Below are 57,671 nucleotides of genomic sequence, written 5' to 3' on the forward strand. Positions count from 1 at the left end.
ATATTTTAACATTTTATATAATTTTAGTCAAGAAAAACCCCGCAGTTTGTTGCGGGGGAGAGAAATGTACTGTCTGCCTACCAAACCTGCATTCCGTATAGCTCTTCGCTTAAGTTTATATCAACTTCTCTGAAGAAATATGAGTCATCTTCCTCCTCTTCAGGATCTTCGTTTTTACAATAAAGCGAAATACTTAGTTCGATTCCTGCTTTACTGCACTCATTTTTCAATATGAGTAAGTTTCCAAGCTTATCGTTTTGCTTGTCAGCAAAAACGAGGAGCTTATCTTCTACTTCTACTCTCTTCTTAAGAAATTTTTGAATAATCTTTCGAGTTGTTTTCTCTTGAGATGGGTTATATTGAAGAATAGCTTCTTTAACGTCTAGATGAGTATGATCTAGTGCTGATTTAGTAAGTTTTACACATACTAGTGCCATTTTGGCACCTCCTTTTTATTTTTTAGCTTTCTAAAAAGCTATAACTAATATTATAGCATAAAAACTCTTAAAAGTCAATTTGAATAATAATGGTGATGTATGATATAATAGTGTTATGTTTGATACAGATGAATTTAAATTAAAAATGACTGAAGCCGTTGAGCATTTTAAGGGTGAAATGAAGAAGGTTCGAACGGGTCGAGCGCATCCTTCAATGCTTGATAGTGTTATGGTTGAAGTTTATGGTACAAAAATGCCATTAAACCAAGTTTCGAATATGACTGCACCAGAGGCGGGGATGATCTTAATTACGCCATTTGACGCGAATAATATTTCAGCAATTTCGGCTGCAATTCGTAACGATCAAAGCCTTGGATTCAATCCAAGCGATGACGGCCGAGTTGTTCGAGTGCCAGTTCCGCCACTAACAGAGGAGCGTCGTAAGCAAATCGTAAAACAAACTTCAGAAAAAGTTGAAGGCGCAAAAATTACGCTTCGAAATATTCGCCAAGATGCTTTAAAACATGCCAAAAAACTTAAAGATGAAAAATCTTTAACTGAAGACGATTTAAAGCGAATTGAAAAAGAAATTGACGCTGAAATTAAAGATTTTAGCGCACAAATTGATGTAATTTTTAAAGAAAAAGAGAAAGAAATTCTCACAATTTAAATTATTTTTTGCTGGCGCTTTAAAAACGTCGGCAAAAGCTAATTTAAAGAATTTCGAAAGGGCAGGATGGAGATTTTGAATTTAGTTTTTGGGATAATTATTGGTCTAATTTCGCTAACTTTTTTAGTTGCAATACATGAACTTGGTCACGCGCTTGCGGCCAAGAAAAACGGTGTAAAACTTAAAGAATACGCAATCGGTTTTCCGCCAAGAATTAAAAGTTTTAGAGCAAAAACTAACAAAATTCTACCAAAAAACACAAAAATTTCGATCGGTGCGATTCCATTAGGTGGTTTTGTTCGGTTGAAAGGGGAACACGATTCAGATTCTAAAAAAGGTGATTATGGTGCGGCAAGTTTTTGGGCAAAAACTCAAATTTTATTTGCCGGTGTTGCAATGAATTGGCTAGTTGCTTTTGTTATTTTTACGATCCTGTCGATTTTTGGAATGCCAAAGTTAATTTCGAATCAGTTTTATTTAGGTTCTGATGTTAGAATTTCTGGTGGTGGCGTGCAGGTTTCACAGATTTCGAATGATTCGCCTGCACAAAAAGCTGGCTTGCAAAAAAATGATATAATTTTGGAATTTAATGGTAAAAAAGTTGATAATTCTACCACCGTTAAAGAAGATTTGCGTAGTAATGCTGGCAAAAGTGTGAATTTAAAAATTCAGCGTGGCGATCATTTTTTTTCAAAAGATGTTAAGCTAAACGAAAATAATAAGAATGGTTTTTTGGGCGCATTTTTGACTGATGGGATGCAAAAAATTCATGCAACTTGGAGCGCACCGATTGTTGGGCTTGGCACAACAATTCAATTTACGGGTGAAACTTTTAAAGGTGTTGGCGAACTTTTTATGAACTTTTTTGGCGGGGTTTTCGAAAAGCTAATTCCGAATCAGCAATCACAGCAGAAAGCAAATTCTCAACTTTCAAAAGCAGGTGAAAGTGTCTCTGGCCCAATTTTAGTGATTGGTGAAATCTTCCCAAACATCATCTCGATGGGGCCTGATATGGTCTTAATGCTAACTGCAATTATTTCAATTAGTTTGGCGTGCATGAATATTCTGCCAATTCCTGTACTTGATGGTGGTCGTTGGCTAATGACTTTCATTTTTCGAATTTTGCTCAAAAAGCCACTTTCAAAAGAGAATGAAGAGAATATCAACGGTTGGAGTTTTATATTTTTGATGGGGCTTTCACTTTTAATTATTTTTCTAGATTTTACAAAGATTTTTAGAGGTTAAAAATGAAGAATAAATTTAAAAATATATTTTTAAAACTTCAAAAAAAGAATGATGAAATGCTTTCAAAAAAGCCTTTAAAAATTATTTTTTGGACAATTTTTCCAATTTTGTCATATTTTGCGGCAAGTTATTTTTCAGCTGTAATAATTCGACTTTCACTCGCTTTGATTTTTTGGAATAACGATGCAGGCTATCAAAGTGCGGCTTCAAACACGATTACTACTACAATTTATTCAGCATTATTTCTTGGATTAATGCTTGCGATGGTATATTTCATCCCGACTAAACTTTTCAAGCAGAAGATTTCGAAAGATGATATCGCTTTAAATGGTGTGATTACTTGGCAAGATTTAGGTTTAGCAATTTTAGGTTTTATAGCCTCGATGATTATTTCTGGGATTTTGTTAGAATTTTTGCCTAATATTCTTCATTTTGATAAATTGCAAGTTCAAGATTTGGTTTTTCAACGCAGCGGGATGATTCATTCTTGGCAATTTTTGCTAGCTTTTATTTCAATTGTTATTATTGCGCCGGTTTTTGAAGAATTGATTTTTCGCGGAATAATTTATGGTCAACTTCGAAAAGTGAATATTCCACTTGCAATTTTTATAACGAGTTTACTTTTTGGATTTGTACATTTTCAAATGAATGTTGGCGTAACGGTATTTGTGATGAGCGTTGTGATGTGTCTTATTCGCGAAAAATGGACACAAACAATTTGGTCGGGGATTGTAATTCATATGATTAAAAATGGGATTGCTTTCTTTCTGCTTTACGTTTTGCAAACTATTCAATTCTTTCAAGCTTAGCGTTGACTTGAATCGAAAACTTTGATATAATTATAAGACTTATTTAGAGGATTTTTATTTTATGAAACAAGAATTTAATATTACGAAAATAGGAAAAAAAGAACTCGAAGCTGAACTAGAGCTTTTGATTTCGCAGCGTAAAGAAATTTCAGAAGAAGTTGCTACTGCGCGTGATTTTGGTGATTTGCGTGAAAATTCAGAATACGATGCCGCTCGCAAAAAACAAGCTTTAGCAGAATCTCGAATTATGGAAATTGAAAATATTTTGCAAAATGCTGTAATTATTGGCGGTGGTGAAAAGGGCGTTGTATCTCTTGGTAATCAAGTTAGCTTAAAAAACCTAGAAAACGGTAAAGAAGTAAAATATACAATGGTTGGTGCGGTTGAGGCGAACCCCCTTGAGGGTAAGATTTCGAATGAATCACCAATCGGCCAACAGATCATGGGCAAAAAGCTCGGCGAAGAAGTAGATATTACGACACCAAAAGGTGTAATCAAATACGAAATTACAGAAATTAACTAATTTTTAAAGCTCGGTTGGCCAATTCAGCCGAGTTTTATTTTCGAAAAGGAGATTTTATGCGATTATCAAAATTATATACAAAAACGAGTAAAACAGTTCCATCTGGTGAAGAAGCTAAGAATGCGCAACTTTTAATTAAAGCCGGATTTGTTCATAAAGAAATGGCAGGCGCTTACGACTACTTACCACTTGGTTTTAAAGTGCTAGAAAACATTAAAAAAATTGTGCGTGAAGAGCTTGAAAAAATCGACGCAAATGAGATTTTAATGACAACGCTTCAACGCCGTGAAATTTGGGAACGCACAACTCGCTGGAGCGATGATGTTGTGGATGTTTGGTTTAAAACCAATCTGAAAGATAATACAGAGGTTGGATTAGGTTGGAGCCATGAAGAACCAATTGTTGAAATGCTTAAGAATCATATTCAATCTTATAAAGATTTGCCAGTTTCGGTTTTTCAATTTCAAAATAAAATGCGAAACGAGCTCCGTGCAAAAAGTGGAATTATGCGTGGTCGCGAATTTTTGATGAAAGATTTGTATTCAATTCACGAAACTAAAGAAGATTTAGAAGCATATTATGCCAAAGTTTCAAAAGCTTATGAACGAATTTTCGAACGCCTCGGTTTAGGCAAAGATACTTTTGTGACATTTGCTAGTGGCGGGGCATTTACAAAATTCAGCCACGAATTTCAAACGATTTGCGATGCTGGTGAAGATTATGTTTATTTAAAGCGTGATGGTGAAAAAACTCTTGCTTTTAACGAAGAAATCTTAGACCAAGCAATTGAAGCTGGCGAAATTAGTTCGAAAGAAGGATTAGAAAAGGTTAAAACTGCAGAAGTCGGAAATATCTTCAACTTTGGCACGCAAAAAACTGATGAAATGGGGCTTTATTTTACTGACAAAAATGGCGAACGAAAATCAGCTTGGATGGGATCTTACGGAATTGGAATCACTCGTGTAATGGGTGTTATTGCTGAAAAATTTAGTGATGAAAAAGGTTTAATTTGGCCAGAAAATATTGCTCCAGCTAAAATTTACCTTGTGCAAATTGGTGAAAAATCGCAAGAATTAGCAGAAGAAATTTATAATGAATTTTCAAAAAAAGGAATTGAGGTTCTATTTGATGACCGCAATCTTCGCCCAGGCCAAAAATTTGCCGATGCTGAATTAATGGGTATTCCATATCGCTTGACAGTTTCTGATCGTTTGATTGAAAGTGGAAAATTCGAAGTTGTAACGCGCGTAAATGGTGAAGTCGAATTGCTTTCAAGAGAAGAACTTTTTGAAAAATTTGTAAAATAATCTCAGCTCTTGAAAAAAATAAGTATAAGCATTATAATTGATGTATGAAAATTATTGCTTATAGTGTACGAAAAGATGAGCTCCAATATTTCGAAAAATTCGCGGAGCAGTTTGGTATTGAATATGCTACAACTCCAAAAGATTTAAACGCTGAAACTGTAAAATTGGCTGAAGGTTTTGACGCGGTTTCATCTTATACTTCAAGCGAAGAACTCAACGATGTTTGGGAAACTCTTTCGAAAATGGGAATTTCTTATTTTACTGTTCGAACGGCCGGGTTTGATGGAATTGATATTGAAAAAGCTAAAAGCTTCGGTATTAAAATTTCAAACGTACCACAATATTCGCCAAGCGCAATTGCTGAATTTGCTGTTGCATTGGCACTAGCAACAATTCGAAAAATCCCACTTTGTCTTTCGCGCGCCAAAAATCAGAACTTTTCGGTAGATAATTTGATGGGTCGCGAACTTAATACAATGACCATTGGAATTATCGGCGTGGGTCATATTGGCTTAACAACCGCGAAGGCTTTTAAAGCTTTTGGCGCAAAAATAATTGCTTATGATACTTTCGAAAATGATGCTGCTCGTGAAATTTTGGAATATAAAAGTTTAGATGAAGTTTTCGCAGAAAGCGATTTGATTTCACTTCATATTCCTTTAACACCAGAAAATCGCCACATTATCAACGCAGAAAGTATTTCGAAAATGAAAGATGGAGTAGTCATTATTAATACTGCGCGTGGTGGACACATTAACTCCAAAGATTTGCGAGATGCTTTGGTGAGCGGAAAAGTTGCAGCAGCCGGCCTTGATGTTTTTGAGCATGAAAAGAATCTAATTCGAAAAGATTTGAGTGGAAAAATTATTAAGGATGCCGTTTATCGCGATCTAGCGAACTTTCCGAATGTTATTATTACTCCACACGTTGCGTTTAATACAGATGTTGCCGTGCAAAATATGGTAAAAATGTCAACTGAGAATTTAATTAATTTTAAAAATGCAGGAACAACCGACAATGAAATTACAAAATAATTTTATTCGAAAAATCACCAAAATTATGCCACTATTTTTAGTGGCAGTTTTGGCTTTTAGTTTTACTTTTGGCAGTTTTTCAAATCAAGCTTTTGCCAGAAGACGGCGGAATCGTGATGCTGAAGAAGCTGAGCTGCGAATAAAAAATAATAATATTATTTTTTCGAAGTTTGATGCAAAATATAATTTTAGCGCCGACCAAAAAGGAAATACGAATCTTGAAATTACTGAAAATATTTCGACATATTTTATCCGTGATGGTATAAATCACGGAATCGAGCGTGCAATTCCGCGGTTTTTTAATGGTAAAACTATTTTTGATGGTAAAGCTGAAATTGAAATGGATGGCAAAAAAGTTTCATATTCAACTTATGAAAGTGACGGAAATATCGTATTTCGAATTGGCGAAAGCGGAAGTTTCGTTTATGGAAGACATAAATATCAGCTAAAATATCGGTTTAAAAATCTACTGTTAACAGATGGTAGTGTACAAAAAATGATTATGAACACCAATGGAACTCAGTGGAAACGACCTTTTAATGAAGTTATTGCAACAGTTAATTTAGATTCATCAGTTTTGAAAGAATTTAATGGTACGGTGAGATGTTTTGCTGGAATGCAAGGCTCAACTGAAGAGTGCAATACTTTTGAGCGTAAGTCGGAAGAGGGAGTTTTTAAGTTCTCGCAAAAAGATGTTCAAGCTGGCGAGAATTTAACATTTGAAATTGACTTTAATAGTAAATTTGCTCAACCAGAAGCGAGCGGTATTGACGTAAATACAATAATTTTTGGAATTTTGGCGTTAATTTTGGCGGTAATTACACTATTCTTTGCTGTTCGGGTTATTTTAAAATATAATTCAGTTAAGAGAGAAAACAAGGTTTCGAAAGCGGTTGTTCCGCAATATTTGCCGCCAAAAATTGAAGAATTAGATATTTTGGATGCGGGGAATTTAGTAAAATCAAATAAAAAACTTACTGCTGCAATGCTATTTTTTGCGGTGAATGGCAATATTCAGATTGTTGAAAAAACTTCGAAGGGCTTTTTGGGTGGCAAGAAAAAGAGCTATACAATTCAGCTATTAAATCGAGATAATTTGAATCAAGATATGCTTTCATTATTAAATTCATTTTTTAGAAGTAAAACTGAGATTGATTTATCTAAACAAATGAGTAGTACGCAAGCCTCTGATATTTCTTCGAAAGTTTTAAACTCCGCATTTAGCGGAACTTCTTACTATGTTCAAGAAAAGCCAGCAGTGTTCAGTAATTCTCAGTTTTTTGCTGGCGGAGTGACTATTTTATCTGTGGTATTGTTTTTTGCGAGCGGAATAATAGTTAATTTTATTTCAACTATTTCACCTTGGTTTACGGTAGCTATATGTTCTTTCATTGCAGCCGTTATGCTCTCAATTTTAATATTTACTATTTCAAATATAAAAATTCCATCTCGAAAAGGTTTTGAAGCAAAAAATTATCTTGAAGGTTTAAAGCTTTATATTTCAGTAGCAGAAAGCGAACGGTTAAAATTTTCGCAAAGTTTGCAGAATTCTGAAAGATTCCAAACTGAATTTGGTGGCTCTCGCGTAAAACTTTATGAAAAACTTTTACCTTGGGCAGCGTTGTTCGGGCTAGAGAAGTCTTGGGCGAAGGTGCTTGAATTGCAATTTCAAGATGAAAATTATCTACCAGATTGGTATGTTGGCTCAACAGCATTTAATGCTATGGTGTTTTCTAATAGCTTGAATAGCTTTAATAGTGCAATGAACAGTTATTCTGCGCCAAGTTCGAGCAGTTCTGGTGGAGGTGGTGGATTCTCTGGCGGCGGCGCTGGCGGCGGCGGTGGTGGTGGTTGGTAAAACCGCACCTTTCTATAAAGCAGATTTTCGAAAAGTAGCTTGCAAAAAATGTAAGCTACTTTTTTGTAGTAAAAAGCATAACTATATTGATTTTTTTGCTTTTTTGTGATTAAATATAAGCATTATGAAAAGATTTTGGGTTGGGTTGAAAAATAAAAAAGTTTTGATTATTTTTACTTTAATTTGTAGTTTTTTTGGGCTTAGTATTTTTTTGAATAACAATGTTTATGCTGAGAATATTGGTCAGGGAGGACAATCATTCAGAACTCAATATGAAGGTGCTTCTAAGTCTGGATGCGATTATTTTCAAACTTATGGACCTACTGGTCAAAGACAGGAAAGTGATAGTAGTAGAGCTTGTAAAAAAGCTATTGAGGAAGGCGCATCCGGAAATGGTAAGAAAGTTACTAACGCACAAGAATGGGTTCTTCTAAGATGTGAAGCATATGGAACTCGAGGTGTAAGTATTAGTGATGGATATAGTGGAGCTACAAAAAATTCAAAAGAATGCCAAGAGGAATCTATAAAGCAGGGTTTTTCTAAGAAAGACAGTGTTGCTACTGATAAGGAAGTTACTAAAGATGCTTCAAAATCTTCATCAGACAATAAGCCTGGTGAAGGTGATAAAGATAAAGATAAAGATAAAGATAATAAAGACAAAAATTCTTGCGCTATTGAATGGATTGGCTGGATTGTTTGCCCGATTGTTCGTGGTTCAACTGGTGTTGTTGTTGGTCTATATAATTTTATGCAAGCTAATTTCTTAAATATTAAATCTGATCAACTTTTTTCAAATTCTGGGAAGGGCCAAGAGGCATTTAAACACTGGGTAACATTTAGAGATATTGCAAATATATTTTTTGTGATTATGATTGCGATAATAATTTTCTCGCAAGTAACTGGTGTAGGGATTTCTAACTACGGTATTAAGAAGATGCTTCCAAAAATTATTATTTATGCAATTTTAGTGAATATTTCTTGGTATATCGTTGTGATTGCTATTGATATTTCGAATATTGTTGGTAGTACTTTATTTAAGTGGCTATCAAATGATGGAAATTGGAACTTTTCTAGTGACGTCCAGAAAGAAACATCTCCTGTTGAAGGAATTTTAACAGGTACTGCAGCAACAGGTGCGCTTATCGCTGCAGGGGTTACCGCTGCTCTCGTTGGTGGAGCCACAATTCTTCTATTTATCGTCTCTGCTGCACTTGCTGTTGTAATGACTGTATTTATATTAATGATAAGGGAAGCAGCTGTTATAGTTCTTGTCGTGACTTCTCCTTTAGCTTTTGTTGCAGGATTATTGCCAAATACAGAAGGAGTCTTCAAAAAGTGGGTCAAGCTTACAAAAAATATGCTAATAATTTACCCAATTTGTTCGTTAATAGTCGGTGGTGCTTTGTTTGTCTCTAATTTACTATATGGCGTAGTTGATGACCCTCTACTTAAAATTATTTATGGCGTTTTGCCTATATTATCGCTATTTGCAATTATTGCAGTTATTAAAACTGTACTTTCGTTTATTGATGGCTTGACTGGCGGAAATTTGCGTGGCGCTATTGACAAAATGTCTGGTAAAATTAATTCTGTTGGTCAGAATTCAAACTGGGCCAAGGCTTCAAGAGAGAAAGCTGCAAATAGGAGTATTGCTGGAATTCCTATTGGTAAAAATGCTCGTACAGCAAAATATGAAGAGGGTCAATATAGAAGAAATCGTAATGAACTTCGAAAACTTCAAGCAAAGAGAAACCCTACCGCTTCAGATTATCGAAGAATGGGGCAACTTGGTGCTGCTATTGGTGGTTTTGAAAAAGGTCAAACCGATGGAATGGTTACTGCTATGGCTTCAGGAATTGGTAACAGTGTATCGAATGTCAATTCTGAGCTTGCAAGAATTTCGAATGTTTCTGATCCTGTTCAACAAGGTTTAATGTATAGTGCTCTTTCACAAGCAGTGACAAAATCGGGCCTTAATAGTGCTGGTCAGGCTGCTGCAATGAGTAGTATTGCTAATAGTGCTTTAAATATTGGCGATTCTGAACAGAGAAAATCTGTTGCGGCTCAAATTGCATCAAAAGCTGGTAGTGATATTAAGAAGGTTAACCCTGCTGCAGCAAAAGCAGTCATGCAAGATTTTTCTTCAGAAAATATCAAATCTGTTCAAGATTTTGAAAATGATATTTCAACATACTCAGGTGCAAGTGCTAAGCAAATGGCTGATTGGTCTGACATGTCTAGCGCAAATGTTAATGATAATAAAGCGTTTAAGGCAATGCAAAGCGCATTTAATAGTGGTGACCAAAGCAAGATTTTACAAGCACAGAATATGGGTAAGATTGCTGAGCAAGCTCTCACTGCCAATGCAAATGGAACAATGTCCCTAACGCCAGACCAGCAGGCTAACTTTATGGCGATGCAAAAGTTGGCTCAATCTCAAGCTTCACAAACGGCTGCGGATACAGCAAGCAATACTCAATATTCTACTAGTCAAAAGGTAGAAGTGAATTATCAAACTTCAGCTTCACAGCAAGATCAGAGCGGGTCGTCCACCTTTAGCTCCGATACGTATAATGCACCCCCAGCACAAGCTACTCAAGCCTCGCAGCCAATAAATAATAATAGTAGTAATCAAAATATTCAACCTCGGTAAACTGTGAGCGATCCAACTAAATCAAACAGAAAATTTGGTGCTAACTAAATATAGGAAACACTCTTTCAAAAACAGAAAGGGTGTTTTTTTGCATAAAATATGCTAAAATAAAATAAAGATAATCTAAACTAAAAGGAGAAATATGAAAATTGCATTAATTGGTTTTGGGCTCGAAGCAAAAAGTGCTTATGATTATTTTAAAAGTATTGATCAAAATATTACTTTTGAAATTTATGACGAAAACTCAAAAAGTAAAATTGAGCTACCAAATGGTGTTAAATTCTTTGGTGATTTTCATGATTTTTCAAAAATTCAAGCAGATTTGATTGTGCGAACACCTGCAGTTAATCCTAGCCGTTTGCCAAAAAGTGCTAAAATTACATCTGTTACAAATTTATTTTTTGAAAAATGCCCAGCATCAATTATTGGTGTAACCGGCTCAAAAGGTAAGGGAACGGTATCGAGTTTTATTGCTGAAATTTTGCGTGCAGCCGGTTTGAAGGTTTATCTTGTTGGCAATATTGGCTTACCAGCGCTTAATGAGCTTTCAAAAATTCAAAAAGATGATGCCGTGATTTATGAGCTCAGTAGCTTTCAGCTTTGGGATGCTCAAAAATCGCCACATATTGCAATTTTAAATAATCTTGAAGTTGATCACCTTGATGTTCATGATGGCTTTGAAGATTATGTGGCTGCAAAAATGAATATTGCTAAGAATCAAACCGAGAATGATTTTTTTATTTTTAATGCTGAAAATCCAATAGTTTTAAAAAATGTTGAAAACTTAAAAAATCAGCTCAAGGCAGAACTTCAGCCTTTTCGGGATTATAATTTAGCCCATATTCAGGAAAACCATTTTTTATGGGGAGATGAAGTTCTCTTCGAAACTAATATTTTGAAAATTCCAGGCGAACACAATCAAAAAAATGCTTGTGCCGCAATGATTGCAACTTTTGATTTTTTGCGTGAAAAAGGTTTTGAAAATGAGGAAATATTCGATTTTTGGCGAGAAGGGCTTTCGAAATTTGCAGGTTTACCGCATCGGTTAAAATTTGTTCGTGAGTTTGAGGGTGTGCGATTTTATGATGATTCCATTGCAACCACACCGGGTAGTGCGATTGCTGCACTAAATTCTTTCGAAAAGCCAAAAATTTTAATTCTTGGCGGAAGCAATAAAGGTGCTGATTTAAGTGGGCTGATTGAAAAAATTGCAAAAATGCCAGAGCAAGAACTTCGAAAGGTAATTTTAATGGGGGCAGAATCTGAAAAACTAGCCCAGAAATTGATATCAAGCGGATTCGAGCGGTTTATAAATCTAGGTGCAAAAACAAATATGCAAGAAGTTGTAAAAACTGCTTTCAAAAACGCGAAAAGTGGCGATGTGGTTATTTTAAGTCCAGCTCATGCCAGTTTTGATATGTTTAAGAGTTATATTGATCGCGGTGAACAATTTGTTGAAAATGCAAACCTTTTATGATAAAATTTATATTATGAGTAAAAAACAAGTTAAATCTACAAAGAAACCTGCTTTAAAAATAAAAGCAGTAGACCCAAAAGCACAATTTGCGGGTTTTAAAAAATTCATTAAAGATCAAGGATTGATCGGAATGGCGATCGGTTTAATTCTCGGAACGGCTTCTGGCGATCTTGTTAAATCTTTGATTAATAATATCATTATGCCACCACTTGGTTTCGTTCTTGGATCAGCCGAAGGTTTGAAAGGTGTTGTTTGGAATATGGGAAAAACACCAGCAGGTAAAGAGGCAGTTCTTTCTTACGGTGCATTTTTGAACGATGTCATTAACTTTTTGGTAATTGCATTCGTTGTATATTTCGTACTTTTGTTTGTTGAAAAACTTTTCACAGACGATGATATTGAAGCAGAGGCTGAAGAGGCAGCAAAGAAATAAATTATGGATAAGCTGAAAGCTCGTGTTGGCGAAATTTTAAATGAGCTTGAAAAAGCGAGCTTGAAGCTTAATCTTGAAAGCAAAAAAAATCAAATCTCAGATTTAGAGGTTGAAATTTCGAATCCAGAAATTTGGCTAAACCCTAAAACTGCACAAGAAAAAGTTAAAAAACTTGCTGATTTAAACAAGGAAATCCACCCTTGGTTGGTTTTAAAAACGCAAGTTAAAGACATTCTAGAATTAATAAATCTTAGCGACGATGAGCTTCTTGAAGAGTTTGAAGCTCAAATTTTGCAATTCGAAAATGATTTCGAAGAGCTAAAAAAACAGCTTTTATTTGATGGAGAATTTGACAGCGGTGATGCGATCGTTCGAATTACGGCTGGTGTTGGCGGAACTGATGCGCAAGATTTTGCTGAAATGTTGGAGCGGATGTACTTGCGTTGGGCTGAAAAAAATAAACTCAAAACCGAGCAAATTGAGCGAAGTATTGGTGAAGAAGCTGGAATTAAAACTAGTGTTTTCGAAATTCAAGGTCTTTATGCTTATGGTAAAATGCGAAGTGAAAATGGTGTGCATCGTTTGGTGCGAATTTCGCCGTTTAACAGTGGTGGAACTCGTGAAACGTCTTTTGCCTTAGTTGAAGTTTTGCCAAAAATTGATACGCCAGAACATGTTGAAATTACTGAAAAAGACCTTCGAGTTGATGTTTATCGTTCTGGCGGAAAGGGCGGGCAAGGTGTAAATACAACTGATTCGGCTGTACGAATTACACATATTCCAACTGGTACGGTTGTGGCAATTCAGAATGAGCGCTCGCAAACGCAAAATAAAGAAACCGCAATGAATATTTTGCGCGGAAAGCTCGTGCAAATGAAAATGGAACAGCACGCACAGAATTTGAGTGAGCTTCAAGCTGGAAAATCTGCTGATTGGGGCACGCAAATTCGAAATTATGTTCTAAACCCCTATAAAATAGTTAAAGACACACGAACCAAATATGAAGAAAAAGATGTTGAAAAGGTCTTAAATGGCGAAATTGACGGATTTATCTTTGCATTTTTAGAAAGTTCGAAAGAATAAAACATAAGCATATAACAAAACTTTAATTTTGTGATACGCTTATTTTACAATAAACTTTTAAAAAACTCTTGCAATAAAAAAGCTTATACTGTATAATTAATAAAGGTTGGCTCTTTAGCTCAGTTGGTAGAGCAGAGGCCTGAAGAGCCTTGTGTCCCCAGTTCAAGTCTGGGAGGAGCCACCAATTTTTGATAAATTCCGCTTTGGCGGTTTTTTATTTTTATAAAATAAAGTTTCGAAAAGCACTTGAAAAATTTAAAAACATAAGTATAATGGTAAATATGAATAGATTCAAAAAAGGTGCAGTTAAAGGTTCAACAATCGCAATTATTCTGTTGAGCATCGGTTTTGCTGGTGCTGGTTCATTTGGAATTTGGGCTTACATTGAATACAATAATGTAAAAACAGATGTTGAAGGAAAGATTGATTTACAGGTTGCTGAAGGAAAACGAAAACAGCAAGAAGATGATGAAAAGAAATATAATGAAGAGCGACGAAAAACTGTTAAAGAATTTCGTGCTCCAGAAGATTTAGGAAAGGTAACTTTTAGTTATCCAACATTTTGGAATCAATATGTTGAATCTAATGGTTCTGATCGAAAGGGGTTCTTCTCTTATTTCTATCCAGATACAGTGCCACCAGTTCCAAAAGACGGTAAAGATACTCAGCGTTTCGGTTTGCGCGTAGCTATTTATGAGAAGAGTGTAGACGAAGTTCTTAAAGAATTTAACGAAGCTATCAAAAAGGGTGAGCTTTCTTCTGAAGCCGTAACGGTTAATGGATATCCAGCAACAAAAATTGCAGGCTTATTCCCTGGGCCAGAGAAGAATAATCGAATTCGTGGAACAGCTTATTATTTTAAATTAAACAGCAAAACTTTGATGATTCGAACTGATGCCGATACTTACAATAATGTCTTGAACGAAAATATTTTAAGCACTCTGAAAATGGATTAGCTTTCAAAAATAGCAAAAATTTGCTATAATAAAAATATGGATGAGCGGGAGTTTTTAAATCTGGTAGCAAAAGAAAGTAGTTTTCTTATTGCTGCTCACGAGATGAAAACCCCGCTTTCAATTATTCGCCAGCTTTCTTTAACTTTAAATGATGAGGAGACTGAGCTTTCTAATTCTGAAAAAAGCCGAATTCTACGCCAAATTGACATCACTAGTGAAAGGGCTTTGCGACTCGTTCAAGATTTAACTAGAATTTCAAAACTTGAAGATGCAATGTTCGAGCTTGAGCCTATAAATTCAAAAAAAATCTGTAATGATGTGGTTGCAGAAATTGCCGATGTCTTCAAACTTCATGGTAGAGTTATTAGGTTTAAAAATGTTCGAAAAAATGAGTTAATCATGGCGAATTATGAATTGCTTCGTTCAATTTTGATGAACTTCTCAGATAACGCACTTTATTCTTCGAACGAAAAGAGCGAAGTTGAGATTAAAATTTCAAATATTGGTGAAAAAGTTCGAATTTCAGTTCGAGATTATGGCGAAGAATTACCGCTTTCAATTTGGCGTTCAATTAAAAAACAGAATCATCAGCCAGTTCGAGCGAATTCTCGGCCGCAGAGTTCTGGCTTGGGTATTTTTATTGCTCAAAGTTTTGCGGCGGCAATGGGAGCAAAAATCGGTGTGATCCGCCATCGTGATGGAAACACTTTTTATGTTGATTTAAACCGTTCTGGTCAGTTGAGTTTATTGTGAAAAAAATTTTAATTATTGAAGATAATACAATCTTGGCAGATAATTTTGAAATAATTTTGCGTTCAAATTTTTTAATTTCAAAAGTTAATTCTGCGCAAAAAGCAATCTTAGAGATTGATAGAAGTTTACCAGACTTAATTTTTCTCGATATTTTGCTTGAAGGGCATTCTGCTTTTGCTCTTTTAAATGAATTACAGAGCTATGCCGATACGGCAAAAATTCCAGTGGTGATTTGCTCAGACTTAGCAAGTGAAATAGATTTCGAAAGTTTAAAATTGTTCAATGTTCGCCATATTTTTGATAAATCTCAGGTTTCACCAAAAGAAATTCGCACAAAAATCAAGGAGATTTTAGATGAATAATTCACGCAAAAAAACTCTGGCTATAGTTTTGCGGCGAACTGATTTTGGCGAGGCCGACCGGATTGTAAATTTATTAACTCCAAATGGTAAACAGGTGGCAATTGCGCGTGGCGTTCGAAAACCAAAATCAAAGCTTGCTGGTGGAATTGAGTTTTTTTCGCTAAATGAAGTGGTTTTAATTGAAGGAAAAAGCGAAATGAAAACGCTTTCTTCAGCGAGAATGTGCGAGTTTTTTGGTGAAATTTTAAAAGATTTTGAAAGAACTGATTTTGCCTACCAAGCAATTAAAAAGGTTTCGAATCTTTGCGAACATATTGAATCGGTTGAATTTTTCGAAATTTTGTTAAAAGTCTTTCGCAGTTTGAATGATTTTGGAATCAGCTTAGATTTGGTTCGAAAATGGTTTATTCTTAAAATCGCAGAATTTTCTGGCGATGAAATTAATCTTGAAACAGATAAAAATGGCAAGAAATTGCAGGAAAATTTAAGGTATGATTTTGATTTTTATGATAAGGTTTTTGTTGAAAGTTTTAGCGGTAAATTTGATGCAAATGATATTAAATTTTTGCGACTAATGGTTTCAAGCGAGCCAAAAGTTGTTTCAAAAATTAAAGGTTGTGACATTTTTTTGAACAAAATTGAAGAGATAATCCCAAGATTTTAAAATAGGCTTTTGAAAGTCTATTTTTGTTATTTACTTTTAAAAAAGAAAGTGGTATAATAATTTTAAGCATAAGTGTTTATATAATTAAAAAGGGAGAAAAAATGAATTTTCGAAGTAAAATAACAATTTTTATTCTTGCTGCGTTATTCTCAATAGTTAGCTTTGGCTCTTCTGCCTTTGCTGCCAAGGACATAACCAGCCAGCTAAAGATTGAGCCTAAGAGCATTAAGAGTAGCGGGCGCGAGTGGTCGATCGACATTTCTGGCCAGAATGTTAAAGAAGGGGACTGGGCGGCTTTTCGTGCTGAAAATATATCGTTGATTCCGGGTAATAGTGTTGACTTGAAATACAAGAATGATAAAATTGGTATTATTTCTGTAGATAAGATTTATAGTGATGGGCACGGATTGAACGTTTCAAGTGTTGTTCGTAATGATGAAAATGCCAAACCAGGATCTACTGTCTGGCAGGGGAAAATTGTTTTCAATAAGAATATTGAAAAATATGCCGATTTTAAAACCTCTATTTCTAACAATAATACTAATTATTTCTCATATGTAAATCGTGATGTTACTGTAGAAACTAAAATTATTGGTAGCACTACTTTAAAAGGTGAAGATGTTAAACTCACTAAACAGCCTCTGATAAATATAAACAAGACAACTACCGGTCTTAGTGGGGCTCAATTTAATTCTAATAGTGGTGGTTCTGTCTTTGGTCCAACTATAGTTTATTCTAAGAATGACCCTATCAAGGCTGGCTCTAAGATTAAAATTACTATGACCGAAGATTCTTCGATCCGTTTTGATGATAAGACTTATCCTGTTGGCTCGACTGTATTGTTAAACAGAATGCGTGAAAGTATAACCGCTTCCACCCCTGTAAATAAATATGGTGTTTACTTTGTTGGTGGACCTTCTATGGAGTTAAAGGTTGTTTCTCGCTCTGAGACCGAGATAGTTCTTGAATTTGTTAAAGATGCACCCGCAGTAGACGGTATCTATAGGGGCTGGATTTCTTCTATAAAAGTGGTAGATGGTTCGGCTATTAAAAACGGAACTATCAATGATGTTAAACATATAGTTGATTTAGTTGCACCTAACGGAAATACTATTGATAAGAGGGGATTCAATGGAAGTGCGCCGATATTTGGTAGCAACGTAGAAACCTATGCCAAAATCCGCAAGCCGGAAGCAAAGCCACAAAAACCTGCACCTGTACCAACTCCAGCTCAACCGCAACCGGCTGTTGAGGTTTCAAAAGATGAAAAGCCTTCATCATCAAAAGTTCAAGCTCCAAACACTGGTTTTGAAAAATCTCAAAATTTCATTATTCTAGCTTTTGCCATTTTGGGTGTAACTACTGCAGTAGTTTTTCGCAAAAAATTGGCAAAAATAAAAATCTAATTTTATAGCAATTTAAACAAAAAGCTCTCGAAAAACGGGAGCTTTTTTGGTATAATAGTTAAAAGATTATACGGAGGAAAAATGAAGAACGAAGATTTGATGGACAAAATTGTTAGTCTTGCTAAACGGCGGGGTTTTATTTGGCAAGGTAGTGAAGTTTATGGTGGAATGCGCGGAACTTGGGACTACGGCCCACTTGGGCTAGCTTTAAAGCGCAAAATTATGAATGAATGGTGGGAATTCTTTGTTGAAAATCGTGAAGACATGTTTGGCGTTGATGCTGCAATAATCATGAATCCAAAAGTTTGGCAGGCGAGTGGTCATGCTGCAACTTTTGCCGACCCTTTGGTGGAAGATTTAAAAACAGGCGAGCGATATCGTGCTGATCACCTTTTAAAAGATGCCGGAATTGAGGCGGAAGGACTTTCAAACGAGAAAATTACTGAAATCATCCGTGAGCAAGGCTTGAAATCGCCAAAAGGAAATGAACTTAGTGAAGTTCGAAGTTTCAACATGATGTTTCAAACTAATGTTGGTGCAGTGGTGAATGAGAATTCAACCGCGTATCTTCGACCAGAAACTGCTCAGGGAATTTTTACTAATTACAAAAATGTAGTTGATTCGTTTTATCCAAGTTTGCCATTTGGTCTTGCGCAACAAGGAAAAGCTTTTCGAAACGAGATTTCGCCCCGAGATTTTGTTTTTCGTTCTCGCGAGTTTGAACAAATGGAGATTGAATATTTTGTAGATCCTGAGAATTGGGAAGCTGAATTTGAAAAATTGCTTAGGCTAGTTCGAAAATTCTTAACTGAAAAAATGTGCTTGCCACAAAGTTCACTATATGAACTTGAAGTTCCAGAAGAAGACCGCGCGCATTATTCAAAACGCACTGTTGATTTTGAATTTAATTATCCAATCGGCAAAGAAGAGCTGATGGGGATTGCTTATCGCACTGATTTTGATCTTGCTAATATCCAGCGGGCAAGTGGCAAGAATATGGAATATACTGATAAGCAAACGCGCAAAAAGTTCATTCCTCATGTGATTGAGCCAAGTTTTGGCGTTGAACGGCTTTTGATGGCGATTCTTTCTAATGCTTATCGCGAGGTTGAAACCGATGGCAAAACTCGTATTTTTTTGGCATTACCTGAAAATCTTGCTCCAACAAAAATCATTGTGGCACCACTTCTTAAAAATAAAGAAGCTTTGGTTGAAAAAGCACGAGAAATCTATCTTGAACTTCGCCAAAAATACAAAAATGTTGAATTTGATTTGAGCGGAAAAGTTGGAAAAGTTTATGCCAAGGCTGATGAAATCGGTGTACCAAAAGTTGTTGTAATTGATTTTGACACAATTGAGGGCGATGGCTCGGTGAGTGTTCGAAATCGAGATGACGCCTCGCAAATTCGCGTAAAATCGAGCGAGATTTAATGAAAAAAATTAGTTCATCGCGAAACCCTTTGGTTAAAAAACTTGTTCAACTTTCGAATAAACAAAGCTTTCGAAACAAACAGGGGTTAACTATTATTGAGGGGGTTCATTTGGTTAGCGAATGGCTTAAAGCTTTTGGCTCACCGGAGATTTGCGTTGTTTCAAGTTCTTCTAAAAGTTTTGAGGTTGAGCAAGTGATTAAAAAATGCGAAGAACTTGGTGTTGAAATTGTTGAGCTTGAGTCGAATATTTATACCAAAATTAGCCCCGTAATTGAAGGCGTTGGAATACTTTTTGTTGTAAAAATATCAACTTTTCAAGATGTTGACTTTCGAAAAGATACGATTTTTCTTGAAAAGATTCAAGATCCGGGTAATCTTGGCACAATTTTGCGTAGTGCAGTTGGTTTTGGCGTTGAACAAATTATTTGCTCGAAAGGGACTGTTTCGGCCTGGTCACCGAAAGTGTTACGATCTGGAATGGGAGCACATTTTAAACTAAAAATTTTTGAAAACCAAGATTTAAATTTATTAGTTGATAAAATGCAAGTTCCAGTTTTTGCTACAAGTTTGAGAGCTAAAAAATCAATTTACGATGAGGATTTTACAACAAAAACGGCTTGGATTTTTGGTAACGAAGGTTCTGGTGTTTCTAGTGAGCTACTTTCGAAAATTGAAAATCAAGTAATGATTCCGCAGGTTGGCGAAATTGAAAGCTTAAATGTAGCAATGGCCGCTACAGTCTGTTTGGCAGAACAATCTAGACAAAGGTTGAAGCATGAGCATCTTGGCGAAATCTAAATAATATGGTATAATCGAATTATGAAGAAAGTTATCGTAAAGGCAAAAATTAAAAATAAGGTTGATTTTATCAAAAGAATAACGGATACGGGGCATGATTTTGGGCGAGTTGTTTTTCAGAATGATCGCGTATTTTTACCACGAGGTTTTCAGCCAAGTAGAAATTTACCAAAGTTGATGATTAGAACAGAGATTATTGATCCAAAACGCAAACCTTGGTATCAGCTGATTCAAAAGCGTCATATTGATGCTGAAAATGTTGATTTAATTCATGAAACGCCGGTTTTAAATTATTCTGAAACAGCGCATATTGTTCAGCAGCTTGGCTTTGAAATGAAAGTTGAGGTGCTTCGAAATCGCCAGAAACTTCAGGTTGAAGACACTACTTTCTTTTTAGACGATGTTGAAGGATTGGGAACTTTCATTAAACTTGAACGAGAGGTGAAAAAAGGTGATAATCCAGATGGAATTCGCCAAGAATTGTGGGATGTTCTAGAAGTTCTAGGAATCGACAGAACCGCATACTCACCAGAAAACTATACAGCGCAACTTCTTCGAAAGAAAAAAGCTAAAAAATAACTCAAAAATCACTCGAAAGGGTGATTTTAGTTAATTTTTTTAAATAAGCTTGAACACTTTGAAAAAAGCTGGTATAATAAAAAGTGATGATATTATTAGATCGTGTGACAAAAGTTTATGGTAATTCAAAAACTCCTGCGATTAACAGGGTTAGCCTTCATATTAAGCCAAAAGAGTTTGTTATTTTGGTTGGAACGAGTGGTGCGGGAAAATCCTCACTTTTAAAAATGCTCACTCGTGAAGAAAAACAAACCAGCGGTAAAATTGTTGTTGGTGGAATTGATTATGACAAATTGCGAGATAAGGATATTCCACTTTTGCGGCGCCGAATTGGTGTGATTTTTCAAGATTTTAAGCTTTTGCCAAATCGAACCGTTTTCGAAAATGTAGCTTTTGCGCTTGAAATTGCCGGAATGACTAATCATGAGATTAAAGCGACTGTTCCAAAAGTTATTAAACTTGTTGGTCTTGAAGGAAAAGAGGGAAATTTTCCACATCAGTTAAGTGGTGGTGAAAGGCAACGTGTAGCGATTGCCCGGGCAATCGCTCGCCAGCCAAAAATTCTAATTGCCGATGAGCCAACAGGGAATCTTGACCCAAAGCATAGTTGGGACATTATTAGACTACTTGAAAAAATTAATGATTACGGAACAACAGTTGTCTTAACTACGCATAATGTTGAAATTGTAAATAAACTTAAACGGCGTGTAATTACCTTAAATGGTGGAAAAATTACTCACGACCAATCACAAGGGGAGTATAGGCAATAATGAGAGAGGAAAATTTAAAACATCATAAAATTAAAGGCTCTCAAGTGCAGCAAGGTAGAAAAAAACAAAATTCGAAAGTTATTATGCAACATAAACAGCGTCGCCGCAAAACTTTAACTCTTTGGCGAATTACAAAATATGGTGCAAATAGCTTTGTTCGAAATGCTTGGCTTTCGGTTGCCGCAACTGCTGTGATGACTGTTACTTTGGTGATTATTTTTGGTTCACTCCTTGCACGTTCAATTTTGATGGATACGGTTGATGACATTAAAAATAAAGTCGATATGTCTATCTATCTTAAAAAAGGTGTTTCAAATTCTGATATTTTAAAAATGCAAAAAGCAATTAAAGATTTACCTTCAGTTACAGATATAACATACATTTCACCACAAGAGGCACGTGATAGATTTGCTCGAAAAAATTCGGCTGATGCGGATATTCGAAAAGCCTTAATTGAATCGAACAATGAATTTTTTGGAATTTTTAATGTTAAACTTGTGGATATTTCGAATTCAACAGAGTTAAAAAATCTTGTTGAAAATAATAAGCTAATTAAATCAAATCTCGATCCAGATCATCCACCAACATATGCAAGTGATCGAAACGAGATTATTAAAAATATCTCAAATACAATTAATTTTGCTGAAAAAGTTGGAATTTTAGCTGGCTCAATTTTTGTAATCATTGCTAGTTTAATTATTTTTAATACAATTCGAATGGCTATTTTTAACCGTAGAGAAGAGATTTATATGATGAAATTAATTGGTGCAAATAAAAGTTTTATTGCTGGACCATTTTTGGTTGAAGCAGTGATTTGTGGAACAATCGCAGCAATTTTAGCCTCAATAATTGGCTATACTATAATTTTTCTTTCGAAATCTCGGCTCGAAGCTTATGGAATTATCATTTCGCCTGTAATTTCATTCTTGCAAGTTTATGGATTTTTGGTTGTTCTGGGGCTGGTAGTTGTTGGTTCATTTATTGGCGTTGTTTCAGCATTTACGGCAACAAGAAAATATCTAAAAATATAGAAAGGGGCTTGTTTTCGAAAAAAGATTGTGGTATAATCTATTTAAGAATAAAGTTAAAATAAAAAGAAAAATAACTATGAAAAAGATTAAGAAGAAGAATTTAGTGATAAATGGCGCAATTTCTCTTGGAGTTGTTGTTGCTGGTGTTATTGCGGCTTTGCCAAAAAGTGCTGAAGCCGAGAAGAGCGTTGAACAGCTCGATAAAGAAATTAAAGCTCTGGAATCTCAAATTAGTGGTGCGGAATCTCGTGCGAGCGATCTTAGAAATAAAGCGCAAACACTTCAAAATGAGCTTAGCGGTATTGAAAATGAAAAAGCTACAATTCAATCGCAAATTGCAATATATCAAAAACAATATGAAAAGCTACAGCTTGAAATTAAAAATAATGAAGAGAGTATTGAACGAAATCGAAATGCTTTGGGTTCTATTTTGGCGGCAATGTCGCTTGAAGATAATATCACACCAATTGAACGGATCGCAGGAAGCAACAATCTTTCGAAAGCGCTTGATAATTTTGAATATCAAAGTGCAGTTAAAAGCCAGTTGGTTGAAAAGGTTGATAGTATTAAGCGAGCGAAAGCTGAACTTGAAAAGCAGCGAGATGAAGTTAAAGTTGCTTTAACTAACCAGCAGCAAGCTGAATCTGCGCTTCAAGAAAAAATTCGCCAGCAGAATGAATTAATTGCTCAAACTAAAAATGATGAAGCAGAATATACAAAATATGCGAACGAGCGAAACTCACAAAAAGCAGCTCTTCAAAAACAGCAGCAAGATATGATTCAGGCTCAAATTTTGCGAGCAGCTCGAGCAGCCGGTAGTGGGTCTCTTCCACAGGCTATTGCTGGAACAAGCAGTTACCCTTGGAATGATGCAAACTGTTTTGTTGATGCGAATGCAGTAAGTTATGGCGGTGCAGATGGAAATGGAACAGATGGCTATGGCTATGGTTGTCGCCAATGTGTGAGCTATGTTGCATGGAAATTACGTGCAACGAAAGGTATTAACGCTGCATATTGGGGTAATGCTAAAGATGTGCCAGCTAGCGCACGGCGAGCAGGATTCCGAACTGGAAGTACTCCAAAAGTTGGATCATTCGGCGTAATGAGCGGCGGTCAATATGGTCACATTGTTTGGGTTGAGGCTGTGAATGGTAATATGGTTACGATTTCGCAGTATAATTACTTTGTTAATGGTAGATGGGGTCAATTCTCAACAATGACCGTACCTGCAAGCACTTATGATACATATGTGTATTTCGATTAATATTTAGCGAGCCAGTTTATCTGACTCGCTTTTTATTATTTGCTTTAAATTATTTAGAAAATGAGATGGTGTTTCTCGATGGAATGAAAGTATTTTATATAAAAATATTCAAAAAAGATATAATTTTAATAAAAATGCAAATGTTTCTAAATTTAATCATATAATTCTACTATTGCAATTGCTGAATAGCTAAGTTATAATATGAAAAGCTGTTCATAATAATATAAACCATGTTTATGAACAAGCACCTATAGAAGATAGTCGGCTAATATTCCAAAAAATTGATTTTCTAAAAACTATTTTTTGTACTTTTTAGTATACAGCAGGAGGGGGTTTAAAAATGTCAGAAGAAAAACAAATAACTAGTGCTGAATTTGGTAGAAGATTAATAGAAGATAATAGGGAATTAATACGAATAATAGGTACTGCCCTTTATCCAGCAATTGAACAACTGAAATTATATCAAGAAGCTCGGAAAGAAATTAGAAGTATGAAATTAGAAAAAAGGACTTCATATGAGCTTAAAGTTCAAGACACGGCAATCGCCTGGGAAAAAGAATATCTAAGTAGAAAAAACTTTTAGTCAGTCTTCAAGACCCAAAAAATGGGTCTTTTTTATTTTAACGCTCTTCTAAAATATGTCTAACCTGCCACAATTACAGAAAAGAGAAATTTTGGCAAAATTATCACAAGAACAGTGCAAATTCAAATTATTTTAAAGCATTAAATATTAAACTTATCTTTCAGAACTTATTTTTTTTGTTATGCTTGTGCTTTTGTGATATAATGGAATTTATGGATAGAGGTAAAAAAGTTGAACGCTCAACGCTAGTTTTGGTTTCAGTTTTCATGCTGGTTTTAGGCTTTGCGGGTGGCTCAAGAATAGATGATATTAGAAATTTAATTGCGCCAGTTTTTGGGTTGAAAAAGGTTGAAAGAATAGATTTTTCGAATGTCGAAAAAACTTATCAAGCTTTAGCCTCAAATTTTGATGGTGAAATTGATAAACAAAAAATTATTGATGGTGCTTCGAAAGGTTTAGTTGAAGCGGTGGGAGACAAATATACGGAGTATATGACTTCTAAAGAAGCCGAAGAATTCAATAAGAGCTTAAGTGGTGACGTTGGAACGGGAATTGGTGTTGAGCTCGCAAAAGATGGCGATTCTGTTAAAGTTGTGCGAGTTTTAGCTAAAAATCCAGCCGAAAGTGCAGGAATTTTAGCAGGCGATGTAATTTCGAAAGTCAATGGTGAAGATGTTTCGAAAGAAAATACTTCTGAAATTAGCAAAAAAATTCGTGGAGATGCTGGAACAACTGTTAAGATTGGTGTAGTTCGTGGCAATGAAAAGAAAGAATTCTCAGTAACTCGTGCAAAAATTGAAAATCCAAGCGTAGAACTCACGAAGAAAGACGGCGTTGCAACACTTTCAATTTATCGATTTGATAATGAAACTGGTGTTTTGGCGAAAAAATATGCTGAAGAAATTAAAAATGAGGGAATTTCAAAAGTTATTTTAGATTTGCGTGGAAATGGCGGCGGATATGTTCAAGCTGCAAAAACTGTTGCGAGCTTGTGGCTTGAAAAAAATGCTTTGATCGTTAGTGAAAAAACTGGTTCAAAAACGGTTGAGGAGATTCGAGCGACTGGTGACAATCCTTTGAAGGGTACTAAAACTGTAATTCTGCTTGACGGCTCCTCGGCTAGTGCAAGTGAAATCGTTGCAGGCGCTTTAAAAGAATATAAAGCTGCTCAAATTGTTGGTGAAAAATCTTATGGTAAGGGAAGTGTTCAAACTACTATTGATATGCCAAACGGAGCTTTATTGAAAGTTACGATCGCGAAATGGTTTACGCCAGGTGGAAAAAATATTTCGAATAATGGGATTTCACCAGATATTAAAGTGAGCGCACCAAAGGGCGAAAGTTATTTATTAAACGATATTCAAAAAAACAAGGCGTTAGAAATTTTAAAATAATTGCAAGAACTATTTAGGAGGGAAAATGGAAGCAAGAAAAAAGATCTTATTAGTCGAAGATGATGAGGTTTTGGCTAGCGTATATCGTGCAAGGCTTGAGATGGAAGATTTTGAAGTTATGGAAGTTCATGACGGCGAGCAAGCGTTGACTGCAGCTTTAAGATATCGTCCAGATTTAATGATTCTTGATGCAATGATGCCAAAAATCTCGGGCTTTGATGTGTTAGATATTCTTAGAAATACTCCTGAAACAATGAATCTGCAAATTATTATGCTTACTGCTTTAAGCCAAGAAAGTGATCGTGAGCGAGCTGAAAAACTTGGCGTTGATGAATATCTTGTTAAGTCTCAGGTGATGATTTCAGATGTGATTGAGAAAGTTCGTGAACATTTGGGCATTGGTGAGGATTACTAACAGGTCCAAAATGAGTAAAATAAAAAATGAGTCAATCTTTCGAAAGGCTCATTTTTATTGCAATTACGCAGCAACAACTTCTACAACTGTACGTCGTTCTGTCTTGCCAGTAAATTTTCGCTTTTGAATTTGTTTGAACTTCACAACACCGTTTTGCTTAGCGTGGATTGTAAAGTTTCGGCTCATGTAAGTTCCTTCACCAGCTAATTTGGTTGCGCCAGTTTGTCGAACGAGAACTTCACCCTCATTGACTTTTTGACCGCCAAATCGTTTTACGCCTAAGCGTTGGCCAGCGTTATTGTGGATATTCTTACTTGTACCACCAGCTTTAACTTTTGACATTTTTACTCCTTATTAGTACTAATAATTCACGCGCCACAACTTGATTTTCGCGATAATATATTAAATCTTGTGGTTTAACGCGCATAAATTCCTTTCTATTATAACCCAGCTCATTTAAAAAGTCAATAAGTGGAAGGTGAGAAAAATCACCATTTTGTGTTTTCCAGGCAGGAACGGCAATACAAATCTGTGTATCTTCTGGAATTTGCTGCGATAAATTCTTTAAAAAGTTCGAAATTATACGGTTGCAATTTTCGCGAACTTTTGCTAATTTTTTGGGTGAAGGTGGAGCAGAGAATGGTTGCCCTAAGTAAGTCTCGCAAACTACACTTGAAAGTTTTTTTGCAAAACTCCATTTTTCAATTGTAGCATCAGCTTCATAAATTTCTCCAAGTTCACCATGCGGTTTAAACTCTCGCACAAACCAATCACTATTTTCTTTCGAGAACTCCACCATCTTTTCGCTCAAATCTGTCCCGTTTGCTTTAAAACCTTTTAGAAGTGCTTCTTGAATAACTGTGCCAGTTCCACAAAAAGGATCGAGGATTTCTGGCTTTTCGAAAGTTTTTTTACCAAAAAGTGCTTGAATCTGTGGCTGATTTTCGCCAACACCGAGATTGATCATTGTTTGAGCGAGTTTTGGCGGCAGCATTCCAACAAAAGCATCACGCTTCGGTCTGTTTTGATCGCGTCTAGCGTAGCTTGTGATATTTTGTGCACCTTCACTTAAAGCAATAATTGTTTTTTTGCCGCCACGAACTACTAAAATTTCGATTTTTTTCTCGCTTAAGCCAAGCTTATTATTATGCGAAATTGCGGTTGAAAGCTCAGTATTTTTTGAAGGGATTATTCGCACTGAAACGCCGTGATTTTTAAGCTTTTGTTTAATAATTGTTCCAGTTTTCGAAACTTCGTTTGCCCGAGTTTTTAAGCCATAGGTTGAAATTCCTAGTGTGATTTTTCCGCTAAAATCCGCAAAATCGTGTTCAAAAATTTTGGTTATTTTTTTTGAAACATCTCGCCAATCCGTTGAATTGACTTCAAAAACAACTTGGCCTGTTTTTAAAATTGAGCCAAAATGCGAAACATTGAGTTTTTCAGTTTCTATAAGACAGGCGTAATCGCCAAGCGCATGAATTTTTTCTCCGCTAAAAACGCTTTCGAGTTCGGCAATTCCTATGCTCGGCTGTCGCCCTAAAATTGCAATTTTCATTTTAAAATTATAACATAAAATAAGCTTAATATCAAAGCAAAAACATATTGATATTTTTTTCGATTAATGATAAAATCAAATAGACATAAGAGTAATGGAAATAAGAAAGGTGGAATAAATAAATAAATGCAAGATCTAAAACTCAAAAAGCTTATCTGTCTAGATAAGCCTGCAGAAAACAATTTGGTTTCTGCAGCTCCATCTCCAACGGATAGAAAAACAGAAACTGTAGCTGCTCAACCAGCTCCAAAAAATATTCAAGCTCCAAACACTGGGGCACAAAACACAACAGGAATTATTGCAACGATCCTTGTTCTAGCTCTAATCCTTGGACTAACAACTCTCATTACTTCAAAGCTAGGTAAGAAATCTAAAAAGATTATTCTTTCAATCTTCATGCTAGCTACAGCTACATTTGGTGGAATTAATGCTTTTTCAAAACTTTCTTACGCCGAAACCCTAGTTGACGGCAAACCTTGCCAAACTACTGGTTACACTGACTACGAGGTTGGGGCGAATGTTACTGTGGGCATTAATATTGACGCATCTTACAACAAACCACAGCTTTTCATAAAAGTCAAAGGAACTGGCGATCCAGAAAAAGACAAAGCAGCTCTAGCCGCAGAGATTGACAAGCTAAAAGATGACAAGGAATTGCTTAATAGTGTTATAAGAAATTTTAAAGAGAGCAATCCTACATCAGATATTGTTGCTGAAAAATTTAAAGGAAGATTTAAACAGGACATTTCTAAATCTCCAAAACAAGACGAGGAAAAGCAGATATATCAGATTTATGCCGATTTTACAGCTTCCCGAATTTCTCGGCCACCACAATAATCTTAATAACTATCAAAAATAGCACCAAAGGGTGTTATTTTTATTTTGCGTTTATGCTATAATATATTACATGGAAGATGAAATTAGAACTGGATATTCAGAAAATACCGAAAACAAACAATACGAAATAGAAGAAAAAAACCACGAGGTTGAATTTTCTTTAGAGAAAGACGACTCGACTGATATTTTTCAATGGGCGAATTTAACAGATGGAATTAAGGGTGAGCTTGATGTAGAATTTTTCTTATTTAATAAAAATTTTGTGCCTTTTACAACTAGTTTTTCAAGCGAATTGAACTCGCAAATTAAGCCGTTGTTTTTGTTTGATATGATTAATTTCGTAAATATGGGTGCAGGAACTGGTTTGAGCGTGCGAGACTATGAAATGGATGGTGGCGCGGGCAAAGATGTGCTTTTAAAAACTGAACTACAAAAAGTTCAACACGCTAATGCGCTATTAAATATAATTGAAACGCAATATTCCGACATTGTGGAATTTAATGAAAACGAACATGATTTTAAGCGGATTAAAGGAATTTTGGCAAGGTTTACAAATTCGAAAGGCGAGAAATTTTATGTTGCTAAACAAATTATGCAAGGGCAGGTTTTGCGCGGAGCAACAGCTTGGGAATTTCGAAATGGTAAATTTGGTGCATTTGAGCCTGAATTTGGTTTAAAAATCCAGCCAGATAATCAAGTTTTGATCGTAAATAATGATATTTTTATTTTCAATCAAGGAAAATTTGAAAAACTCTTTAATTACGATTATAAAAAACAAGTTTTAGCTGATAAAAAAGTTTTGGAAATCGAAAGAAAGTATAAATTGAGTTTTCCTGATGGTTTAGATTTGCAAACTTTGGTTCGCGAGCATAAAAAGGCTGCTACGAAATTACAAAAAATGGATGAAATTGGTGAAATTTCGCAAGAAAAAGTGGTTGAATACGCCGATGAAATGCAGCTTGAATTAATGACGGACGACAACGGTGCAATCATTATTATGGATAGTAACGATTTAGATATGTTCGTGAATTTAATTAATGAAGATTACATCTTGAGCGAAATCACTGGTCGCCGTTATGAAATTAAAAGCAAAAAGTTGCTCGACGACCCAGAAGGTGAACCGCCACGAATGATCGGAAGCGAGTAGTTTTCGAAAATGAAGCAAGCGTTAGCACTAGAGATTATGCTCTCAGGCGAAAATGTTTTTTTAACTGGTGCAGCGGGAAGTGGAAAAACTTTCACACTTAACCAGTTTATTAAGCTTGCAAAAAATTCTGGAAAAAAGGTTAGCGTTACGGCTACCACTGGTTTAGCGGCAACTCATCTTGGAGGAAACACTATTCACGCTTGGAGCGGAATTGGAATTTATGATTATCTTTCGAAAAAATTTTTTGAAAAATTCCCAAAAACGCGGGCTGAAATTATTAAAAATACAGATATTCTGGTTGTTGATGAAATTTCTATGTTGCATGATTTTCGACTAGACATGGTTGAAGAAATTTGTCGCACAATTCGCCAAAATGATAAACCTTTCGGTGGAATTCAGATAATTTTATGTGGTGATTTTTTTCAGCTACCGCCAATTAACCGAGCTGGTGGGCGAACTGGTGGTTTTGCGATTCATTCGAATGCCTGGAAGCTTGCCAAATTTACGATTTGCTATCTTGAGGAAAATCACCGTCAAAAAAATGATGAACTATCTGAAATTTTAAACGCACTTAGAGCGGATGATTTACGTCGAAAGCACGCTCAAAGTTTGCTTGATCGCATTGATGTTGAGCTCAGTTTTAAAAGTGATGATTTTTCGAAAAACTTAACCGAACTCCACACTACTAATATAGATGTTGATAAAATAAATGAACAAAAACTTACCGAACTTGAAGGTGAGGAGTTTCATTTTGCGCAAACCACAACTGGTGCGAAAAACTATATTGAAACTTTACAGAAGTCTGTTCTTGCGCCGGAACTATTGCGACTCAAAAAAGGTGCTTTAGTGATGGCAGTAAAAAATGCCCAAAACCGCCAATACGTGAACGGTTCAATTGGAGAAGTTATTGATTTTGAAAGATCAACAGATTACCCAATTGTTCAATTTCGAAATGGCAAAATTATTACAATGGTGCCAGAAACTTGGGAGATGCGTGATGGTGAAAAAAAGCGAGCAAGTATTATGCAAATTCCACTCCGGCTGGCATATGCAATTACGGTTCATAAAAGTCAAGGAATGACACTCGATGCCGCTCGAATCGACCTTCGAAAAGCCTTTTCTGAAGGAATGGGTTATGTGGCACTTTCTCGTGTTCGCTCTCTTGATAGACTTTATTTGCTTGGAATAAATCGCACTGCTTTGATGGTTAGTGAAGAAGCGCGGAAGATTGATTTTATACTTAAAAATGAAAGTTTAAAAGCCGAAAAGCGTTTTTCGCACTTAAAAGAAGTTGCTAAAAAGCGTGAAGCAGGCGAAATTGTTGAGGTACAACCATCAAAAACAACTTGGGCTGAAAAGCTTGAAAAAATGCGGCAAGAATATCCAAATGCGTATCGTGCGTGGAGACTTGTTGATGATTCGAAATTACAAGAAATGGTTTTCGAAAATGGCAAAATTGATGCAGATTTAATTGCTAAATTGAGTAAAGAACTAGGCCGTCACAAAGGCTCGATTGTAGCTCGCATAAAAAAACTCTTTGGCGAAGATGCTATATAAAGTAGATTTTTAGTTAATTTATTTTAAAATTAATTGAGTGCAAAAGACTTTCGAAAATTCGAGAGTCTTTTAGTTTTGATTATTTTTATGGAATAGTAAGGCTAAAGGCTCAAAAATATGAAAACAATAAAATAGTGAAATGTCAAAAAATAAAATAAAATAAAACTATGCAATGTCAAGCGAACAAAATATTGGCAGAGGGTTTTGAAATGTTTTAAAATAATTTAGCATAAAAGCTATTGACTTTTTAAAAAACTTATGCTATTATATAAACATAAAAAACAATTAAGATCAAATAAGTCAAATAAACAAAAAAGGAAAAAAATGACAAAAAAACAAACAGAAACAAAAATTGCTAAAAAAACTACAGCTAAAAAAGTTGCTGAAAAAACTACAAAAGTTTCAAAAAAAGAGCAAGATATTAAAAAAGCTAAAACTTTGCTTACAAATAATGGAATTATTATCGCTGAAGATGGAACAGTAGTGGTTGACCAAGTTACGCAAGATTTTCGAAGTGCAGTTTTAGTTCTTTCACTTGCAATCAATCTTGTTGTATTTGTAACATATTTGATTCTAATGTCTACAACAAAATATGATACTGCATTAATTAGCGCATTATTGCCACGATAAATTAGTTTTCAACAATTAAACACAAGCATTGTGGAAAAGCGGGGAATATCTGTTAAAAGGCTTGCTTTTCCACATAGTTGTGGAAAAATATATAAAAAATTATTTCTAAATTTGCGTGTTTGTCAAAAATAGGTCTTGCGAAAAAAAATAATTCGCGGTAAACTTAAATCAGTGGCAACGACAGAAACAAACAGAAAAACCACTAAACAAAAATAAAAGCACGTTAAAATAGATGTAGTTTTTAGTTTAAGGTCAACTATCTGGTGATTAAACAGCTGGACAAATTCCAGTAACCAGGTTAAAATAATAGCTGGAGCACATTTTAAAACCTCCCAAAATAAAACTCCACCTCATATATAAGTCTCTCAAACAGCAATATGGTTGGCTATACGCCAAGCAAGAAGCTAAACTTATAATGAATCTTAAAACAAAAATATAACAAAAACAAAAAGTTTAATCATCAGTTAGGTGGCTTTAAATTTATGAATTACACAGAAGAATCAGTTCACATACCAGTTTTATTGCAAGCGAGTCTGCAACAAATCCAGCCAAAGAGAGGTGAAAGTTATCTTGATCTTACGGCAGGATATGGAGGGCACGCTGGCGAATTTTTGCGTATAACCGAGAATTTCAAAAACTCGGTTTTAGTTGATAGGGATGAAAATGCAATTCGCACGCTTCAGCGGTTTAAAAATGAAGGTGTAGAGATTTTACACAAAGATTTTCTTTCGGCCGCAAAAGAATTGGTAAAAAGAGGTCAAAAATTTGATATAATTTTGGCAGATTTGGGTGTTTCTTCACCTCAGTTAGATATTGCAGAAAGGGGATTTTCTTTTCGAAAAGATGGCCCACTTGATATGCGAATGAATCCTGCGCAGAAAAAAACAGCGGCAGATATTGTGAATTTCGCAAGCAGGAATGAACTTTTGCAAATTTTAATTGAATTTGGCGAAGAAAAGCGCGGTTTTGCTGAAAGAATCGTTTCGAAAATTTTAGAATTTCGAAAAAAGCAGAGAATTGAGACCACAACGCAGCTGGCTGATTTAATTTTAAGCGTGCACAAAGGCGGTTGGCAGAAAACGCACCCCGCAACGCGCACTTTTCAGGCGATTCGAATCGCGGTAAATAATGAACTTCAACAAGTTGAGGAGGTTTTAAAATTACTTCCGAAACTGTTAAATTTAGGTGGAAGAGTTGGAATTATAACTTTTCACAGTCTTGAAGATAAAATAGTGAAGAATTATTTCAAAGATGATTCAAAAAAAGGTTTAGAGTCTAAATTTCAGACGATTACTAAAAAACCGCTTGATAGTGCGAAAGAAGATGTTAATAATCCGCGAGCCCGCAGCGCAAAGTTGCGAGTAAGCATTAGAAAATAAAAAAAACAAAAGGAGGCGAGATGCCAAAAACAATCAAAGTAAGCTACGCTAACGAACAAGCTCGCGTAAAAGTTAATTTTCGATAGTATTTGACGCTTTCGAAAAACAAAAACAAAAATTTAAAACAGAAACTAAACTTTAGAGCACCAGCCGAAAAACTGGTCTGGTGCTTTATTTTATTGAATATTAAATTTAACGCAACAAAAAACCAATGTATAAAACAAACACAAATTATGTTAGTCGCCGTCGCCAAACACAAGTTTCGTCGCGGTCATATGGAAGAAATAACAATATCGCTATTTTTCAGCCAACAGCAAAACTTGGTGCAGTAACGCAATTTTTGATGCTTGGTGTTTTGATTGCAGTTCTTGGAATTATCTTCTTAATGAATTCTTCTAAACCGGCACTTTATGGAAACGAAATTCAGCAAATTGATTCGAAAATTTCAGATTTAGAAACTAAAAAAGCTGATTTAGAAGTGGAAAACGCACGACTTACAGCGCTTTCGAATATTGAAAATAGCGAAGTCGCAAAGAAAATGACAACTCCAGCGTCAGTTTCTTACGCAAAATAAGGTTAAGCTTTTTTCGAAAAATCACAAAAAGTGTGATAAAATAGAATTATATGATTTTAGGTTTTAAGAATAAAAGTCGAACAGGTTATCTCGCAGTCTCAATTTTAGGGGTTTTTGCGGTAATTGTGGTTCGACTTTTTTTCTTGCAAGTTATTGAAGGTGCAGATTATCGCGCTCGTGCTGATAAAGGTCAGAGAAAACAATTCGAAATTAAAGCTCAACGCGGTTTAATTTATGCAATGGATGGCAAAAAACTAACTAAAATGGTTTTGAATGAAACTGTCTATACGCTTTGGATTGACCCGCAGGAAATTGCAAATTCAAAAAAAGTTAAAAAAAGTGAAATTATTTCAGAGTTTAGAAAAATTGCTGGTGGAAATTTAAGAGATGATTTTGAAAAGCTTTTCGAAAAAACTAGCACGCGATATCAAGTTATTGGAACTAAACTTTCATTAAAACAGGCAAATGCAATTCGTGAAAAGAAATTTCATGGGGTCGGATTTACTGCAGAAACTCGCCGAGTTTATCCTGAGGGAAATTTAGCTGCACAAGTTCTTGGTTTTGTAAATGATAATGGTGGAAATTATGGCATCGAACAGGCAATGAATAAAGAATTGACGGGAACTGATGGCTATAAAAAAATTACTACCGATGCATTCAATCAGGTTATTGAAGTTGGAAGTGAGAATATCGAAAAGCCAGCCATAAATGGAAAAAATATCGCGTTATCAATTGATCGTAATATTCAGGCTCGCGTTGAAAAGGTTTTAAAATCGCAAATGGAGTCAAAAGGTATGAAAAATGGCTCAGTTTTGGTTATGAATCCAAAAAATGGCAAAATTATGGCAATGGCAAACTATCCAACTTACAACCCAGCAGATTATGGTAAAGTTGAAAAAAGCTCAGTATATAATAATAATACTACAACAATGGCTTATGAGAATGGCTCGGTGATAAAATCTTTCACAATGGCAACAGGAATTAATGAAGGCGTTGCGAGTCCTTCAACTCGATATAACAATACTGATTCAATTAGAATTGAAGATATTGTAATTCAAAATGCAGTTTTGGGGCATACTGGTTCGATTACTCTTCAAACAGCCATGAATTATTCGCTCAATACTGGAATGGTGACTATTGGAAAGCTCCTTGGTGGTGGAAGTCTTAACTCAACCGCTCGGGATAAGATTTATGATTATTTCCATAATCGTTTTGGGCTTGGGCTGGACACTGGAATTGAAGTTCTTGAAAGCAAAGGTTTGCTAGTTTCACCAAAAAAAGCTGAAGGAAATGCGGTTCGATATTCGAATATGACTTTTGGTCAAGGTATGACCACAACAATGCTTCAAACGGCAAATGCTTTTTCTTCACTAGTGAATGGTGGAACTTTATATAAGCCAAGCCTGATTGAAGGAATAGTTGATGAAAATGGAAAGCTTTCGAAAAAAGAGCCTGAAATTAATAAAGAAGCGGTAATTTCGAAAGAAACCAGTGAACAGATGAAGCAAGTCCTGGAAGGTGTTCGAAAAGTTGGTGGTGCAAAAGATCCATCGGGTTATCAAATTGGCGGAAAAACCGGAACAAGCCAGACAATCGTTGGTGGAAAATATGTTGATTATCAGACAATTGGTAGTTATGTTGGTTTTGGTGGCGGAGATGAAGCCGAGTATGTTATAATGGTAGCGGTTTGGGGTGAAAATCAGAATCTGCAAGGGTCGAAAGACGCCGCACCGATTTTCACCGAAATTTCAAACTGGCTATTAAATTATTTAGAGATTAAACCAAAGAATTAAAGAGGGAATATGTTAAATATCACAAATCAATTAATCGTTTCTGCATTATTTAGTCTTGCTGGGTTCGTTCTAGCAATGGCTTTAACGCCACTTTATACTTTTGTTGCTTATAAATATAAATTCTGGAAGAAGCAAAAAACAGCATCTGTTACAGGTGAAGCTTTAACTGTTGTAAATAAACTACATGCTAAAAAAATTGCACGTAATATTCCTACTATGGCAGGAATTATTGGCGTAATTGCAGTTATTATCATTTCTGTTTTATTAAATTTGAAGCGTGAGCAAACTTGGTTGCCACTTGCTGGGCTTGCTGGTGGTGCGTTTATTGGTTTAATCGATGACATCTTAAATATTTGGGGTTCGAATCGTAAAGATGCCGGGCTCCGTGCGCCTGTTAAGTTTGCGATGATTATCTCTCTTGCTGGTTTCTTAGCGTGGTTTTTTACTTTTAAACTTCACTTTACAAGTGTTATGATTCCTTTTATTGGTAACATTGAAATTGGATACTGGATGGTTCCACTCTTTATTTTTGCGATTGTTGCAACAAGTAATGCCGTAAATATTTCTGACGGGCTTGATGGTTTGGCGGGTGGATTATTGAGTGCTGCTTTCGGTGCTTTTGGAATTATTGCTCTCGTTCAGAATCAGCATAATTTAGCGGTATTTTGTTTTACTGTTCTTGGCGCACTACTTGCATATTTATGGTTTAATGTCTATCCTGCGCGTTTCTTTATGGGCGATGTTGGCTCTTTCGCTTGGGGAACGACTCTCGGAGTAGTTGCAATGCTTACAAATTCACTCCTTCTTCTTCCTGTAATTGGCTTAATTTTTGTGATTGAAGCTGGTTCAAGCGCGATTCAAATTTTTTCGAAAAAAGTATTTAAACGAAAAATCTTTATCTCTGCACCAATTCATCATCATCTTGAAGCTACTGGCTGGGAAGAAACTAAAATTACAATGCGTTTTTGGATTATCGGAATGGTTATGGCCTTTATTGGTGTAATTTTGGCGCTGGCAGAGCATAAAATTCTTTAAAATGGAAAGAAGGAATAGGAATTTGAGTGAACGACGGGGTTTTGAAAACTATTCATCTCGTCGTCAAGCTCGAACGCCACAAGTTCGAAATTCATCTTTTCGAAAATCACGTAACCAAAGCTTTTTAAAAAGTGATTTGAAGAATGATAATTTTTCAGCAATTTTTCAGCAATTTTTGAACGGTGATTTTGCAGGTTTTTTGGAGCGAGTTATATTTTTAATTCGTTCAATGTTTTTAATTTTCATCGTAAATCCTTGTATGAGAATTTACGAAAGTGTTAAAGCTGACAATAAAAAACGCCTCAATCTTGAAGGTTTCGAAAAAATCCGCAAGCATCGTGCAAATTATATGCTATTTCTTTTTATCTGTCTGTTGCTGCTGATTGGTTTGGTTGTAATGTTTTCATTAAGCCCACAGCGAGCAAATTCATTGAATATTGCTAAAGGTGCGAACTACGATGATTATTATTTCTTCTGGCGACATTTAATTTATATTGCGGTTGGTTTGGTTTTCTTTTTTGGAATGAAGGCAATTCCACTCAACTGGATTTTTTCGAAATCATTACAATTCTTTATCTTTTCTCTAATTTTATGTGTAGCTCTTGCAGGTTTAGCGTTGTTTAATCTTCCTCCTGTAATTTGTGAAAATGGAGCTTGTCGCTGGTTTGGCTTTTCTGGTTTCAGTTTTCAGCAAGCTGAGTTTTTAAAGATTGGCGTGATTTTGCTTCTTTCAACTTTCCTTGGCGCTCAAGCTTCGAATGGAAAAATCAACAGTTATAAAGAAACGATTCTACCGGCTTCAGTTGTGATTATTGCGGTGCTTTTGGTGATTGCTGGTTTTCAAAAAGATCTTGGAACGGCAACGACAATTATTATCGCAATTGCATTTCAGTTTATTATTGCAGGAATGAAGTCTAAAAAATTAATTCCAATTGGTGTGTTGGTTTTGGTTGGGGTTGTTCTTCTGATTGTTTTCGAACCTCATCGAATTTCTCGAATTTTAACTTTTTCGAGTGGCGATTGTAGCAACATTTTAACTGAAAGTGGTAAAGATCAATACCATATTTGTAATGCAAAGCTCGCAATTGGCTCGGGCGGAGTTTTGGGCTTAGGGATTGGAAATTCAGTTCAATCTGCTGGCTATTTGCCTGAAACCATTAATGACTCAATTTTTGCCGTAATGGGAGAAATGTTTGGTTTTGTCGGTTTAATTTTTATTATTGCAATTTATTTCGGGCTGTTTTATCAGCTTCTTGTAATTATTTCAAAAATGGAAAACCCCGCGAGCCGCCTTTTTGTGGCCGGTGTTGCTGGGTGGCTAGCTTCGCAAACAATTATTAATATTGCAGCGATGGTTGGGCTATTTCCACTTAAAGGTATTACAATTCCGTTAATTTCTTATGGTGGAACGAGTTTGGTTGTTATTTTGACAGTTCTTGGTGTTGTGTTTAATATTTCGAATTACACATCATTTACTCAAGTTGAAGATTTTAAGGAGGAAGGCAATGAAAATATTGGCAGTCGGCGGCGGGTCAGGCGGTCACGTAGTTCCAATCGTGGCAGTTTTTAAAGAAATTTTAAAGAAAAATCCAAAAGTAGAATTACATTTTTGGTGTGATAAAAAATTTGCACCACAGGCTAAAAAAATAATGACTGATTCTTTTGGTGAAAGAGTTAAAATTTCAAAAATTTCAAGTGGGAAATTTCGCCGCTACAATCACTTAACTTTTTGGCAGCATCTTACAATTCCAAGTGTTGTTTTTGGTAATCTTATAGATATTTTTCGAAATATTGCCGGTATTTTTCAGTCTTTTTTCAAACTATTTTTTTGGCAACCAGATGTTATTTTCTGCAAAGGCGGGTTTGTTTGTGTTCCTGTTGGAATAAGCGCTTGGATTTTGAGAATTCCAATTGTAATTCATGATTCTGATGCTCACCCAGGTTTAGCTAATCGTATTATTTCAAAATTTGCTAAAAGAATTGCAACAGGCGCACCGCTCGAATTTTATAATTATCCAAAAGAAATTTCAAAATATGTTGGAATTCCAGTACTTGAAAATTTTAAAAAATATAGCAAAAAAGAACAAGATAATTTTAAGGTTGAGCTCGGGTTTTCGAAAGATAAGCCTCTTGTTTTAGTTACTGGTGGCGGTCTTGGTGCAGCTCGGCTTAATAATGCGGTAGTTTCGAAGGGTGAGGAACTTTCAAAATCTGCTCAAATTGTTCTAATCTCTGGCGTATCTCAATTTGATGAACTTAAGAGAAAAACTGAGGGATTTTCGAAGGATTTTTACTTGTTAAGTTTTGTATCAAAAGATATGTGGAAGTTTTTAGCTGCTGCAGATTTGGTTGTTGCTCGGGCTGGTGCAACTTCCAACCTTGAACTTGCCGCGCTTCACAAGCCAACAATCCTTGTTCCAAATGCAAGATTAACGGGCGGGCATCAATTAAAAAATGCGCAGGTTTATCAAAAATCTAATGCTGTTAAGATTGTTTCTGACGATGAAATTGAAAAAAATCCAGAAATTCTTTCAGATGAAATTTTGAGAACTTTAGAGAATCCAGAAGAAATGCTTAAGCTTGGTAAAGAATTTAGTAAATTTGCTAAGCCTAATGCTGCTAAAGATGTTACGGAAATGATTTTTGAAGCCGCAAAGCTATAAAAAATATTGAGCTTATGATATAATTATAGTTAGATGAAAGAAGAAAAAAACTTAACTCGACGCGAAATGCGCGAAAAAATTTTAGAAGAACGCTCGAGAGAGAAGGGTGATTTTCGGCGTGGAAAAACAATTTCACGGCATCAAAAAGAGCATTCTGAGCGTTTAGAAAATCAAAAATTAGTTATTCGCCGAAGAAAGCTAGGCGCTTTTTTCGTGATTTTAGCTATTTTTATAAGTTTAATTTCTATATTTTTATTCCAGTTTATTTCTAAGGTTTCAGTAGTTTCAAATGAGTCGAAAAGTCAAAATTTAAGTAAATATGAAAAATCGGTTGAAGAATATTTAAATATAAATCCGAGTGAACGAATCTTATTAAATTTAAATAAAAACGCTTTACTTGAAAGCCTTCAAAAAGATTATCCAGAAGTATTATCTATTTCGGATATTAAATTTAATAGTTTAACCTCATATAAAATTTATCTTGATTTTCGAAAACCTGTTGCTTCTTGGTTGGTTGATGGTAAAGAATTTTTCGTTGATTCTGAAGGTGTATCTTTTAATATTAATAATTTTGAAAAACCGTCACTAAATATAATTGATGATAGCGGTGCTATAGTTTCTAACGGTAAAAATGTTGCAAGCAGTAGCTTTTTTAGCTTTATTGGAAAACTAGTTTCTGCTGCAAACAAACAGGGGCTAGAGATTTCGAAAATTCGTATTCCGCCCCTTAGTTTACGACAGGTTGAAGTTTCTGTAAAAGGTGTAAGTTACTTTGCGAGGATGTCGACAGCCGATTCTGCAGAAGGGCAAATTATTAACTTTAAAAAGGCTATTGAATATTTTGGAACTCATAAAATTTCACCAAATTACATAGATCTAAGGATTGAAGGAAAAGGTTATTATAAATAATAACAAAAAAGAGAAGAGGTTTGTTCGCTTTTTGTTCTATGCTATAATTAAGAATAAGAAGAGCAGGGAAAAATATAAAAAACATATTATAATATTAAAAAATAAAAAAGTCAAATTGTCAAAAAATAAATAAGGTAGGGGTGTGGAAAATTATTTTTTATCTGTCAGAAAAGATGAATATTTGAGAAATTAAGCTCAAAGAATTTTTAAATTATATAAGGAAAATATTTTTTGTAATTCCCGCTCTTTCCTTGTTAATAATTTACTTGATTATAATCTATATGGATTTATTTTATATAAATTCTTTTTGTGGAATATAATAAAATAAGCCCTACGCAGTATAAATACAAATAGTAATATTTAAGTTTATATTTAAGAGTTATTTTTACATATAATGTCGTAAAAGATATATTGTGCGACCCTTGACATAAATTCTCTTTTTGATATAATGTCCTTGTAAATATAAAATAATTTTAATAAAATATAAGGAAAAAAATTTTATGAACAAGAATCAATTAAATGAAGATAATATTATTTCAGCAGTTGCCCGCGTAGCTCTTAAAACCCAAGAATCACCAAAAACTGGTAATCTATATACTACTATAACTCTACATTTTAAAAACGGTCTTGAAATCCGTTATTTTGTAGATCCTAAAGATAAATTTGGTCTTAAAGATGCTATTTCTCGAATATCTCAATCAGATAAAATTGATAATTTTCTAAATGAGGACTAACAGCTTATGTGAAACTTAAACTGTTAGCCCAAAAATCGCAAACAAAAAGCGAACAAAAATAGAATACGTGTTTACTGCCAGCCTATTGAGCCCGTTGAATTTCCGACGGTAACAATCCAAGATTGGCCTCGATTTATTTTAAAATTTGAACCATCATTATTTTGTAAAATCAATGGGGAGCCTTCGCTTAATTTTATCCATTTTACCTCTTGAGCTACTCCATCTTGAAATACAATCGCTTCTCCACTACCAATATTTCTGTAGGTATTATGATATCGGTCTGCAGCTAGCTTGTTTTCCATTTTTAAAACAATTAGGGATTTAGTTGAGATTTGAGTTCCATTCGCATCTGTATGAGTAACTCCGGCCTGACTTCGCAAATAGCAATTACAGTTTTCTTGGTAAACATAGGTTGAATTATAAGAAAAACCTGAAATATTAACCTGAATTTGGGTTGCATTTTTATCTTTTGCTGGTGAATCTTCTTTTCGACTAAAACCTTCAAAATTCGAAGAATTCCAACCCTTCGAAGAGCCTAATGCTGATAAATTTGTAAAATTCGTATAGACATTATGAGGTGCATAGCGATTTTTTGAACGCCAAAAGGTTTGCGTATTTAAGAATTCATCCATATCTTTATGTTTGCCGTCTCGCATTCTTGCCAAAGCGTCTCCCGGGCCACCAACATGAGCAATCGAGGCATCAAATCCTGAAGCCCAATCAATATAATAACCGCGAACGCTCCTAACGGGCCCTAATAGCTTAGGCTTATTTTGCTGATATAGAGCCAAGAAACGTGTAATTCCACCTTCAGCTATTGCTTCGAAAACGACTTCAGCTTGGCTTAGTCCAGATTGCGGTCTTGCTGGAATTGAGTTTTCAATCATAACACCAAAGACTGGTGCATTTTCGAGTGATTTTTCAGAAACCTCAACTCCAGATAATTTTGAATAAAATTTTTCTGGTTTAGCTTTCTTTTTTGGTTCGGTTTTTTGGCTTTTTGGGTCTAGATTTTTCACGGGTGCGCTTTCTGGTTTTCTAAAAAAGAACAAAAAGCTAAAAATAGTAACCAAAACTAAAAATATTATACCAATAATTAAACTAATTTTTTGTTTTTTTGATAATTTCGAAAGTAAAAAACGTGATTTTTTAGGATTCTCTAATAAAGCTTTCTCTTTTTGAGGATTTTTCTTTATTTTTTCAATATTTTTCTCGGCTTTATCTTGGCGAGTTCTCTTCATTTCAATCATAAAAATCTCGTATTATAAAATCAATTATAATACTTATGTTTTTAAAAATCAAGATGAGATTGCTGTAATTGCAGCTTTTGACCTCTGGTTTTTATTCCAGATTTGCCAAACTGCAATTTTTGTTGGAATTTCACCCGACCAAATTTGGATAGGTGAAAGCTTGCCTAAGTTTAAAGTAGAATTTAGTGGAGATGAAAAAACTTCACCATTTTCAGAAATAATAAAATTTTCGTTATTTAAAGTTAAAATTTGTGCAGGATAAGAAAGTGTAAATTTATGAAGAACTTCAACAATATTCGAAAGATTCATCGAGAAAGTTAGAACTTTTGGGTAAAAAACTTTCGAAAAAATCTTTTGAAGTTGTGCAAAGCTTGCCAAGATACTTATATTTTCTTTTAATAAAATCTCACTAAAAGAATCAAGTAAAATATCGACTGCATCACGAGTGATAAAAACAGGCTTCTCACTTTCAAGAATAAATTTTTCGAAAAGAATTGCCGTTTCGGAGTTTTTGTTTGTGTCGCCAATAAATAAAATAGAATCCGCCCACTTTTCACCAGCTTTAAAATCCTCCCAAGCTTCATTCGAAAATCCACCAGAAAGATTACTTTTTGTGAATATTAGCTCGCTTGAATTAATTTTAATGTCTTTTTTTAAACTATCTGGTAATAAAATTCGAACCTCCCCAACACCAGTCTTTAAAGCAGTTTGGTGGGAAGTTGCAAGTCCGCGAAAAGCCCCTGCCCCGCCACCGATAATCAAAAGTTTGCCCGCATGTGCTTTTTGCTCGGGTTTATTCCAGGCAATTTCAGGAAAAAGTAATTTCGAAGATTGAACTTGCCAAAAATCAAACATCTTTAAGCTCCAGCGAAATTGGACAATGATCGCTCCCTATAATTTCGTTATGAATTTTGGCTTTATTTTTTTCTGAATTTAATGATTTTGAAACAACAAAATAGTCAATCCGCCAGCCAACATTTCGTTCGCGAGATTTTGCAAAATGACTCCACCAGGTGTAGATTTCAGCCTTTTCTGGGTTTTGATTTCGAAAAATATCAAATAAATCGGCTTTTAAGAAATTAGAAAATCCAATTCGCTCTTCATCTGTGAAACCGTGTTTTCCGCGATTGGCTTTTGGGTTTGAAAGGTCAATTTCCTCATGCGCAACATTTAAGTCACCACAAAAGATAACCGAACTTGAATTAAAAATATCTTGTGGATTTTCTTCAATAATTTCTAAATTTTCTGCAAAATCTTCTCTTGAAAATTCGCCATTTTCTAGACCTTTCGAAAAAGCCAGAAAGGCTGCATCCCAATTTTCTCGCAATTTCAAGCGGCCTAAATCGTTTTTAGTATTTGGAGTATAAACTGTAATTAGCCAAAAATTATTAAATTTTGCAGCACAAATTCGTCCTTCGGTTGTAGCATCGCCAAAATTATCGCTGAGTTCAAAATTTTCTAAAATTTTTTTTGGAAAATTTCGCAAAATTGCTTGCGGTTTTTGCTTTGACCAGATTGCCGTTCCCGCATAACCTTTTCGTTCGGCATGAGAGTAAAATTTAAAATATTCAGGATATTTTTCGTCAAAATTCTCTTTCGAAATTTGCGTTTCATCAATTTTAATTTCTTGAAAACATGCGATATCCGGATTTTTTACGCTTAAAAATTCAGCTAAATTGCCTTTTTTTTCGACCGCACGAATTCCATTAACATTCCAAGAAAAAATTTTCATCTAATACCTCTTTAACATTCTTGCATTTTCGCGTTCAGATTGGCGACGTTTTAAAGTTTCGCGCTTGTCATATTGTTTTTTACCTTTTCCGAGCGCAATCACGATTTTAATAAAGCGACCTTCGGCTAAAATTTTAACTGGCACAATTGTAAAGCCTGCCTTCTTTTGGCTCGAAAAATCCTCAATTTGTTTGCGAGTTGCGAGTAGCTTTTTTGGCGAAGTGTCAATTGCGTCGGCTTTCGAAATTCCCTCGCCCTGATTTTTGAGTGAAAAACTTGCATTATTGAGCCAAAGCTCTTCACCTTTTTGCCCATTTCGAAGAGTCACGAAAGCGCCCTTTAAACTAACGCGGCCATCACGCACCGCACGAACTTCAACTCCACGCAAGCTCATTCCAGCAACAAGCTCGTCGCCAAGTTCATAATCGAATCGCGCTCGACGATTAACAATATTTTTAGCAGAAGTTTTTGGTTTTTTCATCTTAAAAATTATAACATTTTCAGCTATTTTTTTCAACCAAGCGTGTTAAAATAAGCTTAAGTATAAAATTTTAAGGAGAATAGCCTAAGTTATTTTTTCGATAAATCAATTAAAAATTTTACACCAATCTTACTCTTTTCTATTTTATATTTGATTTTGTAATTTGTTAAAATATTTTTAACGATATAAAGTCCAAATCCACTACCCTTTTCTTTATTTAGGTCAAAATTTGTTTCAAAAATTTTAGCATTTCTGCTGTCTTTAATTTTCTGATTTGAATTTTCAATATAAAACCAGTTATTCTTGACGCCAATATTTATTTGACCGTTTTGGTTGGAATGTTTTACGGCATTACTCACTAAATTTGAAAGAATGATTTCTAATGCTGTTTCGCCAATATAAATTTCTTCTTGGCTCAGCTGGTTGTCTATTGAGATATTTTTTTGCTCGGCTAATAATTTATAGTTATCTAAAACCTTTTGTAATACTTTATTGATATTGATAAGCTTCTCGTCATTTTTTATATTTTCGAATGAAGAGGTTGATAATATTTGAGCAATATTTTGAGTTAGCTGGTCAACGATATTAAGACAATCTTCAATAGATTTCTCTTTATTTTTATATTTACCAATGCCATATTTCATATTTTCGAGAATTATTTTGAGGCTTGCTAATGGGGTTTTTAACTCGTGGGAAGTTCCTCTAAAAAACTCGCTTTTTAGTTTTTCGAGTTTAGTGATTTCTTGGTTTTTGATTTCTAGGCCATCAATTGATTTTATAAGTGTTGAATATAAATCATTTATTTGGCTTTTTAGAGCGCCAACTTCATTTGTGGAATTAACTTTCAGCTTAGCATTTCGGTTAAGTTTCATCATTTGAGCAGTTGTGGTTTTGATTTCATTGATATTCTTGGTTATAATTTTGGCGTATACTAAAGAAACGATAATTGAAAAAATGAAAGAAAATAAGATTGAAATTGGTAAGAACTGAAAAGTTAGCTCTTTTGCGTCTTTATTCATATCTGTTGTTGAGATAAATTTAACCAGTATTTTTTCGTTAGAAGCGGTCTGAACTTCTCTATCTTCAATAACTAAAGAGTTATTATTGCTGGTTAAATCTGCCTCAATCTGATTATCTATTTTAATTTCATTTAAATGTTCGTTATCTTTCACAAAAGCTTTAACTTTGCTACTTTTAGAATACAGCTCAAGTATTTGCTTGATACTTTCGATATTTTTTCCTTGGATATTCTTGGTGATTTGGTCTGCTTTTTGGGTGATTTCTTGCTTGCGGGTTTCAAGGTAGACTTTTGGAAAAATAAAATAAATTAATGCATGAATTAAAATAGCTAAAATACTCAATGTAGAAAATGTATATAAAAACATCTTTGGAAAAATTTTCAAATTTCTCATTGTTTCTCCAGTTTGTAGCCAATGTTACGGATGGTTTTAATGCAATCAAGCCCAAATTTTTTGCGCAGGTCTTTTATATAAACGTCAATTACTCGATCGAATGGTATGTTCTCACTTTCCTTCCAAACATTTTCTAAAATCTGTTTTCTAGTTAAAGCTCTGCCTTCGTTGAGTAATAAGTATTTTAAAACCTCAATTTCTTTTGCGCTAATTTCTACTGCGGAATTATTTATTTTTGCAGAAAAATTACTGAAATTAACTTCTAGATCTTTATAACTGAAAACTTCGAATTTTTCATAATTTTTTGTAATTAGTGCGTCAATTCGAGCTTTCAAAACTGGGAGCGAAAACGGTTTTTCAATATAGCCATCCGCCAGATTTGAAAAGGCAGTGATTTTAAATTCTTCATCGCTAAATGCAGTTAAAATAAGAACTGGTAGATTGCTTTTTTCTCTGATTCTTCGAAGGACATCTAGGCCGTTTATAAATGGAATTTGAATATCTAAAATCACCAAGTTGATTTTATTTGATTCGAATTTAGACAAAGCCTCTCGTCCGTCGCGCGCCTCGATTGTTTCATAATTAAATTCAGATAGATATGCGCAAATCCCTTCTCGTATTGTTGCGTCATCTTCGGTAATAAGTATTTTCATTGCCATCTTTTAATATTATATCACTTTATAGCGTCTACTTCAAAGAGAATATCAGTGCCATTGTGGCACTGATATTGTTTTTTATTCTGTATCTGATAATAAATCTTTAGGGTTTTTCTTTAGAATACCAGATGAAGCGATATATAGCGAAATTGCGAGCACAATAGTCATGAATATAATTACCCAGACCAGCATATTTGGATTGATCGTCATATCAAGACTACTGAGAGTTTTATTAAATCCATCCACCTCGGCGCCACCACCTAGGCCTGTTGAAGCTGACTGTTTAGCAATTTGCTTAGCGATATTTCCGGTAACACTTTGCAAAATATTGTTTCCAATGTGTTTTCCGGCATAACTAGCTAAGAAATATGAACCAATAAAAGCTGGAATTGTTACGAAAGCTAACTCTACCGTAAACTGAGCTAAAATTTGACCTTTCGAAATTCCTAATGAAAGTAGCACTGCAATTTCTTTTTTGCGGGCATTGATCCATAAGAACAATAGCAGCGAAACTATAATTCCGGCGAATAGCAATGACCCGATAAATAACTGGTTAGCTATAGAATAAACTCCTGAAATCGATTGCTGAAGCGCAGGATAGTTTGAAGAGCTTTTAATTAGACTGTATTCTTGCCAATTTATATCTAATTTTCCAAGATCTTTTATAACTTGGTCAAGATTTTTATTTCCTTTAACGGAAAAAGTTGCATCTTGGTAAGTTGCCGTGTCTTCGGTGTTTCCATAAACCTTTGCTGCAGTGTGAATATCTGTAACTAAGGTATTTTCGTAAAGTTCTTGTGCAGCAGTAACACCACCTTTATTATGCCCGTCAAAAAGGCCTTTTATTTCAACTTCTACCGTTTCGTTAGCGCCTTTTTCGTTATCTGCGTCAAATAAATTTGATTTTATCTTAATCTTATCGCCAACTTTGAGATTGTTCTTTTTGGCTAAATCTTTGTGAATTAAAACCTTATTTTTGTCTTGGCTGGTTAAATGCTTGCCTTCAACTAATTTATATGTGCCTGAAACAAATTTAGTTTCCTTAGAAGAATCATTAACGCCAGTAAGCATAACGGCTCTTTTGAAATTCTTAGCTCGTTCGGGTGATTGATTTGATGAAGTTTCTGATGTTTCGATGATGTCATATCCGTCTAAATCGGCAACGCTATTAATTCTTTTTACGTAGCTTTCTATATTTTCAGAATTGGCAATTTTTTTAATATCTTGGCCCTTGACGTTTCCTCCACCTCTTGGTGTACCAGGGTTAACTCGGCGGTTTATTTCCATTGAAAAGCTATTTGTGATATTGCTAAAAGTTTTAGTTGAAGCTTTATCGGTAGCTTCTTTGATAGATAAACTAATTAAGCTCAAGGCCGACATTGTCAAGATGACTAGCAAAATCACTAGTGATTTTAAGCCTTTTCTCGTTACGTATGCAAAAGCATTTTTTAACATTATTTTACTCCCTTCTACCCACGTTTATTGATTAATTTTTTATTGTTAAGTTCGAACACAATATCGGCAGCACGCGCAACTTCTTTACTGTGAGTTACGACAATTACGCATTTGTTCCTTTCTTTAGCTAGTTTTTTGAGAATCTCGATAATCTCGCTAGCTGTATTTTCATCCAAATTTCCAGTTGGCTCATCAGCCAAAATAACTGGTGCGCTCGAAACTAGTGCGCGCGCAATCGCTACTCTTTGCTGCTGGCCGCCTGAAAGCTTCATCACGTTTCGTTTAATTTGGTGTTCACTAAGACCAAGTTCTAACAAAATATCCTGCTGGGCTTGATTATTCACTAGGCGGATATTTTCGAGCGGTGAAAGGTAATCGATGAGATTATAATTTTGAAAAACCAGAGAGATGTTGTTTTTGCGGTGATTTGTGTAGCCAGTTTCTTGGATATTCTCTCCATTGAAAAGTATTTTTCCGTTATCTGGCTCATCTAGGCCAGCTAGCAATGAGAGTAGTGTGGATTTTCCGGAGCCAGATTTACCGATAATCGCATAGAATTTTCCCTCTTCGAAACTTTCATTAACATTTGCTAGAACTTTCTCTTTCGAATCTTTATAGCTATAAGTTAAATTTTTAATCTCTAATATTTTCATAATATTCTCCTAACTAATTTTTGATAAAATTTCCTTTGGTTTTTTAACTAAAATCATCGTTGATGCAATAATTACAGACAGAATAATTATTGTGATTAATATGCTATAGCTTTGCATAAAAACCGCTAAGCTGTCTAACCCAAAAATATTGTTTATGAAACTTGATGCTACAGATGAGGTTTCTTCGGCTTCACTGAGCCCTTTTGTGATTAAGCTGAAAACTAAATTTCCAAGAATGAAAGAGCTGATTATTGTAGGGATTGATATTAAAACTAGCTCTATAATAAATTGTGATATTATCTGAAGTTTGCTTGCGCCGATTGATAGTAGAATTCCTATCTCATAAATCCTCTCGCGCAACCAAAGCATTAGAATTAAGCTAAGCACTACACTTCCACCAATTATTATCAAATAAGTCATTAAATTGATAATATTTTTAATTCCAGCTATTGACTCTAAAGTGTCCTTGAAGGCGGCATTATTTTTTTCAATCTTATATTTAGACCAGTCGATATTAAGTTTTTCAGTTTTTGCAATGGCTTTATCTAGCTGGTCCGCCGTTTCGGTGTATAGAGTTGTTTTGCTTAAAAGTCGTTCGTTTTCTGACAGATTAAGTGCTTGCATAGTTGTTTCGAAATCTGAAAATATTGTATTCTCACTAAAATCAGAAGATAAACCAGTATATTTTTCTTGCTTTTTACCGCTAAAAATCCCCACAATCTCAAACCTAGTTTTTTGAGATTTAGTTTTTTTGTCGCTTGTATTTATTAAATTAAGCTCAATTCTATCACCAATTTTTAGATTATTTTTTTGAGCGAAAGCTTCGTGGATTAAGGCTTTTCCTCTATCGTTTTGTTCTAGATGACGACCTTGTTTGAGCTTGAATACGCCACTGCTAAAGAGTGTATTTTTAGCGGTATTGTTGGTGCTGTAAATTGCAACTGTATTTTTTGAGTCTTCACCAAGATCATCTCGCTGAACTTGCTGATTAGAGGATATAGCTTTAGCATTTTTAGGTTTGGCCAAGCCTTCGTATTCAAGCAATAACTCTTTGATTTCTTTAATATTTCGAATATTCTTAATATCTTTGTAGCTAAAATAGCCCTGAGAATCTTTCTTAACTATCGAGAAAGATGAATTCGATGCTTTATATAGCGAATTTTCTAGATTAATGCTAGAATTAACTACGCTCAAACATGCATATAGGCTTGAAAGCACCGCAGTAAGAATTAAAAAAACAATCGTAGTTCTTTTTTTCTTTCGCGTAACATAAGCCAGTGACTTTTGTATGATTCTCAATCTATCTCCTTTCACTTTAGTTTCATACTTAACTACATTTTATGATAGTTTTATGAAGTGAATATGAAATTTGGTAGATTTTCTGCAGAAATTTCAATAAGTAAAAAATCTTCTAAATTTGAAGTGGTGTTTAATGAGATTAAGAAGCTGAGAGGTGTCATGACTACCCTATGGCTTTTTTATTATTTATATAAAAGCAAATAAGAATATTTTTTTAGATTGATCGCTTATCGTTTTTGAGTGAATCTTTCGCAAATTCTTCAATAAAATCTTCACAAACTCCAAAAATCTGGGGCAGTTTTTCGCTTTCACTTTTCGAAAATTTTGCAAGAACAAAATTCATTGCACCAATTTTGGGCAGAAATTTATTTTTGATACCGATTTTTATTCGTGCAAAATCTTCACCAAAAACTGAAATTAAAGATTTCAAACCGTTATTTCCGGCTGAACTTCCACTTTTTCGAACACGAACCACGCCAAAATCCAAATCAAGATCATCGTGAACGGCTAAAAAATCTTTTCGAAAATCCACTTTATAAAAATCACAAATTGAACGAGCTGAAAAGCCAGTTTCGTTATAAAAAGTTGTTGGCTTAACAAGCAAAACTTTTTCACCAAAAAGTGTAATTTCAGCAATAAAAGCTTTAAATTTTGGCTTTTCTTGGAATTTTGCGTTTAACTTTTTCGCCAAAAAATCTGCAAATTCAAAGCCAATATTATGGCGCGTTCCATTATATTTTTCTGGAAAATTGCCTTGAAAAAGTATAATTTTCATTTTGTCCTTTCGAAAATCGCCCCAAGCGCGGGGCGAAAATTATTGATTTTTTTGAATTCGAGCAAGTTTTTCGTCGCGTTTGCGTTCGCGTTTATTTTGTGTATCGGTAGCTTTTTTGAGCGCGCCAGAGTTTTTGTTGACTACTTTTTTACCAGCCGAAATTCTTGCACGGTTTTCTTTGATTTGTTTTTCATCTCTGAAAGAAAACTTAATCGGCGTGCCAGAATAATCGAAATTCTCGCGAATTAAGCGCTCCAAATATCGTTTATAGCTCCAATGAACAAATTTTAGATTTGATCCATGAATAATGAACCAAGGTGGGTTACTATCACTTTGTGAAATGTAACGCAATTTTGGATGTGTATTCTTTAAACCTGCTGGCGGATGAGCTTGAGTTGCTTTTTGTAAAAGCTGATTTAAAATTGAAGTCTTTGCTTGTCTTGCACGGTTGCAGTGAACTTTCAAAATCAAATCATAAATTTTGGTCACATTCTGGCCAGTTTTCGAACTCGTAAAAATTAACGGAGCCCAAGGAGTAAATTTAAAATAATATGCGATTCGTGGCGCCAAAGCGTCGCGAGTGTAAGCATCTTTCCCTTCAACACTATCCCATTTCGAAACTACGATAATCATCCCTTTTCCGGCATCATTAATTAAGCCAGCAATTCGTTGGTCAAGCTGAGTATTAAGTTCGTTTGCATCCATTAAAAGCAAACAAATATCGGCTTCGTCAATCGCATTTAAAGTTCGAAGCACACTGAATTTTTCAATTCCAACTTCTTGTTTGCCGGGTTTTCGCATTCCAGCTGTGTCGATAATTTCGATAGTTTTTTCATTAAAGCGAATTTGCGTTTTGTTGGTATCACGCGTTGTTCCAGCAACATTTGCTACAATCGCCTGCTGTTTGCCCGCCATCGTATTGAAAAGATAGGATTTTCCAGCATTTGGGCGGCCGACTAAAGCCACACGAATTATATCTTTGTCGCGTTTTTCTTCTTTAACTTTTGGAATTTTTTCAGCAATTTCGGTCAAGAGTTCATCAACGCCAGCATTATGCTCGGCAGAAGTTCGAATAATCGGTTTAACACCAAGCCGCAAAAATTCTTCATTTGGTAAATTCCCTTTTAAGTCAGTTTTGTTCAAAACTAAAATTACTGGCTTTCGAGATTTTAAAGCCTTTTTTGCAATCAAGCGATCTTCATTTGAAAAAGGTTTAGTGCTATCAAGAACTACCAAAATCAATTCACTGGCGTCAACCGCGTCTTGAATTTGTTCTTGAATTGTAGCCTCAAACTCATCATTTGGGTCTTTTAAACCAGCTGTATCGATCAGCCAAAAAGCCTGTTTTTTATAATTAACTTTACCAAGAACACTGTCGCGCGTCGTTCCGGCTTCTCGTGCAACAACGGCTTGCTGGGCACGAATCATTCGGTTAAAAAGCGAAGATTTTCCAACATTCGCCTGACCAATAATTGCAACTTTAGGGAGATTTTTAGACATAGTTTCTTAATTATAACACAATATGCCTAAAAATTCAAACTTTTCGAAATTAAAATCCAACTTTAATTTTTTGTTTTCGAAGATAAATTTCAGATAAAAAGAATTGCAAAAATCCAACAATTGCAGTGGTTAAAAATACGCCAGTCAAGCCAAGGTTTAGAGTTTTTAGAAAAATTAAAATTCCAATTGGGGTTAGAATACTGGTTGCTGCTGCATAAATAACTTGCATGGTGCCATTGTATTTTTTCAAAAATGAACGCGTAATTGAAAGCAGAATATAATAGCGAATTTTTGAACAAACTTCGATTGCAAATAAAATCAAAATCATCGGATTGAGGATTGCGTTTTTTACCGCTGAATCATTTGAAATAATATTCACCCAAATTGGCGCCGAAAATCCAATCGAAACTGTAAGAATAAAGAAAAATTTTAAAGCTAACCGCCAAATAAATTTATTATTTTGATAAACTTCTTTTTGTGTTTTAAAGCCTAATTTTGAGTTGTAAGAAACGTCAACATTTGCAAGACTTGCGCTCGCATCAACTACGCCTTCAAGAAAAGCACCGATCGTATAAATCCAATATCGGGCTGAAACGAATGATGGTGAAAGATATAATAAAGATGATGTTGTGAAAATAGCAACAATTCTTGGAGCTAATCTGCGGATAATTTCCCATTTTGTATTAAGCCAAAGTTTTTTAATCCATCTCTGATCAAATTCAAAACCATTTTTAAAGAAGTTCGGGCAAGGTTTAGCAATTAAAAAATAAATCAATGGAATTGCGTTAGCCAAAAAACAGGCAATCATCATTCCATTCGCTCCCCAATTAAAAACCCAAAGTGCTATAAAAGAACCAATCGCCATAAACCAAGTTGTGGCGTGGTCGAGAATCATTGCTTCTCGTGTTCGAAAAGTTGCTTTCAGATAAGAAGTTATTAACATCTGGCTTGGACAAACTAAGAAAATTGTTGCTACACAAATTCGCCAATAAGGTACATACATTGAAAGCAATTCTTTCGAAACTCCAAGGCTACCAAGAATTTCGCCCGCAAAAATAAAAGAAATAAGAGCGGCTGGTGTTAAAATTAAATAAACCAAATAAAATGCATTTTTTAAAGGTTTCGAAGCTTTTTCGGCACTTTTGCCCACCATGTAAGCTGGCAAATTTGCAACTAGAGCTGTTCGAACGGCATAATAAGCACACGAAAGTACCACCCACAGCGTATCTGATACTGCGAACATTGTTAATGATTTTTGAGCATAAGCTACATTTGGATACCAGGCCATTACTAGCGCCCAGTTTGCTTCGACAAGATTATCGGCAATCGTGCCGAGAAAATTATCGAAGAACATTTTTCGAAGTTCTTTTTTAGTTTTTAGCATATTCAATTATTGTATAATTTTTCGAAATAAAAATCAATATTGAGAAACTTGCTTAAGAACTTAAAAAATGATATAATAAGAATCCAAGAAAATTTTGGAGGTGCATAAAATGCAAGAACATTTCAAAACAGATACAACGGCTATTCCATTAGCGTCAATGAAAACTCGTCGAATAGTTGCAAAAGATACTCGAAAAATTATCGAACAGGCTTTTGTGAGTGGCGAGCCCTATATTAATTTTGAGATTTTTCGAAATCTTTTTGATGTTGAAAAAATCTTGGATGTTCGAAGTGAATTTGTCTTTAAGATTAATATTGAAAAATTCGGAAATCCAGTTGCGGCAGGACAACTTGTGCGAACTTATGCTACAGAAATTCACTATTTTAATTTTCCTGGAGAAAGTTTGACTGAAAAAATTGCTCGAGCTTGTGAGTTCGAGCATAACTCTGGTAATAAAGATAAAATTCCGATTGAAATTAAAGAATATTTCGAAAAGATTTTGGATATTTTTTATCAAATTATGCTTGATGAAAGAGTTGAAATTTCGAGTGGTTATGTAATGAATTTATTGATTAACCTTGCTGATCTTGCTGAATTGCAGTAATTAATAAAAAGGCCTCAATTGAGGTCTTTTCTTCTTTTAAATTACAGCTTTTCAACTTTTCGAAAATCACCAAAATTTAAATCTTTCGGTAAAATATATGAGCCAAAAACTGTTCTGTGTAGTTCTTCAACTTCGTAGCCTATAGCCGAAAATGTTCGGCGAATCTGGCGGTTGCGACCTTCACTCATGATAACTTTCCAGTTTTTTCGCGAATCATCAAGCCGTTCAAGCCCAAGCTGTGATTTTCCGTCTGGTAGGTTAATTCCAAAATCGGCAATCATCTGTTGATGGATTGGCTGAAGCGGCGTGTCAAGAGAAACTAGATATTCTTTTACCTTTCGAAATTTTGGGTGGGTCATTTGAAAAGCAAAATCGCCATCATTTGTTAAGAGTAAAATTCCACTTGAATCTTTATCGAGCCGACCAACTGGTTTTAGCACGCTAAATTCTTTTGGGAGAATAGCATAAATTGTTTCATTCTCACCCTGTTTTTTCCGCGAGCAAACATAGCCGCGAGGCTTATTAAAAATTACATATTTTTTTTCTTCACGAGTTTTTGAGATTATTTTTTCGCCGAGCTTTATTTCATCGCCTGCTTTGAATCGTTCACCGAGTTGAGCAGTTTTTCCGTTGATAGAAATTCGCCCTTTTTCGATAAGTTCATCTGCTTGCCTACGCGAAATTCCTAGCTGTAATGCCAGGAATTTATTTAAGCGTTCTGTTTTTTGCTCCACAACTTATTGGGCTCCAAAAGGAGGTTGAGAATTGTTATTTAAGGGGTTTTCGCCTGTTCCACCTCTTAGAATATCATTAATTTGAAAAGATAATATTTCCTCATCACTTCGACTATTTTCGATTGGTTGAACTACTCGTTCGCCAGAAACAGTTGGTGTGGCTGGCTGATTATTTTGAGCGGCTGCTTGAGGCTGATTCACAAAATCACTAATTGGATGAGCTGGAGCTTCAATTGTAGGCGATTCTGGTGTTCTAAAATTTTGAACTGGCGCTACTTTAACATGGGGCTGTTCAAACTGCACAGATTGAGGGGTTGATTGAGTTGGCTGGTTTGCAGAAAAAGATATCGTTTGTTCTCTTTCAAATTGAGCTAAACTTGGTGCTGCGGCACGTTCTGGAGATTGAATAGGCTGAATTGGTCGAACTGGTGCTGGCGCTGGTTTTTCGAAATTTTGAATTGGCGCTTGGGCTGCCTGAGTTTGTGCGGTAGAGTATAATTCGGATGGTGCTTTAATTTCTTGCGATTGAATTGCAGGAGTTTCTTCGGTGGACATAGATATTGGCGCTTGTTTTTGTGCAGTTCGCTGTTCTACTGTTAAATCGCCATCTTCAAGAACCTCGTGAACTGTTCGCACAACATCTTCGATTCCCACTTGAGATTTCACTAGATAGCGGTCAGCGCCAAGTGCTTCACCGCGACGGCGCTGCTCTTCACTTGAGAGAGCTGTCATCATAATAACTTTAATACCGCGCGTTTCAGTTGTTGAGCGCAAAATATCAAGCATGTCAAAGCCGGAAATCTTTGGCATCATTACATCACTTACAATTAGGTTTGGTCGTTCTTTAATCGCCATTGCGAGCGCTTCTTCTCCATCACCAGCCGAAACAATATCGTATCCTTCCGCCAATAACCGAACGCCATAAATCTCGCGCAAACTTTTATCATCTTCTACTAATAAAATCTTTGTCATATTGCTCCTATTATACTATTATTTTTCGAAAAAATCTATACTATTTATGCTTAATTTTTCCGATGATTCATCATTTTTTGAGCGTATTCAATTTTCATTCTTTCGATATCATTTAGAGTTGGCTGATTTGATAGATACTGGGTCGGCTGAGGCGCTATATTCTGCGTAGTTTCCATTATCTGGGGCGGTTGAAATTGTTGATTTTTTGTATATATTGAACTTTGAGGCGAGTAATTATTTTGAACAGCTTGTGTATTTTGTTGTAAATTTTCATCCGCTATTTGAGCATCATAATTTTGTACTGTTTGAAGATTTGGTGCAGAATTTTGGCCATTCTGATTTTGTGCTCCCGCTAGAGGGCTAAAACCTTGAATTGCACCATATTTAGAAAAGTCTTGCTGTGCTTGAATTACCTTTTGTGCCGGTTGGTTTTGTTCAGTATTTACGATATTTGGTTGCGGAATTGGAGCTATATTTTGCGCAGAATTATCATAAATTTGTTGTTCTTGTTGTTGAGTTGATTCAGTAGTATTTTGTGTATACGGAGCTTGTTGAGCTTGCGAATTCTCTGGTTGCGTATTTTGCGAAATAGTTTCAGGAATGCTAATTGAAGTTTCTGGCTGAATTTCTTGGGTAATTTCGAAAACTTCTTCGCTTGGATTTTCTATTTTAGGATCTTCAAGAATTGCTGTAATGTCGCGGTCGGCTTCGTCAATTTCACGTTGATTATTTTTTTGTTCAATTTTTTGGTGTTCCTCAGCTTTTTTAGTGTCTTCAATAGCTTTTAATTTTTCGGCGTTTTCGCGCGTAATTCTTGGCAATTTTACAGTGAAAGTGCTACCTTTTTTATATTCGCTTTCAACATCCAAGAATCCGCCAATCGACTCGGTAAGTTTGCGCGACAAAAATAGCCCGAGCCCTGTACCATTAATTTCTCGCGTTTCAGAATTATCTACACGATAAAATTTTTGAAACAAATGCGGAATATCTTCGGCCGGAATCCCAATTCCACTATCTTTAACAGAAATTTGAACATTGTTATTGTCACCCGTAACATTCACAGAAACCATTCCGCTCGGCGTATATTTTATGGCATTTTCGAAAAGGTTATTCAAAATTTCATGTAAGTGATCGCGGTCGGCATGAATAAAAAATACTGGCGTTAGAGTTTTTTCGCCTGTTTTGTGGTCATCTGGTTCAAAAATATAATTCAAACCCTTTGCTTCAGCTTTTGGTTTTAGCCCTTCCCAAATGTTTCGTGAAAATTCAATTGCATCTAAAACAACAGGTTCATTTTTGAGCCGTCCGTCTTCTGCTTTTGTAATATCGAGTAAATCTTGAAAAAGTTGGCCTAAGTGCTTGGTGTTTTCGTGGGCTTTTTGAAGGTAAGATTTTGCGCGTGCGTCAATTGTTGCAGTAGCTGGGTTGAGGGCTAAGCCAATATATCCCTCGATGCTTGCAACTGGTGTTCTCATTTCGTGGCTCGCAGTTGATATAAACTCTGCTTGTTCACGGTTGTCTTTTAACTCTTTCGAAATATCCCTAAAAACTACAACTACGCCAGAATTTTGACTATCAATCGAGTTTACGGCCAAGAAAATCGGAACAATTTTCCCGCTTTGAGTTTTAATAAATAAATCTCGTGTTGTGAAATTTTCACCAGTTCGTAAAACACGATTCACCGGGTTGGAAATTTCAATCATTTCGCCACCCTCATTATTCGTAATTTTTAAAACTGAATTAAAAACCAATCCAGCCGCATCACTACCATTCCAGCCCGTAATCTGCTCTGCTGCTGGGTTGATTGCTAAGATATTCCCTTTTGAATTAACTGCCAAAACTCCATCATCAACGGCATCTAAAATTGCTTTCCCATCGCCTAAAAAGTTTCTCGAAGTATTTTTCGAATTTTTATTTTCTGAGTTTTCGCTAAAAATATTTTTTAAGTTAAACATTGCCCACTTCCTTGATGTAAATATTTTACCATAATCAGTTTTGAAAAGCAAGAAAAAAGC

At 35.1% G+C, this 57,671-nt stretch carries 56 protein-coding genes and 1 tRNA gene; 39 read left to right on the forward strand and 18 right to left on the reverse strand.

What is annotated here, in order from left to right:
* Positions 1 to 77 precede the first annotated feature (77 nt).
* Positions 78 to 437 carry a hypothetical protein gene (locus tag HXL38_000915; protein ID QWB91121.1) on the reverse strand — a complete coding sequence of 120 codons (360 nt, stop codon included), beginning with the start codon at positions 435 to 437 and terminating at the stop codon, positions 78 to 80.
* 115 nt (positions 438 to 552) lie between these two features.
* Between HXL38_000915 and frr the strand changes: the two genes are divergently transcribed.
* The 26 genes from frr to HXL38_001050 all read left to right on the forward strand — a co-directional run bounded on the left by frr (position 553) and on the right by HXL38_001050 (position 25,937).
* Positions 553 to 1,107 carry a ribosome recycling factor gene (gene frr, locus HXL38_000920; GenBank protein QWB91122.1) on the forward strand — a complete coding sequence of 185 codons (555 nt, stop codon included), beginning with the start codon at positions 553 to 555 and terminating at the stop codon, positions 1,105 to 1,107.
* A 66-nt stretch (positions 1,108 to 1,173) separates the two neighbouring features.
* On the forward strand, positions 1,174 to 2,352 hold the full coding sequence (locus HXL38_000925) for a M50 family metallopeptidase (protein ID QWB91123.2): 1,179 nt from the start codon (positions 1,174 to 1,176) through the stop codon (positions 2,350 to 2,352).
* 2 nt (positions 2,353 to 2,354) lie between these two features.
* Entirely contained in the window at positions 2,355 to 3,161 is an 807-nt protein-coding gene (locus HXL38_000930) for a CPBP family intramembrane metalloprotease (GenBank protein ID QWB91124.1), read from the forward strand.
* A 61-nt stretch (positions 3,162 to 3,222) separates the two neighbouring features.
* Positions 3,223 to 3,684, forward strand: a complete 462-nt coding sequence (gene greA, locus HXL38_000935) for a transcription elongation factor GreA (protein QWB91125.1) — start codon at positions 3,223 to 3,225, stop codon at positions 3,682 to 3,684.
* 56 nt (positions 3,685 to 3,740) lie between these two features.
* The gene (locus HXL38_000940; protein ID QWB91126.2) at positions 3,741 to 4,991 is read left to right on the forward strand and encodes a prolyl-tRNA synthetase; all 1,251 of its coding nucleotides are present in this window, start codon (positions 3,741 to 3,743) and stop codon (positions 4,989 to 4,991) included.
* Between the two features lie 44 nt (positions 4,992 to 5,035).
* Positions 5,036 to 6,025, forward strand: a complete 990-nt coding sequence (locus HXL38_000945) for a lactate dehydrogenase (protein ID QWB91127.1) — start codon at positions 5,036 to 5,038, stop codon at positions 6,023 to 6,025.
* Positions 6,009 to 7,883, forward strand: coding sequence for a DUF2207 domain-containing protein (locus tag HXL38_000950; GenBank protein QWB91128.2), 1,875 nt, complete (start codon positions 6,009 to 6,011; stop codon positions 7,881 to 7,883). Before HXL38_000945 ends, HXL38_000950 begins: the two co-directional genes overlap by 17 nt.
* Before the next feature lie 124 nt (positions 7,884 to 8,007).
* Complete coding sequence (locus HXL38_000955) at positions 8,008 to 10,536, forward strand: hypothetical protein (GenBank protein QWB91129.1); 2,529 nt, start codon at positions 8,008 to 8,010, stop codon at positions 10,534 to 10,536.
* Between the two features lie 142 nt (positions 10,537 to 10,678).
* Positions 10,679 to 12,013, forward strand: coding sequence for a UDP-N-acetylmuramoyl-L-alanine--D-glutamate ligase (gene murD, locus HXL38_000960; GenBank protein ID QWB91130.2), 1,335 nt, complete (start codon positions 10,679 to 10,681; stop codon positions 12,011 to 12,013).
* 13 nt (positions 12,014 to 12,026) lie between these two features.
* A complete protein-coding gene (locus tag HXL38_000970; protein QWB91132.1) occupies positions 12,027 to 12,446 on the forward strand; it encodes an MscL family protein in 420 nt (139 codons plus the stop codon).
* 3 nt (positions 12,447 to 12,449) lie between these two features.
* Positions 12,450 to 13,529 carry a peptide chain release factor 2 gene (gene prfB, locus HXL38_000975; protein QWB91133.1) on the forward strand — a complete coding sequence of 360 codons (1,080 nt, stop codon included), beginning with the start codon at positions 12,450 to 12,452 and terminating at the stop codon, positions 13,527 to 13,529.
* Between the two features lie 108 nt (positions 13,530 to 13,637).
* Positions 13,638 to 13,713 (forward strand) — tRNA-Phe (locus HXL38_000980).
* A 97-nt stretch (positions 13,714 to 13,810) separates the two neighbouring features.
* On the forward strand, positions 13,811 to 14,485 hold the full coding sequence (locus HXL38_000985; GenBank protein QWB91134.1) for a hypothetical protein: 675 nt from the start codon (positions 13,811 to 13,813) through the stop codon (positions 14,483 to 14,485).
* A gap of 36 nt (positions 14,486 to 14,521) precedes the next feature.
* On the forward strand, positions 14,522 to 15,238 hold the full coding sequence (locus HXL38_000990; GenBank protein ID QWB91135.2) for a HAMP domain-containing histidine kinase: 717 nt from the start codon (positions 14,522 to 14,524) through the stop codon (positions 15,236 to 15,238).
* On the forward strand, positions 15,235 to 15,600 hold the full coding sequence (locus HXL38_000995; GenBank protein QWB91136.1) for a response regulator: 366 nt from the start codon (positions 15,235 to 15,237) through the stop codon (positions 15,598 to 15,600). Before HXL38_000990 ends, HXL38_000995 begins: the two co-directional genes overlap by 4 nt.
* Positions 15,593 to 16,264: a DNA repair protein RecO gene (gene recO, locus HXL38_001000; protein QWB91137.1), complete on the forward strand. Its 672-nt coding sequence runs from the start codon at positions 15,593 to 15,595 to the stop codon at positions 16,262 to 16,264. The genes HXL38_000995 and recO overlap by 8 nt, the downstream gene beginning before the upstream one ends.
* Positions 16,265 to 16,365: 101 nt before the next feature.
* Positions 16,366 to 17,670: a hypothetical protein gene (locus HXL38_001005; protein ID QWB91138.1), complete on the forward strand. Its 1,305-nt coding sequence runs from the start codon at positions 16,366 to 16,368 to the stop codon at positions 17,668 to 17,670.
* Between the two features lie 81 nt (positions 17,671 to 17,751).
* On the forward strand, positions 17,752 to 19,101 hold the full coding sequence (locus tag HXL38_001010; GenBank protein ID QWB91139.2) for a glycine--tRNA ligase: 1,350 nt from the start codon (positions 17,752 to 17,754) through the stop codon (positions 19,099 to 19,101).
* Entirely contained in the window at positions 19,101 to 19,901 is an 801-nt protein-coding gene (locus HXL38_001015) for an RNA methyltransferase (protein ID QWB91140.1), read from the forward strand. Before HXL38_001010 ends, HXL38_001015 begins: the two co-directional genes overlap by 1 nt.
* A 21-nt stretch (positions 19,902 to 19,922) precedes the next feature.
* Complete coding sequence (locus tag HXL38_001020) at positions 19,923 to 20,480, forward strand: CYTH domain-containing protein (GenBank protein QWB91141.1); 558 nt, start codon at positions 19,923 to 19,925, stop codon at positions 20,478 to 20,480.
* Between the two features lie 86 nt (positions 20,481 to 20,566).
* Positions 20,567 to 21,250 (forward strand): cell division ATP-binding protein FtsE, encoded by a 684-nt coding sequence (gene ftsE, locus HXL38_001025; protein QWB91142.2) that lies wholly within the window; start codon positions 20,567 to 20,569, stop codon positions 21,248 to 21,250.
* Complete coding sequence (locus HXL38_001030; protein ID QWB91143.1) at positions 21,250 to 22,281, forward strand: permease-like cell division protein FtsX; 1,032 nt, start codon at positions 21,250 to 21,252, stop codon at positions 22,279 to 22,281. Before ftsE ends, HXL38_001030 begins: the two co-directional genes overlap by 1 nt.
* 76 nt (positions 22,282 to 22,357) lie before the next feature.
* Positions 22,358 to 23,545 (forward strand): CHAP domain-containing protein, encoded by a 1,188-nt coding sequence (locus tag HXL38_001035; GenBank protein QWB91144.1) that lies wholly within the window; start codon positions 22,358 to 22,360, stop codon positions 23,543 to 23,545.
* 340 nt (positions 23,546 to 23,885) lie between these two features.
* Complete coding sequence (locus HXL38_001040; GenBank protein QWB91145.1) at positions 23,886 to 24,128, forward strand: hypothetical protein; 243 nt, start codon at positions 23,886 to 23,888, stop codon at positions 24,126 to 24,128.
* A 212-nt stretch (positions 24,129 to 24,340) separates the two neighbouring features.
* Positions 24,341 to 25,522, forward strand: coding sequence for a S41 family peptidase (locus tag HXL38_001045; protein ID QWB91146.1), 1,182 nt, complete (start codon positions 24,341 to 24,343; stop codon positions 25,520 to 25,522).
* Positions 25,523 to 25,547: 25 nt separating this feature from the next.
* Entirely contained in the window at positions 25,548 to 25,937 is a 390-nt protein-coding gene (locus HXL38_001050) for a response regulator (protein QWB91147.2), read from the forward strand.
* Between the two features lie 63 nt (positions 25,938 to 26,000).
* Here the strand turns inward: HXL38_001050 and HXL38_001055 are convergent, their stop codons facing one another.
* Together HXL38_001055 and HXL38_001060 are read right to left on the reverse strand one after the other, a co-directional pair.
* A complete protein-coding gene (locus tag HXL38_001055) occupies positions 26,001 to 26,279 on the reverse strand; it encodes a bL27 family ribosomal protein (GenBank protein QWB91148.2) in 279 nt (92 codons plus the stop codon).
* Positions 26,266 to 27,492, reverse strand: a complete 1,227-nt coding sequence (locus tag HXL38_001060; protein ID QWB91149.2) for a hypothetical protein — start codon at positions 27,490 to 27,492, stop codon at positions 26,266 to 26,268. Before HXL38_001060 ends, HXL38_001055 begins: the two co-directional genes overlap by 14 nt.
* Positions 27,493 to 27,618: 126 nt before the next feature.
* Between HXL38_001060 and HXL38_001065 the strand changes: the two genes are divergently transcribed.
* The 12 genes from HXL38_001065 (at position 27,619) to HXL38_001120 (ending at position 40,750) form a co-directional block, all read left to right on the forward strand.
* The gene (locus HXL38_001065; protein QWB91150.1) at positions 27,619 to 28,329 is read left to right on the forward strand and encodes a hypothetical protein; all 711 of its coding nucleotides are present in this window, start codon (positions 27,619 to 27,621) and stop codon (positions 28,327 to 28,329) included.
* Positions 28,330 to 28,399: 70 nt separating this feature from the next.
* Entirely contained in the window at positions 28,400 to 29,476 is a 1,077-nt protein-coding gene (locus HXL38_001070; protein QWB91151.1) for a DUF4868 domain-containing protein, read from the forward strand.
* Positions 29,477 to 29,485: 9 nt separating this feature from the next.
* A complete protein-coding gene (locus HXL38_001075) occupies positions 29,486 to 31,033 on the forward strand; it encodes an AAA family ATPase (GenBank protein ID QWB91152.1) in 1,548 nt (515 codons plus the stop codon).
* Between the two features lie 324 nt (positions 31,034 to 31,357).
* Complete coding sequence (locus HXL38_001080; protein ID QWB91153.1) at positions 31,358 to 31,663, forward strand: hypothetical protein; 306 nt, start codon at positions 31,358 to 31,360, stop codon at positions 31,661 to 31,663.
* A gap of 482 nt (positions 31,664 to 32,145) precedes the next feature.
* Positions 32,146 to 33,042: a 16S rRNA (cytosine(1402)-N(4))-methyltransferase RsmH gene (gene rsmH, locus HXL38_001085; protein ID QWB91154.2), complete on the forward strand. Its 897-nt coding sequence runs from the start codon at positions 32,146 to 32,148 to the stop codon at positions 33,040 to 33,042.
* A gap of 211 nt (positions 33,043 to 33,253) precedes the next feature.
* Complete coding sequence (locus HXL38_001090) at positions 33,254 to 33,616, forward strand: hypothetical protein (protein ID QWB91155.1); 363 nt, start codon at positions 33,254 to 33,256, stop codon at positions 33,614 to 33,616.
* A gap of 50 nt (positions 33,617 to 33,666) precedes the next feature.
* Positions 33,667 to 35,409, forward strand: coding sequence for a penicillin-binding protein 2 (locus HXL38_001095; GenBank protein QWB91156.1), 1,743 nt, complete (start codon positions 33,667 to 33,669; stop codon positions 35,407 to 35,409).
* Between the two features lie 9 nt (positions 35,410 to 35,418).
* A complete protein-coding gene (mraY, locus tag HXL38_001100) occupies positions 35,419 to 36,444 on the forward strand; it encodes a phospho-N-acetylmuramoyl-pentapeptide-transferase (protein ID QWB91157.1) in 1,026 nt (341 codons plus the stop codon).
* Between the two features lies 1 nt (position 36,445).
* Positions 36,446 to 38,014 (forward strand): FtsW/RodA/SpoVE family cell cycle protein, encoded by a 1,569-nt coding sequence (locus HXL38_001105; GenBank protein ID QWB91158.2) that lies wholly within the window; start codon positions 36,446 to 36,448, stop codon positions 38,012 to 38,014.
* Positions 37,950 to 39,107 (forward strand): glycosyltransferase, encoded by a 1,158-nt coding sequence (locus HXL38_001110; GenBank protein ID QWB91159.1) that lies wholly within the window; start codon positions 37,950 to 37,952, stop codon positions 39,105 to 39,107. Before HXL38_001105 ends, HXL38_001110 begins: the two co-directional genes overlap by 65 nt.
* A gap of 33 nt (positions 39,108 to 39,140) precedes the next feature.
* Entirely contained in the window at positions 39,141 to 40,016 is an 876-nt protein-coding gene (locus tag HXL38_001115) for a hypothetical protein (GenBank protein QWB91160.1), read from the forward strand.
* Between the two features lie 500 nt (positions 40,017 to 40,516).
* Positions 40,517 to 40,750 carry a hypothetical protein gene (locus HXL38_001120; protein ID QWB91161.1) on the forward strand — a complete coding sequence of 78 codons (234 nt, stop codon included), beginning with the start codon at positions 40,517 to 40,519 and terminating at the stop codon, positions 40,748 to 40,750.
* Between the two features lie 71 nt (positions 40,751 to 40,821).
* On the opposite strand, the gene HXL38_001125 is transcribed toward HXL38_001120, so the two are convergent.
* From HXL38_001125 to HXL38_001180, 12 genes are all read right to left on the reverse strand, one after another.
* A complete protein-coding gene (locus HXL38_001125; protein ID QWB91162.1) occupies positions 40,822 to 42,000 on the reverse strand; it encodes a DUF3048 domain-containing protein in 1,179 nt (392 codons plus the stop codon).
* A 48-nt stretch (positions 42,001 to 42,048) separates the two neighbouring features.
* Positions 42,049 to 42,855, reverse strand: coding sequence for a hypothetical protein (locus HXL38_001130; protein ID QWB91163.1), 807 nt, complete (start codon positions 42,853 to 42,855; stop codon positions 42,049 to 42,051).
* Positions 42,848 to 43,732 (reverse strand): exodeoxyribonuclease III, encoded by an 885-nt coding sequence (locus HXL38_001135; GenBank protein ID QWB91164.2) that lies wholly within the window; start codon positions 43,730 to 43,732, stop codon positions 42,848 to 42,850. The genes HXL38_001130 and HXL38_001135 overlap by 8 nt, the downstream gene beginning before the upstream one ends.
* The gene (gene smpB, locus HXL38_001140) at positions 43,733 to 44,212 is read right to left on the reverse strand and encodes an SsrA-binding protein SmpB (GenBank protein QWB91165.1); all 480 of its coding nucleotides are present in this window, start codon (positions 44,210 to 44,212) and stop codon (positions 43,733 to 43,735) included.
* An 89-nt stretch (positions 44,213 to 44,301) separates the two neighbouring features.
* Positions 44,302 to 45,624 (reverse strand): HAMP domain-containing histidine kinase, encoded by a 1,323-nt coding sequence (locus tag HXL38_001145; protein ID QWB91166.1) that lies wholly within the window; start codon positions 45,622 to 45,624, stop codon positions 44,302 to 44,304.
* Positions 45,621 to 46,277: a response regulator transcription factor gene (locus tag HXL38_001150; protein ID QWB91271.1), complete on the reverse strand. Its 657-nt coding sequence runs from the start codon at positions 46,275 to 46,277 to the stop codon at positions 45,621 to 45,623. Before HXL38_001150 ends, HXL38_001145 begins: the two co-directional genes overlap by 4 nt.
* A gap of 81 nt (positions 46,278 to 46,358) precedes the next feature.
* Positions 46,359 to 47,735, reverse strand: coding sequence for an ABC transporter permease (locus tag HXL38_001155; protein QWB91167.1), 1,377 nt, complete (start codon positions 47,733 to 47,735; stop codon positions 46,359 to 46,361).
* 14 nt (positions 47,736 to 47,749) lie between these two features.
* Complete coding sequence (locus HXL38_001160; protein ID QWB91168.1) at positions 47,750 to 48,388, reverse strand: ABC transporter ATP-binding protein; 639 nt, start codon at positions 48,386 to 48,388, stop codon at positions 47,750 to 47,752.
* A 9-nt stretch (positions 48,389 to 48,397) separates the two neighbouring features.
* Entirely contained in the window at positions 48,398 to 49,681 is a 1,284-nt protein-coding gene (locus HXL38_001165; GenBank protein QWB91272.1) for an ABC transporter permease, read from the reverse strand.
* A gap of 220 nt (positions 49,682 to 49,901) precedes the next feature.
* Positions 49,902 to 50,462, reverse strand: coding sequence for an aminoacyl-tRNA hydrolase (pth, locus tag HXL38_001170; protein QWB91169.2), 561 nt, complete (start codon positions 50,460 to 50,462; stop codon positions 49,902 to 49,904).
* Between the two features lie 39 nt (positions 50,463 to 50,501).
* The gene (gene der, locus HXL38_001175) at positions 50,502 to 51,962 is read right to left on the reverse strand and encodes a ribosome biogenesis GTPase Der (GenBank protein QWB91170.2); all 1,461 of its coding nucleotides are present in this window, start codon (positions 51,960 to 51,962) and stop codon (positions 50,502 to 50,504) included.
* Between the two features lie 49 nt (positions 51,963 to 52,011).
* Complete coding sequence (locus HXL38_001180) at positions 52,012 to 53,346, reverse strand: hypothetical protein (GenBank protein ID QWB91171.1); 1,335 nt, start codon at positions 53,344 to 53,346, stop codon at positions 52,012 to 52,014.
* Positions 53,347 to 53,455: 109 nt separating this feature from the next.
* Here HXL38_001180 and HXL38_001185 point away from each other — a divergent pair, with 109 nt between their 5' ends.
* Positions 53,456 to 53,950, forward strand: coding sequence for a hypothetical protein (locus HXL38_001185; GenBank protein QWB91172.1), 495 nt, complete (start codon positions 53,456 to 53,458; stop codon positions 53,948 to 53,950).
* A 41-nt stretch (positions 53,951 to 53,991) separates the two neighbouring features.
* Here HXL38_001185 and HXL38_001190 read toward each other — a convergent pair whose 3' ends face one another.
* Genes HXL38_001190 through HXL38_001200 form a run of 3 tightly spaced genes read right to left on the reverse strand, consistent with a single transcriptional unit; the run spans position 53,992 to position 57,611 of the window.
* On the reverse strand, positions 53,992 to 54,684 hold the full coding sequence (locus HXL38_001190) for a pseudouridine synthase (GenBank protein ID QWB91173.1): 693 nt from the start codon (positions 54,682 to 54,684) through the stop codon (positions 53,992 to 53,994).
* Between the two features lie 3 nt (positions 54,685 to 54,687).
* On the reverse strand, positions 54,688 to 55,656 hold the full coding sequence (locus HXL38_001195; protein ID QWB91174.2) for a response regulator: 969 nt from the start codon (positions 55,654 to 55,656) through the stop codon (positions 54,688 to 54,690).
* Positions 55,657 to 55,706: 50 nt separating this feature from the next.
* The gene (locus HXL38_001200) at positions 55,707 to 57,611 is read right to left on the reverse strand and encodes a PAS domain-containing protein (protein ID QWB91175.2); all 1,905 of its coding nucleotides are present in this window, start codon (positions 57,609 to 57,611) and stop codon (positions 55,707 to 55,709) included.
* Positions 57,612 to 57,671: the final 60 nt, after the last annotated feature.

Origin of the sequence: Candidatus Saccharimonas sp. (genome assembly GCA_015256915.3) — a bacterium.
Taxonomy (GTDB): Bacteria; Patescibacteriota; Saccharimonadia; order Saccharimonadales; family Saccharimonadaceae; genus Nanogingivalis.

Bases quoted from the DNA above. Each gene is read 5' to 3' on its own strand.
- HXL38_000955 (QWB91129.1), top strand. From the start codon at position 8,008: ATGAAAAGATTTTGGGTTGGGTTGAAAAATAAAAAAGTTTTGATTATT.
- mraY (QWB91157.1), top strand. From the start codon at position 35,419: ATGTTAAATATCACAAATCAATTAATCGTTTCTGCATTATTTAGTCTT.
- smpB (QWB91165.1), bottom strand. From the start codon at position 44,212: ATGAAAAAACCAAAAACTTCTGCTAAAAATATTGTTAATCGTCGAGCG.
- HXL38_000990 (QWB91135.2), top strand. From the start codon at position 14,522: ATGGATGAGCGGGAGTTTTTAAATCTGGTAGCAAAAGAAAGTAGTTTT.
- HXL38_001060 (QWB91149.2), bottom strand. From the start codon at position 27,492: ATGAAAATTGCAATTTTAGGGCGACAGCCGAGCATAGGAATTGCCGAA.
- frr (QWB91122.1), top strand. From the start codon at position 553: ATGTTTGATACAGATGAATTTAAATTAAAAATGACTGAAGCCGTTGAG.
- HXL38_001040 (QWB91145.1), top strand. From the start codon at position 23,886: ATGTCAGAAGAAAAACAAATAACTAGTGCTGAATTTGGTAGAAGATTA.
- pth (QWB91169.2), bottom strand. From the start codon at position 50,462: ATGAAAATTATACTTTTTCAAGGCAATTTTCCAGAAAAATATAATGGA.
- HXL38_000985 (QWB91134.1), top strand. From the start codon at position 13,811: ATGAATAGATTCAAAAAAGGTGCAGTTAAAGGTTCAACAATCGCAATT.
- HXL38_001030 (QWB91143.1), top strand. From the start codon at position 21,250: ATGAGAGAGGAAAATTTAAAACATCATAAAATTAAAGGCTCTCAAGTG.
- HXL38_000930 (QWB91124.1), top strand. From the start codon at position 2,355: ATGAAGAATAAATTTAAAAATATATTTTTAAAACTTCAAAAAAAGAAT.
- HXL38_001180 (QWB91171.1), bottom strand. From the start codon at position 53,346: ATGCTAAAAACTAAAAAAGAACTTCGAAAAATGTTCTTCGATAATTTT.
- HXL38_001045 (QWB91146.1), top strand. From the start codon at position 24,341: ATGGATAGAGGTAAAAAAGTTGAACGCTCAACGCTAGTTTTGGTTTCA.
- HXL38_001070 (QWB91151.1), top strand. From the start codon at position 28,400: ATGGAAGATGAAATTAGAACTGGATATTCAGAAAATACCGAAAACAAA.
- HXL38_001110 (QWB91159.1), top strand. From the start codon at position 37,950: ATGAAAATATTGGCAGTCGGCGGCGGGTCAGGCGGTCACGTAGTTCCA.
- HXL38_001185 (QWB91172.1), top strand. From the start codon at position 53,456: ATGCAAGAACATTTCAAAACAGATACAACGGCTATTCCATTAGCGTCA.
- HXL38_001195 (QWB91174.2), bottom strand. From the start codon at position 55,656: ATGACAAAGATTTTATTAGTAGAAGATGATAAAAGTTTGCGCGAGATT.
- recO (QWB91137.1), top strand. From the start codon at position 15,593: ATGAATAATTCACGCAAAAAAACTCTGGCTATAGTTTTGCGGCGAACT.
- HXL38_001080 (QWB91153.1), top strand. From the start codon at position 31,358: ATGACAAAAAAACAAACAGAAACAAAAATTGCTAAAAAAACTACAGCT.
- der (QWB91170.2), bottom strand. From the start codon at position 51,962: ATGTCTAAAAATCTCCCTAAAGTTGCAATTATTGGTCAGGCGAATGTT.
- HXL38_001160 (QWB91168.1), bottom strand. From the start codon at position 48,388: ATGAAAATATTAGAGATTAAAAATTTAACTTATAGCTATAAAGATTCG.
- HXL38_001065 (QWB91150.1), top strand. From the start codon at position 27,619: ATGCAAGATCTAAAACTCAAAAAGCTTATCTGTCTAGATAAGCCTGCA.
- HXL38_000950 (QWB91128.2), top strand. From the start codon at position 6,009: ATGAAATTACAAAATAATTTTATTCGAAAAATCACCAAAATTATGCCA.
- HXL38_001035 (QWB91144.1), top strand. From the start codon at position 22,358: ATGAAAAAGATTAAGAAGAAGAATTTAGTGATAAATGGCGCAATTTCT.
- HXL38_001145 (QWB91166.1), bottom strand. From the start codon at position 45,624: ATGAGAAATTTGAAAATTTTTCCAAAGATGTTTTTATATACATTTTCT.
- HXL38_001015 (QWB91140.1), top strand. From the start codon at position 19,101: ATGAAAAAAATTAGTTCATCGCGAAACCCTTTGGTTAAAAAACTTGTT.
- HXL38_000940 (QWB91126.2), top strand. From the start codon at position 3,741: ATGCGATTATCAAAATTATATACAAAAACGAGTAAAACAGTTCCATCT.
- HXL38_001095 (QWB91156.1), top strand. From the start codon at position 33,667: ATGATTTTAGGTTTTAAGAATAAAAGTCGAACAGGTTATCTCGCAGTC.
- HXL38_000945 (QWB91127.1), top strand. From the start codon at position 5,036: ATGAAAATTATTGCTTATAGTGTACGAAAAGATGAGCTCCAATATTTC.
- HXL38_001200 (QWB91175.2), bottom strand. From the start codon at position 57,611: ATGTTTAACTTAAAAAATATTTTTAGCGAAAACTCAGAAAATAAAAAT.
- ftsE (QWB91142.2), top strand. From the start codon at position 20,567: ATGATATTATTAGATCGTGTGACAAAAGTTTATGGTAATTCAAAAACT.
- HXL38_001155 (QWB91167.1), bottom strand. From the start codon at position 47,735: ATGTTAAAAAATGCTTTTGCATACGTAACGAGAAAAGGCTTAAAATCA.
- HXL38_001115 (QWB91160.1), top strand. From the start codon at position 39,141: ATGAAAGAAGAAAAAAACTTAACTCGACGCGAAATGCGCGAAAAAATT.
- prfB (QWB91133.1), top strand. From the start codon at position 12,450: ATGGATAAGCTGAAAGCTCGTGTTGGCGAAATTTTAAATGAGCTTGAA.
- HXL38_001105 (QWB91158.2), top strand. From the start codon at position 36,446: ATGGAAAGAAGGAATAGGAATTTGAGTGAACGACGGGGTTTTGAAAAC.
- HXL38_001150 (QWB91271.1), bottom strand. From the start codon at position 46,277: ATGAAAATACTTATTACCGAAGATGACGCAACAATACGAGAAGGGATT.
- HXL38_001120 (QWB91161.1), top strand. From the start codon at position 40,517: ATGAACAAGAATCAATTAAATGAAGATAATATTATTTCAGCAGTTGCC.
- HXL38_000915 (QWB91121.1), bottom strand. From the start codon at position 437: ATGGCACTAGTATGTGTAAAACTTACTAAATCAGCACTAGATCATACT.
- murD (QWB91130.2), top strand. From the start codon at position 10,679: ATGAAAATTGCATTAATTGGTTTTGGGCTCGAAGCAAAAAGTGCTTAT.
- HXL38_001130 (QWB91163.1), bottom strand. From the start codon at position 42,855: ATGTTTGATTTTTGGCAAGTTCAATCTTCGAAATTACTTTTTCCTGAA.
- HXL38_000970 (QWB91132.1), top strand. From the start codon at position 12,027: ATGAGTAAAAAACAAGTTAAATCTACAAAGAAACCTGCTTTAAAAATA.
- HXL38_001135 (QWB91164.2), bottom strand. From the start codon at position 43,732: ATGAAAATTTTTTCTTGGAATGTTAATGGAATTCGTGCGGTCGAAAAA.
- HXL38_001020 (QWB91141.1), top strand. From the start codon at position 19,923: ATGAAGAAAGTTATCGTAAAGGCAAAAATTAAAAATAAGGTTGATTTT.
- HXL38_001005 (QWB91138.1), top strand. From the start codon at position 16,366: ATGAATTTTCGAAGTAAAATAACAATTTTTATTCTTGCTGCGTTATTC.
- HXL38_001075 (QWB91152.1), top strand. From the start codon at position 29,486: ATGAAGCAAGCGTTAGCACTAGAGATTATGCTCTCAGGCGAAAATGTT.
- HXL38_001050 (QWB91147.2), top strand. From the start codon at position 25,548: ATGGAAGCAAGAAAAAAGATCTTATTAGTCGAAGATGATGAGGTTTTG.
- HXL38_001090 (QWB91155.1), top strand. From the start codon at position 33,254: ATGTATAAAACAAACACAAATTATGTTAGTCGCCGTCGCCAAACACAA.
- HXL38_000925 (QWB91123.2), top strand. From the start codon at position 1,174: ATGGAGATTTTGAATTTAGTTTTTGGGATAATTATTGGTCTAATTTCG.
- HXL38_001125 (QWB91162.1), bottom strand. From the start codon at position 42,000: ATGATTGAAATGAAGAGAACTCGCCAAGATAAAGCCGAGAAAAATATT.
- HXL38_001010 (QWB91139.2), top strand. From the start codon at position 17,752: ATGAAGAACGAAGATTTGATGGACAAAATTGTTAGTCTTGCTAAACGG.
- HXL38_001055 (QWB91148.2), bottom strand. From the start codon at position 26,279: ATGTCAAAAGTTAAAGCTGGTGGTACAAGTAAGAATATCCACAATAAC.
- rsmH (QWB91154.2), top strand. From the start codon at position 32,146: ATGAATTACACAGAAGAATCAGTTCACATACCAGTTTTATTGCAAGCG.
- greA (QWB91125.1), top strand. From the start codon at position 3,223: ATGAAACAAGAATTTAATATTACGAAAATAGGAAAAAAAGAACTCGAA.